The sequence below is a fragment of the Streptococcus sp. OMI870 genome (genome assembly GCF_047460295.1).
In the GTDB taxonomy this organism is placed as follows: domain Bacteria; phylum Bacillota; class Bacilli; order Lactobacillales; family Streptococcaceae; genus Streptococcus.
In genome coordinates this window covers 1-57671 of the sequence record NZ_JASHGM010000007.1, presented here as the reverse complement: position 1 = coordinate 57671, position 57671 = coordinate 1, and the positions used below count along the sequence as shown (strand labels likewise).

At 40.8% G+C, this 57671-nt stretch carries 48 protein-coding genes and 1 other RNA gene (1 of these 49 running past the window's edge); 44 read left to right on the top strand and 5 right to left on the bottom strand.

The genetic code is table 11. The features are described 5' to 3' along the window. The 22 genes from QM968_RS09940 to pepC form a co-directional block, all read left to right on the top strand. Positions 1–1564, top strand: the 3' portion of a protein-coding gene (locus QM968_RS09940) for a Na/Pi cotransporter family protein (protein ID WP_414383775.1). Its footprint begins 68 nt before the window's first position; the window shows 1564 of its 1632 coding nt (coding positions 69–1632); the start codon falls outside the window, past its left edge; the stop codon is at positions 1562–1564. 153 nt (positions 1565–1717) lie between these two features. Then, the gene (nagA, locus tag QM968_RS09935; RefSeq protein WP_414383773.1) at positions 1718–2875 is read left to right on the top strand and encodes an N-acetylglucosamine-6-phosphate deacetylase; all 1158 of its coding nucleotides are present in this window, start codon (positions 1718–1720) and stop codon (positions 2873–2875) included. Positions 2876–3048: 173 nt separating this feature from the next. Further along, entirely contained in the window at positions 3049–3267 is a 219-nt protein-coding gene (locus QM968_RS09930) for a hypothetical protein (protein WP_414383771.1), read from the top strand. Next, entirely contained in the window at positions 3264–4106 is an 843-nt protein-coding gene (locus QM968_RS09925; protein ID WP_414383769.1) for an aldo/keto reductase, read from the top strand. The genes QM968_RS09930 and QM968_RS09925 overlap by 4 nt, the downstream gene beginning before the upstream one ends. Positions 4107–4370: 264 nt before the next feature. Next, the gene (locus QM968_RS09920; protein WP_414383767.1) at positions 4371–8789 is read left to right on the top strand and encodes a S8 family serine peptidase; all 4419 of its coding nucleotides are present in this window, start codon (positions 4371–4373) and stop codon (positions 8787–8789) included. 505 nt (positions 8790–9294) lie between these two features. Further along, positions 9295–10212, top strand: a complete 918-nt coding sequence (gene glyQ, locus QM968_RS09915; protein WP_000038760.1) for a glycine--tRNA ligase subunit alpha — start codon at positions 9295–9297, stop codon at positions 10210–10212. A gap of 206 nt (positions 10213–10418) precedes the next feature. Further along, a complete protein-coding gene (glyS, locus tag QM968_RS09910) occupies positions 10419–12455 on the top strand; it encodes a glycine--tRNA ligase subunit beta (RefSeq protein ID WP_414383765.1) in 2037 nt (678 codons plus the stop codon). A gap of 33 nt (positions 12456–12488) precedes the next feature. Then, the gene (locus tag QM968_RS09905) at positions 12489–12746 is read left to right on the top strand and encodes a DUF896 family protein (RefSeq protein WP_009732316.1); all 258 of its coding nucleotides are present in this window, start codon (positions 12489–12491) and stop codon (positions 12744–12746) included. Positions 12747–12908: 162 nt separating this feature from the next. Further along, a complete protein-coding gene (locus QM968_RS09900) occupies positions 12909–14291 on the top strand; it encodes an amino acid permease (protein ID WP_414326900.1) in 1383 nt (460 codons plus the stop codon). Positions 14292–14732: 441 nt separating this feature from the next. Further along, entirely contained in the window at positions 14733–15683 is a 951-nt protein-coding gene (gene rsmH / locus QM968_RS09895) for a 16S rRNA (cytosine(1402)-N(4))-methyltransferase RsmH (protein WP_414383763.1), read from the top strand. An 11-nt stretch (positions 15684–15694) separates the two neighbouring features. Continuing rightward, positions 15695–16030, top strand: coding sequence for a cell division protein FtsL (gene ftsL / locus QM968_RS09890; protein WP_414383761.1), 336 nt, complete (start codon positions 15695–15697; stop codon positions 16028–16030). Continuing rightward, the gene (gene pbp2X / locus QM968_RS09885) at positions 16023–18305 is read left to right on the top strand and encodes a penicillin-binding protein PBP2X (RefSeq protein WP_414383759.1); all 2283 of its coding nucleotides are present in this window, start codon (positions 16023–16025) and stop codon (positions 18303–18305) included. Before ftsL ends, pbp2X begins: the two co-directional genes overlap by 8 nt. A 1-nt stretch (position 18306) precedes the next feature. Further along, complete coding sequence (gene mraY / locus QM968_RS09880; protein ID WP_414383757.1) at positions 18307–19299, top strand: phospho-N-acetylmuramoyl-pentapeptide-transferase; 993 nt, start codon at positions 18307–18309, stop codon at positions 19297–19299. 139 nt (positions 19300–19438) lie between these two features. Further along, positions 19439–20782 carry a DEAD/DEAH box helicase gene (locus QM968_RS09875; protein WP_414383755.1) on the top strand — a complete coding sequence of 448 codons (1344 nt, stop codon included), beginning with the start codon at positions 19439–19441 and terminating at the stop codon, positions 20780–20782. Positions 20783–20978: 196 nt separating this feature from the next. After that, complete coding sequence (locus QM968_RS09870) at positions 20979–21779, top strand: amino acid ABC transporter permease (protein ID WP_195327263.1); 801 nt, start codon at positions 20979–20981, stop codon at positions 21777–21779. Beyond that, positions 21779–22522, top strand: a complete 744-nt coding sequence (locus QM968_RS09865) for an amino acid ABC transporter ATP-binding protein (RefSeq protein ID WP_003014934.1) — start codon at positions 21779–21781, stop codon at positions 22520–22522. The genes QM968_RS09870 and QM968_RS09865 overlap by 1 nt, the downstream gene beginning before the upstream one ends. 81 nt (positions 22523–22603) lie before the next feature. Then, positions 22604–22831: a DUF4059 family protein gene (locus QM968_RS09860; RefSeq protein ID WP_003003995.1), complete on the top strand. Its 228-nt coding sequence runs from the start codon at positions 22604–22606 to the stop codon at positions 22829–22831. A 58-nt stretch (positions 22832–22889) separates the two neighbouring features. Further along, positions 22890–23801, top strand: coding sequence for a thioredoxin-disulfide reductase (gene trxB / locus QM968_RS09855; RefSeq protein WP_049474369.1), 912 nt, complete (start codon positions 22890–22892; stop codon positions 23799–23801). Between the two features lie 138 nt (positions 23802–23939). Continuing rightward, entirely contained in the window at positions 23940–25400 is a 1461-nt protein-coding gene (locus QM968_RS09850) for a nicotinate phosphoribosyltransferase (protein ID WP_031575278.1), read from the top strand. Further along, the gene (gene nadE, locus QM968_RS09845; RefSeq protein ID WP_031575281.1) at positions 25397–26221 is read left to right on the top strand and encodes an ammonia-dependent NAD(+) synthetase; all 825 of its coding nucleotides are present in this window, start codon (positions 25397–25399) and stop codon (positions 26219–26221) included. The genes QM968_RS09850 and nadE overlap by 4 nt, the downstream gene beginning before the upstream one ends. A gap of 209 nt (positions 26222–26430) precedes the next feature. Continuing rightward, complete coding sequence (locus QM968_RS09840) at positions 26431–26982, top strand: GNAT family N-acetyltransferase (protein ID WP_009732325.1); 552 nt, start codon at positions 26431–26433, stop codon at positions 26980–26982. A 67-nt stretch (positions 26983–27049) separates the two neighbouring features. After that, a complete protein-coding gene (gene pepC, locus QM968_RS09835; RefSeq protein ID WP_009732326.1) occupies positions 27050–28384 on the top strand; it encodes an aminopeptidase C in 1335 nt (444 codons plus the stop codon). A 432-nt stretch (positions 28385–28816) separates the two neighbouring features. Here the strand turns inward: pepC and pbp1a are convergent, their stop codons facing one another. Continuing rightward, positions 28817–30931 carry a penicillin-binding protein PBP1A gene (pbp1a, locus tag QM968_RS09830; protein ID WP_414383752.1) on the bottom strand — a complete coding sequence of 705 codons (2115 nt, stop codon included), beginning with the start codon at positions 30929–30931 and terminating at the stop codon, positions 28817–28819. Then, complete coding sequence (gene recU, locus QM968_RS09825; protein ID WP_009732328.1) at positions 30932–31525, bottom strand: Holliday junction resolvase RecU; 594 nt, start codon at positions 31523–31525, stop codon at positions 30932–30934. A 64-nt stretch (positions 31526–31589) separates the two neighbouring features. Between recU and QM968_RS09820 the strand changes: the two genes are divergently transcribed. The 5 genes from QM968_RS09820 (at position 31590) to QM968_RS09800 (ending at position 35576) form a co-directional block, all read left to right on the top strand. Further along, positions 31590–32117, top strand: coding sequence for a DUF1273 domain-containing protein (locus QM968_RS09820; RefSeq protein ID WP_009732329.1), 528 nt, complete (start codon positions 31590–31592; stop codon positions 32115–32117). Positions 32118–32186: 69 nt separating this feature from the next. Then, positions 32187–32528 (top strand): cell division regulator GpsB, encoded by a 342-nt coding sequence (gpsB, locus tag QM968_RS09815; RefSeq protein WP_414326880.1) that lies wholly within the window; start codon positions 32187–32189, stop codon positions 32526–32528. A 16-nt stretch (positions 32529–32544) separates the two neighbouring features. Beyond that, an RNA gene (rnpB, locus tag QM968_RS09810) (RNase P RNA component class B) lies at positions 32545–32910 on the top strand. Between the two features lie 66 nt (positions 32911–32976). Next, entirely contained in the window at positions 32977–34134 is a 1158-nt protein-coding gene (locus tag QM968_RS09805) for a THUMP domain-containing class I SAM-dependent RNA methyltransferase (RefSeq protein ID WP_414383749.1), read from the top strand. Between the two features lie 11 nt (positions 34135–34145). Continuing rightward, on the top strand, positions 34146–35576 hold the full coding sequence (locus tag QM968_RS09800; RefSeq protein WP_414383747.1) for a cell division site-positioning protein MapZ family protein: 1431 nt from the start codon (positions 34146–34148) through the stop codon (positions 35574–35576). Between the two features lie 69 nt (positions 35577–35645). Here the strand turns inward: QM968_RS09800 and QM968_RS09795 are convergent, their stop codons facing one another. Then, positions 35646–36128, bottom strand: a complete 483-nt coding sequence (locus QM968_RS09795) for an S-ribosylhomocysteine lyase (RefSeq protein ID WP_414383745.1) — start codon at positions 36126–36128, stop codon at positions 35646–35648. A 235-nt stretch (positions 36129–36363) separates the two neighbouring features. On the opposite strand from QM968_RS09795, the gene QM968_RS09790 reads away from it, so the two are divergent. From QM968_RS09790 to QM968_RS09725, 14 genes are all read left to right on the top strand, one after another. After that, positions 36364–37971, top strand: coding sequence for a ribonuclease Y (locus tag QM968_RS09790; protein ID WP_414326873.1), 1608 nt, complete (start codon positions 36364–36366; stop codon positions 37969–37971). A gap of 107 nt (positions 37972–38078) precedes the next feature. Next, positions 38079–38711: a guanylate kinase gene (gmk, locus tag QM968_RS09785; RefSeq protein WP_003003905.1), complete on the top strand. Its 633-nt coding sequence runs from the start codon at positions 38079–38081 to the stop codon at positions 38709–38711. Positions 38712–38736: 25 nt separating this feature from the next. Continuing rightward, positions 38737–39051 carry a DNA-directed RNA polymerase subunit omega gene (rpoZ, locus tag QM968_RS09780; protein WP_003010339.1) on the top strand — a complete coding sequence of 105 codons (315 nt, stop codon included), beginning with the start codon at positions 38737–38739 and terminating at the stop codon, positions 39049–39051. An 88-nt stretch (positions 39052–39139) separates the two neighbouring features. Then, positions 39140–41524, top strand: coding sequence for a primosomal protein N' (locus QM968_RS09775; RefSeq protein ID WP_414383743.1), 2385 nt, complete (start codon positions 39140–39142; stop codon positions 41522–41524). Positions 41525–41535: 11 nt separating this feature from the next. Then, positions 41536–42471 carry a methionyl-tRNA formyltransferase gene (fmt, locus tag QM968_RS09770; RefSeq protein WP_414326868.1) on the top strand — a complete coding sequence of 312 codons (936 nt, stop codon included), beginning with the start codon at positions 41536–41538 and terminating at the stop codon, positions 42469–42471. Then, a complete protein-coding gene (rsmB, locus tag QM968_RS09765) occupies positions 42461–43774 on the top strand; it encodes a 16S rRNA (cytosine(967)-C(5))-methyltransferase RsmB (protein ID WP_414383741.1) in 1314 nt (437 codons plus the stop codon). Before fmt ends, rsmB begins: the two co-directional genes overlap by 11 nt. Before the next feature lie 21 nt (positions 43775–43795). Further along, positions 43796–44536 (top strand): Stp1/IreP family PP2C-type Ser/Thr phosphatase, encoded by a 741-nt coding sequence (locus QM968_RS09760; protein WP_414383739.1) that lies wholly within the window; start codon positions 43796–43798, stop codon positions 44534–44536. Next, positions 44533–46404, top strand: coding sequence for a Stk1 family PASTA domain-containing Ser/Thr kinase (gene pknB, locus QM968_RS09755; RefSeq protein ID WP_414383737.1), 1872 nt, complete (start codon positions 44533–44535; stop codon positions 46402–46404). Before QM968_RS09760 ends, pknB begins: the two co-directional genes overlap by 4 nt. A 492-nt stretch (positions 46405–46896) precedes the next feature. Continuing rightward, complete coding sequence (locus QM968_RS09750; RefSeq protein WP_414383735.1) at positions 46897–48696, top strand: CAP domain-containing protein; 1800 nt, start codon at positions 46897–46899, stop codon at positions 48694–48696. Positions 48697–48860: 164 nt separating this feature from the next. Next, on the top strand, positions 48861–49556 hold the full coding sequence (gene liaF / locus QM968_RS09745) for a cell wall-active antibiotics response protein LiaF (protein ID WP_009732341.1): 696 nt from the start codon (positions 48861–48863) through the stop codon (positions 49554–49556). Then, on the top strand, positions 49553–50569 hold the full coding sequence (locus QM968_RS09740) for a sensor histidine kinase (protein ID WP_414383733.1): 1017 nt from the start codon (positions 49553–49555) through the stop codon (positions 50567–50569). Before liaF ends, QM968_RS09740 begins: the two co-directional genes overlap by 4 nt. Next, positions 50566–51198: a response regulator gene (locus QM968_RS09735; protein ID WP_414383731.1), complete on the top strand. Its 633-nt coding sequence runs from the start codon at positions 50566–50568 to the stop codon at positions 51196–51198. The genes QM968_RS09740 and QM968_RS09735 overlap by 4 nt, the downstream gene beginning before the upstream one ends. A gap of 44 nt (positions 51199–51242) precedes the next feature. Then, positions 51243–52643 carry a bifunctional Cof-type HAD-IIB family hydrolase/peptidylprolyl isomerase gene (locus QM968_RS09730; protein WP_414383729.1) on the top strand — a complete coding sequence of 467 codons (1401 nt, stop codon included), beginning with the start codon at positions 51243–51245 and terminating at the stop codon, positions 52641–52643. A 1-nt stretch (position 52644) separates the two neighbouring features. Beyond that, positions 52645–53010 carry a S1 RNA-binding domain-containing protein gene (locus QM968_RS09725; RefSeq protein ID WP_414326855.1) on the top strand — a complete coding sequence of 122 codons (366 nt, stop codon included), beginning with the start codon at positions 52645–52647 and terminating at the stop codon, positions 53008–53010. A 49-nt stretch (positions 53011–53059) separates the two neighbouring features. Here the strand turns inward: QM968_RS09725 and cysK are convergent, their stop codons facing one another. Beyond that, positions 53060–53983 (bottom strand): cysteine synthase A, encoded by a 924-nt coding sequence (gene cysK / locus QM968_RS09720; RefSeq protein ID WP_009732346.1) that lies wholly within the window; start codon positions 53981–53983, stop codon positions 53060–53062. 135 nt (positions 53984–54118) lie between these two features. Further along, complete coding sequence (locus tag QM968_RS09715) at positions 54119–54763, bottom strand: YigZ family protein (protein ID WP_414383727.1); 645 nt, start codon at positions 54761–54763, stop codon at positions 54119–54121. 55 nt (positions 54764–54818) lie between these two features. Between QM968_RS09715 and QM968_RS09710 the strand changes: the two genes are divergently transcribed. From QM968_RS09710 to hpf, 3 genes are all read left to right on the top strand, one after another. Continuing rightward, positions 54819–56117, top strand: a complete 1299-nt coding sequence (locus QM968_RS09710; RefSeq protein WP_414383725.1) for a DEAD/DEAH box helicase — start codon at positions 54819–54821, stop codon at positions 56115–56117. Continuing rightward, complete coding sequence (locus QM968_RS09705) at positions 56114–56779, top strand: ComF family protein (RefSeq protein WP_414383723.1); 666 nt, start codon at positions 56114–56116, stop codon at positions 56777–56779. Before QM968_RS09710 ends, QM968_RS09705 begins: the two co-directional genes overlap by 4 nt. Positions 56780–56860: 81 nt before the next feature. Further along, the gene (hpf, locus tag QM968_RS09700; RefSeq protein WP_009732350.1) at positions 56861–57403 is read left to right on the top strand and encodes a ribosome hibernation-promoting factor, HPF/YfiA family; all 543 of its coding nucleotides are present in this window, start codon (positions 56861–56863) and stop codon (positions 57401–57403) included. The last annotated feature ends 268 nt before the right edge of the window (positions 57404–57671 follow it).

Here is a 57671-nt window from a genome sequence, read left to right as displayed (position 1 = left end):
TAAAACTATGGGGGAAGGCTTGCAACAGGCTGCAGGTGATCGCCTTCGATACTACATTGACAAATATACCAGCAATCCCTTCCTAGGGGTTTTGGTTGGGATCGTAGTAACGGCCCTGATTCAATCTAGTACAGGGGTAACAGTGATTACTGTTGGTCTGGTCAGTGCTGGCCTCTTGACCTTGCGTCAAGCCATTGGAATCATCATGGGGGCCAATATTGGAACAACCGTAACCTCATTCATTATTGGATTTAAACTGGGAACTTATGCCTTACCGATTATGTTTGTCGGTACAGTCTGTCTCTTCTTTACCAAGAATCGAACGGCTAACAATATTGGTCGCGTGCTTTTTGGGGTTGGGGGAATCTTTTACGCCCTCAACCTCATCAGCGCTGGGATGAGTCCTTTGAAAGAGTTGCCAGAATTTAGTCAGTATATGATTACCCTAGGGAAAAATCCAATTCTTGGTGTTCTTGCTGGAGCCATCATCACCGTTTTGATTCAAGCATCTTCAGCTACCATTGGGATTTTACAAGGCTTGTATTCAGGTGGATTTTTAGATCTGCGTGGTTCTTTACCCATTCTTTTCGGTGACAATATCGGGACAACCCTAACGGTTATTATTGCAGCTATGGGTGCTAATATCTCTGCTAAACGTGTCGCAGCAACCCACGTGCTCTTTAACTTGATCGGGACAGTCCTCTGTTTGATCTTGCTGACACCTTTTACAGCTATGATTGAATATTTCCAAGGCCTCTTGCATTTATCACCAGAAATGACGATCGCTTTTTCTCACGGGGCCTTCAATGTGACCAATACTATCATTCAATTCCCATTCATTGGAGCTTTGGCTTATTTTGTAACCAAGTTGATTCCTGGTGAAGACGAAGTCGTCAAATACGAACCCCTTTACTTGGATGAAAATTTGATTACTCAAGCGCCTTCGATTGCTCTTGGAAATGCGAAAAAAGAGTTGCTTCATTTAGGTGTCTATGCAGATAAAGCCTTTAGCCTCTCTTATGATTATATTGTTCATCAAAATGAAAAAATTGCCGAAAAAGGACACAAGACAGAAGAAGCGATCAATACCATTGATGAGGATTTGACACGCTACTTAATTCGCTTGTCAAGTGAAGCCTTGAGTCCGAGAGAAAGTGAAGTTCTTACCAATATCTTGGATTCCTCACGAGATTTAGAGCGGATTGGCGATCACGCGGAAGCCTTGATCAATCTGGCGGATTATTTGATTCGCAAGAAAGTTGTTTTTTCAGATGCAGCTTTGGCTGAGTTGGAGGATATTTACAATCAAACCCATCAGTTCGTAGAGGATGCCTTAAAAGCGGTTGAGAATAATGATATCGGCCTTGCAAATCAATTGGTGGCACGTCACGAGGCGATTGAAAAACTGGAGAAGAGACTTCGGAAAACCCATATTCGTCGTTTGAATAATGGTGAATGTACGCCACAAGCAGGGGTGAACTTTATTGATATTATTTCTCATTACACTCGTGTCGCAGACCATGCCATGAATCTCGCTGAAAAAGTGCAAATTGAGCAAATTTAATGACAGATAAACAGGGTAAGTAGAAAGCTTACTCTGTTTTTATTTTTTATTCCACCTAAAATAGGTCTAGACCATTTACAAATGGAGGTGAAAGCGTTATAATATGTATGAATATAAATGGAACACAGTTCCTACAATGGAAAGGACAATACTATGTCTACATATATTAAAGCAGATCAATTTTATTACCCACATGGAGTTCGCCGTGGAGGTTATTTGGAACTCGTTGATGGCAAGTTTGGAAAACATGTGGAAAGCTTACCAGAAGGTGCGGATGTGCTGGATTATTCTGGTTACAGCATTGCGCCTGGCCTCGTAGATACCCATATTCACGGCTTTGGTGGGGTAGATGTTATGGATAATAATATCGAAGGCACTCTCCATACCATGAGTGAAGGTCTCTTGAGTACAGGGGTTACGAGCTTTTTGCCCACGACCCTGACTTCCTCTTACGAACAACTTTTGGCAGTAACTGAAAATATCGGTGCACGATACAAAGAAGCAACAGGAGCTAAGATTCGCGGGATTTATTTTGAAGGACCTTATTTCACAGAAAAATACAAGGGAGCTCAAAACCCAGCTTATATGAAGGATCCAAGTATGGAAGAATTCCGAACTTGGCAAAAAGCGGCTAATGGTCTGTTAAATAAGATTGCCCTTGCTCCCGAGCGTGAAGGGGTAGAAGACTTTGTTCGCACCATTACGAGCGAAGGCGTGACCGTTGCTCTAGGACATTCCAATGCGACTTTTAAAGAGGCCAAAAGAGCAGTTGACGCGGGTGCGAGTGTCTGGGTGCATGCCTATAATGGTATGCGTGGTTTGACCCACCGTGAACTCGGTATGGTTGGTGCCATGTATGAGTTGCCTCATACTACAGCAGAGTTGATTTGTGATGGCCATCACGTTGATCCGCTAGCTTGTGATATCCTGATGAAACAAAAAGGGAAAGAAAATGTTGCCTTGATTACGGATTGTATGACAGCCGGGGGCTTAGAAGACGGGGACTACATGCTTGGGGAATTCCCAGTCGTGGTCGCTGAAGGGACCGCTCGTTTGAAATCAACTGGTAATTTAGCTGGCTCAATCTTAAAATTGAAAGATGGATTAAAAAATGTTGTAGAGTGGGGGATTGCCAACCCTTACGAAGCAGTGTTGATGGCCAGCCTCAATCCGGCAAAATCAGTCCATATTGATGATGTTTGTGGTCAAATTCGAGAAGGTTATGATGCGGACTTCATCGTGCTTGATCAAAATTTGGATCTGGTTGCGACCTATCTCGATGGGGTCAAACGTTACCAGGCTACGAACTAGATTCAAGAATCAAAGATAGAGTAAAACCTCTCTAGGTCATACCTGGAGAGGTTTTTGTGACGTATTCATGGGGGTTAAACAGTCTATAGGGGCTTTTTGTTTACCAATGGTAGTGCAATTTTGTGAATGCTGTCTTTTCATGCTATAATGGGAATTGAAATGTGAGGTAGCTTATGAAGGTAATTGATATACGTTTTTTATTGATGGGAATTTTTTTCTTGCTCTATGGGATAGTAAGAAAAAATATCTTTATTGTGATCGTTGGTGGGGCATTCTTAGTTTATAGTTTTTATAGCAAGAGGATGGAGCCAACCAAGAAGAATATTTTTAAGCCAGAGCTCAAGCTTCGAGGGCCTAAGAAACCGAAATCGAAGAAAGGAAAGAAAAAATGAATCATTATCGTTTAAATAATGGAGTGGAGATTCCTGTATTGGGATTTGGAACCTGGAAAGCAGCGGATGGAGAAGAAGCTTATCAAGCTGTTTTAGTTGCTTTAAAAGCAGGTTATCGCCATATTGACACAGCTGCTATTTATCAAAATGAAGAGAGTGTGGGGCGTGCGATCAAGGATAGTGGTCTTAAGCGCGAAGACTTGTTTATTACCACCAAACTTTGGAATACGAATCACACCTATGAAGATGCTCAAGCTGCTTTGGAAGCGTCTCTTGAAAAACTGGGCTTGGACTATGTCGATCTTTATTTGATTCATTGGCCAAATCCAAAGCCCCTTCGAGAAAATGATGCTTGGAAAAAACGAAATGCTGAGGTTTGGCGAGCAATGGAAGATATGCTAGCTGCTGGCAAGGTTCGGGCTATTGGTATTAGCAATTTTCTGCCTCATCATTTGGAAGCCCTCCTTGAAACAGCTCACGTCATACCGGCTGTGAACCAAATTCGTTTAGCCCCTGGGGTTTACCAAAGCGAAGCCATTGCAGCAAGTCGCAAGCATGGTATTTTACTAGAAGCTTGGGGACCTTTTGGCCAAGGAGAATTGTTCCAAAATGAACAAGTAAAAGAAATGGCTGCTAAATATGGTAAGACCGTCGCTCAATTGGCCCTAGCATGGAGTTTACAAGAAGGTTTTCTCCCATTACCAAAATCAGTTACCCCAGAGCGAATTGCGAGTAATCTAGACTGTTTTGGTTTTGAGTTGACCAAAGAAGATCTGGAGCACCTTCGCCATCTTCCGGTTGAAGCAGGTGCTCCAGATCCGGACACCAAAGATTTTTAAGATAAAAGTTTTTACTTATAAAAACCGAGAACACATTTGTTCTCGGTTTTTGAATACTTTCAAGCGTTAAATAGTTTTAAAACACTAATAAAAACATACGTTTTATAACAATTTTCTACAAATATCTTGTTTATGACGAACGAAAATAAATTAATAATTAGTAACGTTCGCGAATGTTACATTTGTGTTACAATTCAGTTTTGATCGAATTTTCAGATAATTTTGCGCTATAATAGTTACTATTAAAATAAAAGGGGAGTTTCTATGAATAAACAAGAGCGTTTTTCATTAAGAAAATACAAATTTGGTGTAGCCTCAGTTTTATTAGGGGCTGTTTTGGTATTTGGAACTGCACAAGCGAGTGCAGATGAACAAGCAACGGGCCAAACGAGTGCTGAAACACAACTTGTAGCGTCTACTCAACAGCCACCAGTTGAAAAACAAGAGTCACAAGTTACAGAAACTACGAATACAGTCGCTAGTGAAAAAGTAGAGGTTTCTAAAGAAACTGCTGTTGCGGAAAAAGAAGCTATTAGCAAAGAAGCTCCTGTTCTTGAAAAAACAGAGGCTCCTAAAGAGGGAACAGCTGCTCCACAAACAAACACAGAAAAAAGAGGAAAACCGGTAGAAAAAGCGACAGTAGTGGCTACTTCGACAAGCTCTGAAACAAATGTGCGCCGTGATGGAGCTGAAAAACCTCAAAGCATTGAAAGCAACGAGATTATTACTGTTCCACAAACCTGGAACCAAGGTTATAAAGGTGAAGGAATGGTAGTTGCCGTGATTGATTCTGGTTTGGATGTCAACCATGAGGTTCTTCGTATTACCGATTCTTCAAAAGCCAAGTTCAAAAATCAAGAAGAATTGGAAGCAGCCAAGAAAGCAGCAGGAATTGATTATGGGAAATGGTACAATGATAAAGTCGTCTATGCCTATGATTACTTTGATGGTACCGATAATATAAAAGAAGCTGAAAGAGATTCTCACGGGATGCATGTTACCGGGATTGCAGCGGGGAATCCTGATAAAGAAGCAGGAAACGGTGAAAAAATCTATGGTGTAGCACCAGAAGCGCAAGTTATGTTCATGCGTGTCTTTTCAGATCGGCAAAAAACAACTGGTTCTGCCCTTTATGTAAAAGCAATTGATGATGCGGTGGCTCTCGGTGCAGATACTATCAACATGAGTCTTGGCTCTACGACTGGTTCTACGGTCAATGCGGATTCAGATATTGTGGATGCCATCAAACGGGCGCGTGCTAAAGGTGTATCTGTCCTAATCTCTGCAGGAAATAGCAATACTTTTGGGAATGGTTATTCAAGACCAGCTGCAGAAAATCCAGATTACGGCTTGGTCGGAAATCCTTCAACAGTAGAGGACTCTATCTCTGTTGCCTCCATCAATAACAAAATCATTACAACAGAAGTTTTTGAAGTTAAAGGCTTGGAAGGTCATGCGGAAGCAGATAATGGAAAGTTTGATTACAGTAAATCTGCTGCAGATGCTGACTTTGAAAAAGGTAAAGAGTATGAATATGTATCTGTTGGTCTTGGGAAAGAGGATGATTTCAAAGATCTTGACCTTACTGGTAAATTAGCCCTTATCCAACGTGGGGAAATTCCATTCTCAGAAAAAATTGCCAATGCATTCCATCATGGTGCTGCAGGAGCTTTGGTCTACAATAATGTGGATGGTTCTAATCTTGGTATGGCTATCGATGGGGATGCAAAAAAAATCCCATCGGTCTTCATTTCAAAACGTTATGGGGAAGCTCTTAAAGCAGGATCCTACAAAATTGTCTTCAACAATACCATGGCCAATCGCCCATCTCCAGAGGCGGATCAATTGTCAGATTTCTCAAGCTGGGGAGTCACAACAGACGGTCAGTTGAAACCAGATGTAACAGCACCTGGGGGCAATATCTTCTCTTCTTTGAATGACAATACCTACGGAGATTTGAGTGGTACAAGTATGGCCTCTCCTCACGTGGCAGGGGTTGCAGCCTTGGTAAAAGAATACCTTGTGAAGCATCATCCAGAATTAACTCCAGAACAAGTTTCTGAAACAGTGAAAGCCTTGATCATGTCTACGGCTAAACCACACGTTAACAAAGAAACAGGTGCTTATACTTCTCCTCGTCAACAGGGAGCAGGGGTGGTCGATACGTCAGCTGCCGTATCAACAGACTTGTATGTCACTGGTGAAAACAATTACCCAAGTGTTACTCTTGGAAATGTTGGAGATAGCTTTACATTTGATGTTACAGTTCACAATATTTCAGATACCGATCGTACCTTGAAGATGTTGGTCAATACTGACACAGATGAAGTGAAAGATGGTAAATTTACTCTTCGCCCACGTAAATTAACCGAAACTGCTTGGCCAGAAGTGACTGTGAAAGCACATAGTTCTGAAACAGTTACGGTGAAAGTTGACACAAGTAAATTCACAGAAGAATTGAGCAAAGAAATGCCAAACGGCTATTTCCTTGAAGGATTTGTTCGCTTTGTTGATCCGGCTGATGATGGAGATGTGGTCAGCTTGCCATTTATGGGCTTCAAGGGAGAATTCCAAAACCTTCCCGCTGTTGAAAAGCCAGTCTATGATTTGGTTCGCGAAGGAAAAGATGGATTCTACTACCATATTCCAAAAGATTTGAATATCTCATCGAGTGCCAATGTTTCTGCGCTCGTCACTCAGCAAAATGACTTCCTTCTCACTCAAGGAAAACGAGATGGTCGTCGGATGACAGTCCTTGGTATTGACGAAAATGCAGAAGGAACTCACACCCTTCAACTAGATGAAAACGGAAATGTTCGCATTGCCATTTCACCAAATGAAGATGGAAATAAAGATTTCGTCGAATACAAAACGGTTGCGCTTCGAAACATTGAAAACCTTCGTGCAAGTGTCTACGCAGCAAGTGATACGGAACATCTACATCCAATTTGGGAAGGTACGCCATCTGACCATCGTAAGAACTTCTTCAACGGTGACCAAAAGAACCCACGCAGCTACACATTAGATAATACTGCTTGGTCTGGTAGCGATGCCAATGGAAATGCGGTAGCAGACGGTTTATATGATTATGTCATCCGTTATACCCCAATGGTTCCAGGAGCTGAAGAGCAATCAACGACCTTCAAGGTTCGGGTCGATACTCAAAAACCAGTGATTACATCTGGATATATTCGCTTTAAAGACGGAGCACAACAGTTTGTAGCACGTAAATCCAAAGATGTTGGTGAAGGCGGTATCTTGACAGAAAAACTAGTTTATGTCACACCATTTGATGATCAAGGAACGATGGTCCAAACCAATGAAGATAAGAATGGTACGCGTGCTCTAGAAAATTATCATGTCATTAAGGCCAATGAAGATGGTAGCTTCGATCTTCCTGAAAACATCGAGAAGAAGAATATCTACTATTATGTAGAAGATTTTGCAGGCAACGTGGATTACATTTCATTAGCTGATTTGGTACGGGATCAAAATAGTGGTCGGGTTCAAATTGCAGTGCGTGATGCTAAGACCAACAAAGATTTGGACACCATGTACGTCTATCGTATTAAGGACAGCAATGGTCAATATGTATCAGTTGATAAAACAAAAGATATCAACTTCTTGAACTTTGGCCATTATATTGCAGAAATCTTTACCTATGATCGTACTGAAGTGAAATTTGTCAGCAGCTTGACGCAAGAGTTCGATTTGACAGAAGAGAATAGTTTCCAAACGATCGCATTCCTTGCCAACACCTTGGAATACGCACCAGTCAGCATTCGCTTTGATCAACCAGTTTCAAAAGCTGCTACGCTCGTATTGAAAGGTGCAGAGGGCGAAAATTTTGTATTGCCTGCTGAAAAGTATGGTAAGAATGGCTTTGGTAAATCAGTAGCAACCGGTCAATATACTTTAGTTGCAACCCTTCCGACAGGTTATGAATTGGCTGAGGAAGCGCCGGTGATTACAGTTGTTGCAGGTCGAAACAATGTTTACCGTCTTGGAGTGATCTCAAAAGTAGATCTCTTAGCTGCCTTAAACAACCAAGCGGATGTTATCAAGACAGCTCACTACTTCAATGCGAGTGCCGATAAGAAAGAAGCCTATGATCAAGCCTTGCAAGCTGCTCAAGCAGCCTTGACCAATAAGGTCAGTCAAGAGCAAGTCAACCAGGTAGTGGCTGGTCTTGAAGCTGCCAGTCAAGCTTTGGATGGCAAAGACTCAAATGTTGCAGCTTTGAAAGAAGCGATGCAGGCTTACGATGCTACAACTAAAACTGGACGGTATGCCAATGCAAAAGAAAAAGTACGTCGGGACTACGATCGTGCCTTCCAAACAGTGGCTTTACTTGCAGTAGATCCAACTGTGAAACAAGAACAAATCAATCAAGCGCTTGCTGAGTTGAGCCGTGCGGAAGGAAAATTAAATGGGAAAGCAACTGATTTTTCAAGCCTTGAAAAATACATCAAGGAAGAATTGAAGTTCCAAGAAAAGAATGCTAAATTCATCTATGCTGGAAATGAAGAAAAAGAAGCTTACCTAGTAGCCTTTAAGGATGCACAAACCATTCTTTCAAATCCAGGAGCAAGTCAGCAAGATGTAAAAGATGCTTTGACAGCTTTGAAAAATGCCAAGAAAAAACTTCATGGTAAAAAACCAAAAGCTGCAAGACGTCCCTAATCCAAATAAAATTGTTTGTTAGCCTAAAATCCGTATGAAACAATTGTTTCATACGGATTTTTATTTACAAGTATGTAGAAATCTGCTATAATACTAGTCAAGAAAGAAGAGCTTATGGCGTTTTTCTAGCGAGCTTGGGATAGTGAAAGCCAAGTAGAACAAAGTAGGCAAAGGCGCTTTCTCTCAGTAAAAGCTGAGTATAGTAGAATAAAATGAAGTAATAAATTAGGGTGGAACCGCGTTTTTGACGCCCCTAGGTCACTTGACTTAGGAGCAGAGACACGGTTCTTTTTGTGTTCTGAGTCGCAAGAAATTATAGAAAAAGGAGTAAATCATGTCAAAAAAATTGACTTTCCACTGTGTCAGTGGCAGAGACCTCCTTACAGTCGGACTGCCCCACGCTCAGCACTAAGGTGCCTGAGCTAGACGCAGTACTAACTCGTCTTGTCTCGTATGATCGACGAGGTAGACTTGTGTCGCAAGAATTTATAAAAAGGAGAAGAAGATGTCTAAAAAATTAACATTTCAAGAAATAATTTTGACTTTGCAACAATACTGGAATGACCAGGGGTGTATGCTCATGCAGGCTTATGATAATGAAAAAGGTGCGGGTACGATGAGTCCTTACACCTTCCTTCGTGCCATTGGTCCGGAGCCGTGGAATGCGGCTTATGTAGAGCCATCACGTCGTCCAGCAGACGGTCGTTACGGGGAAAACCCAAACCGTCTTTACCAACACCACCAATTCCAAGTGGTTATGAAACCATCACCATCAAACATCCAGGAGCTCTACCTTGAGTCATTGGAAAAATTGGGGATTAATCCTTTGGAACACGATATCCGTTTCGTAGAAGATAACTGGGAAAACCCATCAACTGGTTCGGCTGGTCTTGGTTGGGAAGTGTGGCTTGACGGTATGGAAATCACTCAGTTCACCTACTTCCAACAAGTTGGTGGCTTGGCAACTGGTCCTGTTACTGCTGAGGTCACTTATGGTTTGGAACGTCTGGCTTCTTACATCCAAGAAGTGGACTCCGTTTACGATATCGAGTGGGCTCCTGGAGTTAAATACGGAGAAATTTTCCTTCAACCAGAATACGAACACTCAAAATACAGCTTTGAAGTTTCTGATCAAGATATGCTTCTTGAAAACTTCGAAAAATTTGAAAAAGAAGCAGGACGTGCCTTGGAATTGGGTCTTGTACACCCAGCCTATGACTACGTTTTGAAATGTTCACATACCTTCAACTTGCTTGATGCTCGTGGAGCTGTATCCGTTACAGAACGTGCTGGTTACATTGCCCGCATCCGTAACTTGGCCCGTGTCGTTGCTAAAACCTTCGTCGCAGAACGCAAAAAACTCGGATACCCACTTCTCGACGAAGCTACGCGCGCCAAACTCCTAGCAGAAGAGGAAGAATAAAGAGTGTATTAGATAGGATTGGTTGATAGAGCAATCCTACAGGACCAGTTGCCACAGTGATAGAGGTATCGTTAGAGAAACTAACGATACCAGGCAAAATTGGAGACCTTAGGCTCCAATTTTAGCAATGAAACGACGCAGTCGGTTGCTTGCGTGCCAATCACATAAGGCAAACTGGAAAAAAAGATATTTTTCGGAGAAAAAACATGACAAAAAACTTATTAGTAGAACTTGGACTTGAAGAGTTACCAGCCTACGTTGTCACACCAAGTGAAAAACAACTGGGTGAGAAAATGGCAGCCTTCTTGGATGACAACCGTCTTTCATACGAAAGCATTCAAACCTTCTCTACTCCCCGTCGTTTGGCCGTCCGTGTACTTGGTTTAGCGGATCAACAAACAGATTTGACTGAAGATTTTAAAGGACCATCTAAGAAGATCGCCTTGGACGCAGATGGAAACTTCTCAAAAGCAGCCCAAGGATTTGTTCGTGGTAAGGGCTTGACCGTTGACGATATCGAATTCCGTGAAGTCAAAGGGGAAGAGTACGTTTACGTGACGAAACACGAAGCTGGAAAACCTGCCAAAGAAGTTTTGGCTGGTATCCCAGAAGTGCTTGTTTCATTGACGTTCCCTGTCAGCATGCACTGGGCTAACAACAGCTTTGAATACATTCGCCCTGTTCACACCTTAATCGTCCTTTTGGGAGATGAAGCGCTTAAACTAGACTTCTTGGATATTCAATCAGGTCGTGTGAGCCGTGGACACCGTTTCCTCGGACACGAAGTGGAAATCACCAATGCGGATTCTTATGAAGAAGACCTTCGTACGGTTTATGTGATTGCAGATAGCAAAGAGCGTGAAAACATGATTCGTGAGCAAATCAAGACTATCGAAGCAGAACAAGGTGTTCAAGTCCAAATCGAAGAAGGACTTCTAAACGAAGTCTTGAACTTGGTGGAATACCCAACTGCCTTTATGGGAAGTTTTGACACCAAATATTTGGACGTTCCAGAAGAAGTATTGGTGACCTCAATGGAAACGCACCAACGTTACTTTGTCGTACGTGACCTTGATGGTCAGCTGAAACCAAACTTCATTTCTGTCCGGAATGGGAACGCTGAGCACTTGGAAAATGTCGTTCGAGGAAATGAGAAGGTATTGGTGGCACGTCTCGAAGATGGTGAATTCTTCTGGCGTGAAGACCAAAAACTTAAGATTGAAGACCTGGTTGCAAAATTGGCACACGTGACCTTCCATGAAAAGATTGGTTCACTCTCTGAACACATGGCCCGTGCTGGTGTCATTGCAGCTTCCTTGGCTGAGCAAGCTGGTTTAACTGCCGAAGAAAGAGCAGCAGTAGCTCGCGCAGCTGAAATCTACAAATTTGACCTCTTGACGGGTATGGTCGGAGAGTTCGATGAATTGCAAGGAATCATGGGTGAAAAATACGCCCTCCTTGCTGGTGAGGATGCTGCGGTTGCGACAGCTATCCGTGAGCATTACCTTCCTGATGCAGCAGACGGCGCTCTTCCAGAGACTAAGGTTGGTGCTATCCTTGCGCTTGCAGATAAATTAGATACCCTCCTTTCCTTCTTCTCTGTTGGCTTGATTCCATCAGGTTCAAACGACCCTTATGCGCTTCGCCGTGCAACACAAGGAATTGTTCGTATCTTGGATGCCTTTGGTTGGCACATCCCTATGGATGAGTTGATCGACAGACTTTACGCCCTTTCATTTGATAGTCTTTCTTATGACAATCAAGCAGAAGTGCTCAACTTCATCAAAGCGCGTGTGGACAAGATGATGGGACGTACACCAAAAGATATCAAAGAAGCTGTTCTTGCTGGTTCAAACTTTGTCGTAGCAGATATGCTTGAAGCAGCAGATGCTCTCTCAGAAGCTGCTAAGACGGATGGTTACAAGGCAGCTGTTGAATCACTCTCACGTGCCTTCAACTTGGCAGAAAAAGCAGATGCTTCAGTAGCAGTCGATGCTAGTCTCTTTGAAAATGATCAAGAAAAGGCCCTTGCTAAGGCGATTGAAGAATTAGAATTGACTGGTTCAGCTAGTGATAAATTGGCACAGCTCTTTGCTCTTAGCCCAGTCATCGATGCCTTCTTTGACAATACCATGGTGATGGCTGAAGATGAAGCTGTCAAAAATAACCGTTTGGCCCTGCTTGCAGGCCTTGTGTCTAAAGCTAATGCTGTTGCAGCCTTTAATCAATTGAATACAAAATAAGTACCTGTTGACAGGTAGAAAGTAGGTCTGATAATGACACCTGAAAAAATTGCTCGGATCAATGAGCTGGCAAAAAAGAAAAAAACAGAAGGTTTGACACCAGAAGAAGCAGTGGAACAAGCAAAACTTCGTGAGGAATATATTGAGGGTTATCGTCGCTCAGTTCGTCACCACATCGAAGGAATTAAAGTGGTTGACGAAGAAGGTAACGATGTGACGCCTGAAAAACTTCGTCAAGTCCAACGAGAAAAAGGCTTGCATGGCCGTAGCCTTGATGATCCTGAATCATAATCAAAAGCCTGCTGGAAGAGACTCCAGTAGGCTTTTCTATATATGAAATTCAGAGTATTCTGTGCTAGATTGACCAGTTTTTAAAAACGTGGTATAGTATACTATGTGAAAATTTGATTATACTTTTCTGAAAGTATACAGAAAAAGAATTGGAGTAATCATATGTCAAAAAAACATCATACTGGTGAAGAAACCGAAAATGGGATGGTTCGTGGTCTGCAAAATCGGCATGTTCAGCTGATCGCTATTGCAGGAACTATCGGGACAGGACTCTTTCTTGGAGCCGGTCGTTCCCTTTCTTTAACAGGTCCATCTATTATTTTAGTCTATATGCTGACAGGAGTCTTCATGTACTTGATGATGAGGGCTATTGGAGAGATGCTTTATATGGACCCAGATCAACATACCTTTATCAACTTTATTACCAAGTACTTAGGAAAGGGTTGGGGCTACTTTTCAGGATGGTCCTATTGGGTTTCCTTGGTATTCCTTGGGATGGCAGAAATTACAGCCGTTTCCAACTATGTCCAGCTCTGGTTCCCTAATTGGTCAGCCTGGCAGATACAAATTATCTTTTTAGCGCTTTTAAGCTGTGTGAATTTGATTGCTGTGAAGGTCTTTGGAGAGGTTGAATTCTGGTTTGGAATGATCAAGATTGTCACTATTTTGGCCTTGATCGCAACAGGGATCTTTATGGTGACGACGAATTTTGAAACACCAGCTGGACAGGCTAGCTTAAGTAACATTAGTAATGGTTTTCAAATGTTTCCAAATGGTTGGGTCAAGTTCGTAATGGCCTTCCAAATGGTCTTCTTTGCCTATCAAGCGATTGAGTTTGTTGGAATTACCACATCAGAGACAGCCAATCCCCGCCAGGTCTTACCGAAAGCCATTAAAGAAATTCCAATCCGAATTGTGATTTTTTATGTAGGAGCATTGTTGGCAATTATGGCAATTTTCCCTTGGCAACAGCTTCCCGTCAATAAATCACCATTTGTGACGGTCTTTCAAATGGTAGGAATCAAGTGGGCAGCAGGATTGATTAATTTTGTTGTACTGACAGCTGCTGCATCTTCCTTGAATTCCACCCTCTATTCAACAGGGCGTCACTTGTACCAGATTGCAAAAGAAACGCCAAACAGTAAGGTGATGAATCGTTTGAAGCTGAATAGCTTGTCTCGAATGGGGATTCCAAGTCGTGCGATTATTTTCTCTGCGATTGTAGTTGCTGTTTCAGCCTTTATCAATATCTTGCCAGGTGTTTCAGATGCCTTTGCCTTGATTACGGCCTCTTCTTCAGGGGTTTACATTGCTATTTATATTTTGACAATGTTAGCCCATCTTAAGTACCGTAAATCGAAAGAGTTTATGCCGGACGGATTTGTCATGCCGGCCTACAAAGTACTGAATCCATTAACAATTGTTTTCTTCCTCTTTGTATTCGTTTGTCTCTTCTTACAGAAATCAACCTATATTGGTGCGATTGGAGCAACTATCTGGATTATTCTCTTTGGAATTTATAGTAATTGGAAACACAATAAATAAGCAGCAAAACTTACCCTTGGGTGAGTTTTGTATTGTTTTAAAGCCTTCTTATCTTCCCTTCTTTTAATAAATTTCTTGGAGTGAAGATAAGAAAAACAGAGAGGGAAAAATTATGTCTTTTCCCTCTCTGTTTTTTGTCTTTGAACTGTTTTTTTGAGCCACCAAAGTGAGGCGACTAGGATTAGTGTAGCCAGCCAAAAAATCCAAGCTTCAATGGTAGTTAGGAAAAAGTAGAGGGCGATAATATCGACCAATAAAAATGGGATGAGAGTCTGTTTACTTAATTTCATATGAATATTGTATCATAAATTGTAGCGGAAACAAGTAGAATCAAGATTCTCAAGGATCTTTTATATCATAGCAAAAGATCAGAATGGATTCGTTCGTGTAATTTTCTTCAGGAGTGCATCTTGCTCCTATTTATGGTAAAATGGTTAAGATATGAGTAAAGAATTTCATCATGTAACGGTCTTGCTCCATGAAACGATTGATATGCTGGATGTAAAGCCAGATGGAATCTATGTGGATGCCACTTTAGGTGGAGCTGGCCATAGCGAATATTTGTTAACAAAATTAGGTGAATCAGGCCACCTGTATGCCTTTGATCAAGATCAGCATGCGCTTGAAAATGCCAAAATTCGTTTGGCACCTTTCATTGAGAAAGGCATGGTGACCTTCATTAAGGATAACTTTCGTCATTTGAAGGAACGTCTAAACGAATTGGGTGTTACTGAAATTGATGGAATCTGTTATGACCTAGGTGTCTCTAGTCCTCAGTTAGATGAACGGGAACGTGGATTTTCTTACAAGAAAGATGCGCCGTTGGACATGCGCATGAATCAAGAAGCTTCCTTAACAGCCTATGAGGTCGTAAATACCTACGATTACCATGATCTCGTCCGCATCTTTTTCAAATATGGAGAGGACAAATTTTCCAAGCAAATTGCGCGGAAAATTGAGCAAGCACGAGCAATTAAACCGATTGAAACGACGACTGAATTAGCAGAGATTATTAAATCTGCTAAACCAGCTAAGGAGCTCAAGAAAAAGGGCCATCCCGCTAAACAGATTTTCCAAGCCATTCGTATCGAGGTCAACGATGAGTTGGGAGCTGCGGATGAATCGATTCAGCAAGCCATGGATTTGTTGGCTATCGATGGTCGTATTTCTGTGATTACCTTTCATTCGTTAGAGGATCGCTTAACCAAACAACTGTTTAAAGAAGCTTCGACGGTTGAAGTTCCAAAAGGACTTCCTTTTATTCCGGATGATTTGAAACCAAAGATGGAATTGGTCAATCGAAAACCAATTTTACCAAGTGCCGAGGAGCTTGAGGATAATAATCGATCACACTCGGCAAAATTACGGGTCGCTCGAAAAATACACAAGTAAGAGGAAATGATATGGCAGCAAGAGATGAGAGAACAAGAACGCAGATGTTGCAAGAGCGCTTTCGCCATTTCTCTAGAGTAGAAAAGGCTTTTTATGGATCGATTGTCCTAACAGCTGTGATTTTAGCCATTAGTATCGTCTTTATGCAGACGCGGATTTTACAAGTACAGAGTGAGTTGACTGATTTGAATACGGAACTAGAAGCCAAAAAGACGGAATTGGCAGATGTTCGTCAAGAGGTCAATGAATTAACACGTTATGACCGCTTATCACAGTTGGCTAGCTCCCAAGGAATGAAGCTGCAAAAAGAAAATCAAAAAACAGTGAGTGCAAGTAGTGATGAATAAATTTAAAAAATTTTTAATCGGGTATTCGATAAAGAAACGTCGCTTGCCGGATCAGAATCGAAAACAAGTTGGGAAAAATCTCAGTGTACTGGCGATTTTCCTCTTTTTTCTCTTTCTGATTAATTTTGCAATGATTATTGGGACTGACAAAAAATTTGGTGTGACCTTATCGGATCAAGCCAAAAAAGTCCATGAGCAGACGGTTATTGTTCCTGCAAAACGTGGAACGATCTATGACCGAAATGGAGCAGTAATTGCTGAAGATGCTACGACCTATAACGTTTATGCCGTTATTGATAAAAAGTACAAATCAGCAACCGGGAAAATCCTCTATGTAGAAGATAGCCAATTTAAAAAAGTAGCAGAAATTTTTAAGCAGTACTTAGGGATGGATGAGGATTACGTCATTCAACAGTTGTCGCAAAAGAAATTGAAACAGGTTTCTTTTGGATCGAACGGAAACGGCATTACTTATAGTAATATGACAGCTATCCGTGAGGCCATGGAAGCGGCGAAGATTGAAGGTATTGCCTTTACAACAAGCCCAAATAGAAGCTATAAAAATGGAGTCTTTGCTTCTCAATTTATCGGTCAAGCTTCGCTTCAAGAAGATAATGATGGGAATAAAACCCTGAAGGGCCAATCAGGGATGGAAAAATCCCTCGATCGTATTCTCGCTGGACAAAATGGAGTCATCACCTATGACAAAGACCGGAACGGAAATATCGTTCCCGGATCTGACAAGGTCTCTGTTAAAACAGAAGATGGGAAAGATGTCTACACAACCATTTCAGCAGAATTGCAGACCTATCTTGAGACGCGCATGGATGTTTTCCAAGAAAAAGTAAAAGGAAAGTATGTTAGTGCGACGCTTGTCAGTGCAAAAACAGGTGAGATACTGGCGACAACACAACGTCCATCCTATAATGCGGATACAAAACAAGGGCTTGATTTAAAAAATTTGAAAACTTGGAATACCATCCTTTACCAAGATCAGTATGAACCAGGATCAACGATGAAAGTCATGTTGTTGGCTTCAGCAATTGACCATGGAACATTCCCAGCTTTTAATGAAGTTTACTTTAATAACGAATTTCAGGTGAAAGATGCGACGATACGTGACTGGGATGTCAATATGGGGCTCTCTGATGGTCGCTATATGAATATCGCCCAAGGCTTTGCCTATTCGAGTAACATTGGGATGACTCGCTTGGAACAAAAGATGGGAAATGCAGTCTGGATGGACTATCTGACTCGCTTTAAATTCGGTCTTCCAACCCGTTTTGGAATGGGAAATGAAGCTTACGGGGGTCTTCCAGGGGATAACTATGTCACTCAAGCCATGTCTTCCTTCGGTCAAGGGATTTCGGTGACCCAAACGCAGATGTTACGTGCATTTTCTGCCATTGCAAATGATGGGGAAATGTTGGAGCCGAAATTTATTAGTGCTATTTACGATAAAAAATCAGACACAGCCCGCAAATCAAAAAAAGAAGTTGTTGGAAAACCAGTTTCAGGATCAGCTGCGCAACAGACACGGAACTATATGATCACCGTCGGAACAGATCCCGAGTATGGGACCCTGTATAGTGATGGTCCGATTATTCAGGTGCCTGGGCAAAATGTGGCGGTCAAATCTGGGACTGCCGAAATTGCGACAGATCAAGGATACTTACAAGGAGAAAATGATTCTATCAACTCGGTTGTAGCCATGACACCTGCAGAAGATCCTGAATTCATCATGTATGTGACGGTCCAACAACCAGAAGTGAAGTTTTCTCCAACCAATTGGCAAGAATTGGTCAATCCCATTTTGGAAGATGCGGTTGCTTTAAAGGATGAATTGCATCTAACTACAGAGGCACCAACTCTGGATGATGTGACCAAAGAAACAACTTATAAAATTCCTTCAGTAGAAGCTGTTTCTAAGGAGCTGGGTTTGAAACAAAATCTAAGTCCGGGAGCTTATTCAGAAGAATTGCGTCGCAATTTAGTCCAACCAATTGTCTTAGGAACAGGAAAGAATATTCGGAAGATGTCTGTGGATGTTGGTTCGAAAGTCAAGGCTAACCAACAGATACTACTATTGACAGAAGATTTTGATGTGATGCCGGATATGTATGGATGGACGCAGAAAAATGCTGATATCTTTGGAGAATGGACTGGTATTGAAATTACTTATAAAGGTAGTGGAAAGAAAGTGACCAAACAAAATGTCAAAATGAATACTTCACTTGAAAAAACTAAAAAAATAACCTTAACATTAGGAGACTAACATGTATATTGCCACGATCCTAGTATCGTTTCTATTAACTGTGGCTGCTATTCCAGCCTTTATCCGATTTTACCATCATGCTCATATTTCTGGGCAACAGATGCATGAAGATGTGAAACAACACAAGGCAAAAGCGGGGACTCCAACAATGGGAGGAGTTGTATTCCTGATTACAGCGGTCTTAGTGACTTTTGTTGTTACTGTATTGACTGGTAACTTTACTCGACCTGTTCAACTGATTCTGTTTATCTTGATTTTATACGGAATTGTTGGTTTTTTGGATGACTTTTTAAAAGTTTTTCGTAAGATCAATGAAGGCCTCAATCCGAAGCAAAAATTGGCCCTGCAACTCATTGGGGGAATGATCTTTTATATTTTCTCTGAACGTCATGGTAGTGGAAGCCTCTTGAATATTTTCGGATATGAACTTTACTTGGGCCATTTCTACATTCTCTTTGCTTTATTTTGGTTGATTGGTTTCTCAAATGCGGTCAATCTGACCGATGGAATTGATGGATTAGCCAGCATCTCTGTTGCCATTAGCTTGAGTGCCTATTCCTTTATTGCCTATATGCAAGGAAAATGGGATATTCTCTTTGTAACCTTGAGTATGATTGGGGCCTTGCTTGGATTCTTTGTCTTCAACCACAAGCCGGCTAAGATCTTTATGGGAGATGTCGGAAGTCTAGCTCTTGGAGGAATGCTTGCAGCCTTGTCAATGGCTTTACATGTAGAGTGGACTCTTCTTCTGATTGGTCTGGTCTATGTCATTGAAACAGGATCAGTAATGCTACAAGTGACCTATTTCAAATGGACCAAGAAACGCTACGGGGAAGGGCGACGGATCTTCCGAATGACTCCTTTCCACCATCATTTAGAACTGGGTGGACTTTCTGGAAATGGCCAAAACTGGTCAGAATGGAAAGTGGATGCCTTTATGTGGTCCATTGCCTTGCTAACAAGTTTCATTACTCTTATTCTTCTCTACTTATAAAACTAAAACGACGGTGGGCTTACCCATCGTTTTTTACTGACTCAGAGAGACTTTGTTGGTTAGGAAAAATGACTCATAAGAGAGGCACGAAGTCAGCTTTTCTGATATAATAATAGAGATCATGAAAGGAACTGAGAAAATGAAATTTACAGAGTTTAATTTTAAGCCTTATATTCAAGAGGCACTGAAAGAAATCAATTTTAGAGAAGCAACCGAAGTACAGGAAAAACTAATTCCGATTGTCTTAGCTGGGAATGATTTGGTCGGGGAATCTAAGACAGGATCTGGAAAAACCCATACTTTCCTCTTGCCGATTTTTCAAACGTTAAATGAAGACAACGATCAAGTTGAAGCGGTGATTACGGCTCCTAGTCGGGAGTTAGCAACGCAAATTTACCAAGCTGCTCGTCAAATCGCTAGTCATTCTGAAAAAGAAATTCGGATTGCCAATTATGTTGGAGGAACGGATAAAAACCGTCAGATTGAAAAATTGCAGGTCAAACAACCACATATCGTGATTGGAACTCCAGGCCGGATCTATGATCTGGTTGCATCTGGTGATCTGGCTATTCATAAGGCCCATACTTTTGTGGTAGATGAGGCAGATATGACACTGGACATGGGATTCTTGTCAACCGTGGATAAGATTGCTTCAAGACTTCCGCAACAACTGCAATTTTTAGTTTTTTCAGCCACCATTCCGCAAAAATTGCAGCCTTTCTTGAAAAAATATCTCTCAAATCCAGTCATGGAGCAAATTAAGACCAAGACGGTGATTTCAGATACCATCGATAACTGGCTGGTTTCGACCAAGGGTCGAGATAAAAATGAGCAAATTTACCAATTGACCAAGACCTTGCAACCTTATTTGGCCATGATTTTCGTCAATACAAAAACGAGAGCAGATGATCTCCATGCCTATTTAGTGGCTCAGGGATTGAAAGTGGCGAAGATTCACGGAGATATCCCACCACGTGAACGGAAACGGATCATGAATCAGGTTAAAAATCTAGATTTTGAGTATATTGTGGCCACAGATTTAGCGGCTCGTGGAATTGATATCGAAGGGGTGAGCCATGTCATTAACGATGCCATTCCTCAAGATCTTTCCTTCTTTGTCCACCGTGTTGGTCGGACAGGTCGCAATGGCCTACCAGGTGTCGCTATTACTCTTTATCAACCAAGTGATGATTCAGATATCCGTGAACTAGAAAAAATGGGCATTCGTTTCGTACCTAAAGTCTTGAAAAATGGGGTTATTGAAGATACTTATGATCGGGACAGACGGGCGAATCGTGAGAAAAAGCAAGAGAAACTCGACATCGAAATGATTGGTCTGGTGAAGAAGAAAAAGAAAAAAATCAAACCAGGCTACAAGAAAAAAATCAAATGGGCAGTTGATGAAAAGCGGAGAAAAGCTAAGCGAGCTGAAAACCGTGCGCGTGGTCGGGCCGAACGAAAGGCCAAACGTCAAACTTTCTAACCCCTTCTTTCAAATGTTCAGAAGAAAACATAGATTTTCTTTATGAACTCCATAAAGAAAAACTATTAGGAACTTGTCTAAAATTATGATAGACTAAATTTGAGTAGTCTATCATTTTTCTATTTCTGTAGCAATTTTTGGAATTCCGATAGTGAATGTGATAGAATGTTTATGTTCGAGAAAGGAAGTAACAAAAATGTTTACAACTAATCTTTTAACTGCCAACTGGTATGCTGACTTTTTAAAACACGTTCCAGATAGCAAGCTGTTTAGTTTGAGAGCCGTATTGGATGCATTTCCGGCTGTCATAGGAAAATTGCCTGTAACGATTTTATTAGCCCTAGGAGGCGCATTTTTTGGAATTATTTTTGCCATGATTTTTGCTTTGGTCAAAATTAATCGTGTACGAATTCTTTACCCTATTCAAGCTGTTTTTGTCAGTTTTTTACGGGGGACTCCTTTGTTGGTTCAGTTGATGTTGACCTATTATGGGATTCCTCTTATTTTAAAAGCGATCAATCAGTCTTATGGAACAGCTTTTAATATTAATGCCATTCCAGCTGAGCTGTTTGCAATTGTGGCTCTTGCCTTTAATGAGGCAGCTTATGCGAGTGAAACCATCCGGGCAGCCATTTTATCAGTGGATCCTGGTGAAATTGAGGCAGCGCGTAGTCTTGGAATGACCAACCGTCAAGTTTATCGCCGAATTATTATTCCCAATGCAGCAGTCGTTGCAACTCCAACCTTAATCAATTCTCTCATTGGCTTGACCAAGGGGACCTCGCTAGCCTTTAGTGCCAGTGTGGTTGAAATTTTTGCCCAAGCACGGATTATTGGGGGGAGCGATTTGAAGTACTTTGAACGCTTTATCACGGTATCGATTGTTTACTGGATTGTGAATATCCTCATTGAAATGCTAGGCCGTCACATTGAACGTCGCCTGGATATTGAGACTCCCGTAACTATTGATTTACCAGATCAGGAGGTTCGGATCTAATGATTTATATTTCAGAATTATCAAAGACATTTTCAGGTCAAAAGGTTTTAAATAATCTAAGTTTGGAAATTCAAAAAGGGGAAGTCGTGGCACTAATCGGGTCTTCGGGAGCTGGTAAATCAACCTTCTTACGCAGTTTAAACTATTTGGAAGCACCAGATAGCGGTAGAATTAAGATTGATGATTTCGAAGTTGATTTTGAACACATTAGCCAAGATCAAATCTTAACCTTAAGAAGAAAATTGGCCATGGTGTTCCAACAGTTTAATTTGTTTGGTAGAAAAACAGCCCTTGAAAATGTGAAAGAAGGGCTCATTGTTGTGAAGGGCTTATCCGATCAAGAAGCAACGAAAATTGCTCGAGAAGAACTGGCAAAAGTCGGTTTATCGGATCGTGAAAATCACTATCCTCGTCACCTCTCAGGTGGACAAAAACAACGGGTGGCTTTGGCCCGTGCCTTGGCTATGAAACCAGAAGTTCTTTTGTTGGATGAACCGACTTCAGCCTTGGATCCAGAATTGGTTGGAGAAGTTGAAAAATCCATTGCCAATGCAGCAAAATCAGGACAAACCATGGTACTGGTCAGCCATGATATGTCTTTTGTAGCGCAAGTAGCAGATAAGGTCTTATTTTTGGATAAAGGACGGATTATTGAATCTGGAACACCAGAGGAAATCATGCAACATCCAAAAGAAGAACGGACAAAAGAATTCTTTGCTAGTTACAAACGGACCTATGTTTGATATAATAGAGGAGAGGTAAGACTCAGCTGGCGATGCTAGCTGGGTTTGTTTTCTGAAAATGTAAAAATATTTGGAGTCGTGATGTTAAATAAATTATTGTCCTTATATTTACAAAGTTTAGTGACGACAACGATTTTAGTTGGGATCGCTTCTTGTATTTGGATTGGCTACCGTGCCCTTAAGAAGAAAGATAAAACAGCCAAGCAACGACAAGCCCATTTGTATGATATCCTCTTAATTGATATCATGACGATTCCTATTTTAACCTTTGCGGTCATAGGGATTTTGTTTATCTTTCAAGCACGATAATTGCAAAAAGACCGTGTTAGAATTATAATGGTTACAACAAAACAGAAAGAGGTTGAGTATGTTTGATACAGTGATTATTGGAGCGGGTCCTGCAGGGATGACTGCTGCCCTTTATGCAGCACGAAGCAATTTAAAGGTCGCATTGATTGAGAGAGGAATTCCAGGCGGTCAAATGAACAATACGTCTGACATTGAAAACTATCCTGGCTATGCGAATATTAGTGGCCCAGACTTGGCTGAAAAAATGTTTGAGCCTTTAGAAAATCTTGGTGTGGAACATTTGTTTGGACAGGTAGAGCGCATCGAAGACCACGGAGCAACCAAAAAGATTGTCACAGATGATGGGGAATTTGAAGCTAAAACCGTGGTGATTGCAACAGGGTCTAACCACCGTTCATTGAATGTCCCTGGTGAAGAGGAGCTAAATAGTAGAGGGGTTTCCTACTGTGCTGTTTGTGATGGAGCTTTCTTTAGAGATGAGGATCTCTTGGTCGTTGGTGGTGGTGATTCTGCGGTAGAAGAAGCTGTCTTTTTGACTCAGTTTGCAAAAACAGTGACCATTGCTCATCGTCGTGATCAATTGCGTGCTCAAAAAGTTCTTCAAGATCGTGCCTTTGCCAATGATAAAATTCACTTTGCTTGGAATACGGTTGTTGAAGAAATTAAGGGTGAACAAAAAGTAACGTCTGTCCTTTTAAAAGATGTGAAGACAGGAGAGGTTAGAGAGCAAGCCTTCGGTGGTGTCTTTATCTATGTCGGTTTAGATCCTGTCAGTGATTTTGCGACAGAACTTGGTATTTTAGATGAAAATGGCTGGGTGGTCACGGATGATCATATGAGAACCACAGTCCCAGGTATTTTTGCGGTTGGCGATGTTCGTCAAAAAGATTTGCGTCAAGTGACGACAGCCGTCGGAGACGGTGCGATTGCTGGCCAAGAAGTTTATAAATATATCACAGAAAACTTTTAATCCAAAAAATCTGAGCTTCCTGTCTCAGATTTTTTTCATGCTTTCCTTTCAGTATTCAATAGAGCTGAAATGTGCTATAATGGTACTAATTTTATGGTAGGAATTCATAGAACAAATCAATAAAAAAGAGGTATACATATGTATCCAGATGACAGTTTAACTTTGCATACTGATTTATACCAAATCAACATGATGCAAGTCTATTTTGATCAAGGTATCCACAATAAACATGCCGTATTTGAAGTGTATTTTCGTCAACAGCCTTTTAAAAACGGTTACGCTGTATTTGCCGGCTTAGAGAGAATTGTGAAATACTTGGAAAACTTGAGTTTTTCTGAGAGCGATATTGCCTATTTAGAGTCACTTGGTTATCATGGGGCCTTCTTGGAATATCTTCGTGATCTCAAGTTAGAATTGACGGTACGTTCTGCTCAAGAAGGAGATTTAGTCTTTGCGAATGAACCAATTGTTCAGGTAGAAGGTCCTTTGGCTCAGTGTCAATTAGTTGAAACAGCTCTCTTGAATATCGTCAACTTTCAAACCTTGATAGCCACAAAAGCTGCTCGTATTCGTTCGGTCATTGAAGATGAGCCTTTGATGGAATTTGGAACACGTCGTGCGCAAGAAATGGATGCGGCCATTTGGGGAACTCGTGCAGCAGTCATCGGAGGGGCCAATGGAACTAGTAATGTTCGTGCAGGAAAACTCTTTGGAATCCCAGTTTTAGGAACCCATGCCCATTCTCTTGTACAAGTATATGGGAATGACTATCAAGCCTTTAAAGCTTATGCGGAAACCCATAAAGATTGTGTCTTCCTCGTCGATACCTATGATACGCTTCGTATTGGGGTACCAGCAGCTATTCAGGTAGCGCGTGAAATGGGAGATAAGATCAATTTCCTAGGCGTCCGGATTGACTCAGGAGATATTGCTTATATTTCTAAAAAGGTTCGCCAGCAATTAGATGAGGCTGGGTTTACAAATGCTAAAATCTACGCTTCTAACGACTTGGATGAAAATACCATCCTCAACTTAAAAATGCAAAAAGCAAAAATTGATGTATGGGGTGTGGGAACCAAACTAATTACGGCTTACGATCAACCAGCACTTGGGGCGGTATACAAAATTGTTTCTGTTGAAAACGAAGCAGGAGAGATGATCAATACCATCAAGCTTTCTAATAATGCAGAGAAAGTTTCTACTCCAGGTAAAAAGCAAGTCTGGCGGATTACGAGTCGTGAAAAAGGTAAGTCAGAAGGGGACTACATTACTTATGATGGAGTAGATGTTTCTCAACTGACAGAACTTAAAATGTTCCATCCGACTTATACCTACATCAATAAAACGGTCCGAAACTTTGAGGCTATTCCTCTTTTAGTGGATATTTTTAAAGAGGGGCAATTGGTTTATCAACTACCACCATTATCAGAAATTCAAGAATATGCTCGTAAAAATTACGATCAATTGTGGGATGAATACAAGCGTGTCCTTAATCCACAGCATTACCCAGTTGACTTGGCAAAAGATATTTGGCAGGATAAGATGGATCTAATCGAGGAAATGCGTAACAAGGCCAATGGAGAAGGAGAAGCAAAATGAGTTTGCAAGAAGAGATTATCCAACAATTGGGTGTCAAGCCTAGCATTGATCCTCAGGAAGAGATTCGCCGCTCGGTTGATTTCTTAAAAAGATATCTAAAAAAACATCCCTTCTTGAAAACATTTGTATTAGGGATCTCAGGAGGACAAGATTCGACTCTTGCTGGGCGATTAGCTCAATTAGCCATGGAAGAAATGCGCTCAGAGACAGGAGATGCCTCCTATCAATTTATTGCTGTTCGCCTTCCTTATGGGGTACAGACAGATGAAGAAGATGCTCAAAAAGCTTTGACCTTTATCCAGCCAGATGTCAGCCTAGTCGTTAACATCAAGGAATCAGTTGATGCCATGGAACGCGCTGTCGAAGCAACAGGAACGGATATCTCCGACTTCAACAAGGGCAATATCAAGGCTCGCAGTCGCATGATTGCTCAGTATGCTTTAGCAGGTGCGCGGAGTGGAGCCGTTATTGGGACGGACCATGCAGCGGAAAATATTACAGGTTTCTTCACAAAATTTGGAGATGGTGGTGCAGATATTTTACCCCTTTTCCGTTTGAACAAGCGCCAAGGAAAACAATTGCTTAAAGCCTTGGGAGCTGATCCTGCTCTCTATGAGAAAATCCCAACTGCAGATTTGGAAGAAGAAAAACCAGGAATAGCAGACGAAGTAGCGCTGGGTGTCACCTATAATGAAATCGATGATTACCTAGAAGGCAAACAAGTGAGCCCAGAAGCTCAAGCCACTATTGAAAAATGGTGGTACAAAGGCCAACACAAACGCCACCTGCCAATCACAGTATTTGATCATTTCTGGGAGTAAAAAGGTCCACTGGACCTTTTTAGCCCGAGTCTTAAAATAGGAAAACGAGACAGAAATCGGTAACTCGCAGAGTTCGATTTCGTAGTCTCACCATACAATATTGTGAAAAGCATCAAAAAGAAGGGCGATTTCATCCGTCCTTTTCTTCTAGATTAAAGTAACCAACTTGCAACGTTCAAGTTGCATGAAAAAATGAAGGGAGACAATCTATGAATCATCTTGGAAGTCTTGTCATAGAGACAGAGCATTTATACTTGAGGCCTTTCGTTTTGGAAGATGCACCAGCGATGTTTGAAAATTGGGCTTCGGATCCTGAAACCCTGAAATATGTCACTTGGGATGCCCATGCATCTACTGAGAGAACCAGAGAATCGATCAAAAGATGGATCGAACAGTATCGTAAACCAGATACTTATAAATGGGCGCTTTGTTTGAAAACATCACTGGATCAGGTAATTGGAGATATTAGTGTGGTTTCTCAAGACCAGGAAAGTCAATCATGCGAGCTAGGTTATATCCTTGGCAAGAAATTCTGGGGGCGGGGATTCATGACAGAAGCCGTCATAGCTGTTTTGGATTTCTTATTGAACAAAGTCGGATTTAAAGAAATCAAAGCCACTTATGTCAGTTTAAATCCTGCTTCAGGGAAAGTCATGGAAAAGGCAGGAATGCAGTATGTAGAAACCATCCCTCATGCCATTCAACGCAAAGGATATTGTGGGGATAAAATCATCTATTCTATACAGAATCCCTCTCTATAGGGTGATTTTTACTTGAAGATTCTGCTCAAAGGATTATAATAGTAAATAATGAAAAAAGGAGATTGCTATGTCAGAATTAACGAAAGAATTTACAGACCAGCTCTATGCTAATTATGAAGCAAATGTGAAATATGCGGCTCTTGAAAATGCTGTTACCCACAATGGGATCCATGCATCGCTTGAAACGCGCAAGAGTGCAGTAGAAAATACACCAGTTTTTTCACTTGATTTGACCAAGGATAAGGTGACAAACCAAAAAGCATCTGGACGTTGTTGGATGTTTGCGGCTTTAAATACCTTCCGTCACAAGATGATTTCAAGCTTCCAATTGGAGGATTTTGAATTGTCTCAAGCACATACTTTCTTTTGGGATAAGTATGAAAAATCAAACTGGTTTTTGGAGCAAGTGATTGCTACAGCAGATCAAGAATTGACCAGCCGTAAGGTGGCTTTTCTCCTACAAACCCCACAACAAGATGGTGGTCAATGGGATATGGTGGTATCCCTCTTTGAGAAATACGGAGTGGTTCCAAAATCAGTTTATCCGGAATCGATTTCTTCAAGTAATAGCCGGGAATTGAACACCTACCTCAATAAACTCTTGCGTCAAGATGCGCAAATCTTGCGTGACTTGATTCACTCAGGCGCAGATAGTGAGGCAGTTGCGAGCAAGAAACAAGCGTTGTTGCAAGAAATCTTTAACTTCTTGGCTATGTCTTTAGGATTGCCTCCGCGTGAATTTGACTTTTCATACCGTGATAAGGACAACCAATTCCATACCGAAAGTGGCTTAACTCCACAAAGCTTCTACAAAAAATATGTAGACCTTCAATTAGACGATTACGTCTCCATTATCAATGCCCCAACTACAGATAAGCCATATGGAAAATCTTACACCGTAGATATGCTGGGCAATGTGGTTGGTAGCCGTCCAGTCCGCTACCTAAATGTTCCAATGGATCGATTGAAAGAATTAGCTATTGCTCAAATGAAAGCAGGAGAAACTGTCTGGTTTGGTTCAGATGTAGGCCAAGTCAGCAACCGTAAAGCCGGAATCCTGGCAACAGATGTCTACGATTTTGAAGCAGGCATGGACATTCATTTGACACAAGACAAGGCGGGTCGCTTGGACTATGCAGAAAGTCTCATGACACACGCTATGGTCTTGACAGGGGTTGATTTAGACGAAGCAGGTCAGCCTCGTAAATGGAAGGTTGAAAATTCATGGGGAGACAAGGTCGGTACAGATGGTTACTTTGTGGCTTCTGATGCTTGGATGGATGAATATACCTATCAAATCGTGGTTCGTAAAGAATTCCTAACAGCAGACGAATTAGCAGCCTATGAAGCAGAACCAATTGTCCTAGCACCGTGGGATCCAATGGGAGCTTTAGCAAAATAATGATATAGAAAAGAGCCGAAAGGCTCTTTTCAGATTGAAGACAAAATATCTTAAAAACTTTCCTTAGGTGAGTAAGGACGTCAGCGAACTTCTTTAAAGTTCCATGACTAATTATTGAGTCTAAGGTCTCAATAATTCCGAGTGCCTGAAACAATAACGTTTCAAGCACTTTTCTCACAGCGGAAAGTTTCAGTATTTTCTTAAATCGATTTAAATATTGGAACTCAATTTTGTTTTTTGCAGAATCACTTAACTTATTTTGCTTTAAAATAGTTTGTCTACATTCTAATAAGAGCCGAAAGGCTCTTTTTTTTATATACTCAAAAATAAAAAAGCTGGGAAGTCTAACTAAATAAATCAGATTTTATTCGTTCTGGTTTTTTAACCATTGTTTTAAAAAAAGCCGGGCAAAAGCCCGACTTCTCCATTCTATTATTCGTTATGATTGTTAGAGTCTTGCGAAGAAGGCTCAGATGGTTTAGATTGATTTTCTTCGTTCGAAGAGCTAGACGATGGTTCTTCATACGAATACTGATCAGTGGAATAACTTGGCTCATAGTAGTAGTTATTGTAGTTGTTCTTACCATTGTTTAAGTAGAGATAAGAACCACTTCGATACAGTCCACTTGGTTGCGTCCAATCCGTATGACCAGAGTTATTATTATTAGCAAGATAGAGCATCATTTGACGGTAGACATCCGTTGCGACCTGTATTCCATTATCCAATACTGGTGTAAAGCGATTGGAATAACCTGTCCATACTGCCATGGCATATTCAGGAGTGTAGCCTACAAACAATTCATCCGGTGTTACAATATTTGAATAAGCATTTTTTGTCAATTTACCGATTTCGTCATCAGCATAGTTTGATGTACCTGTCTTACCAGCTTGGTAGATTCCCGAAATGGCAGCATTTGTACCGGTACCAGACAAGAGAACTGTCTTCATCATATCTGTCATCATGTAGGCAGTTGTTGCTTTCATTGCACGAGTTCCTTCGGACTCAAATTCCTTGGTTGTGCCATCACTAAAGACAACCCGACTAACATAGGATGGTTTGTAATAGGTACCGCCATTGGCAAAAGCAGCATAGGCAGCTGCCATTTTCTCACTGCTGGCTCCGTATTTGTTGCTAGAATCGCTAGTGTTACTCGAGATAGCGTTGGCGTAAACCATTTCTGGGTAATCGATCCCTAATCCATTGAGGAATTTCTTAGCTTGTTTAAGACCAACTTTTTCCAGGGCCTTCACCGCAGGCACGTTACGAGATTGTTGAATTGCGTAGGTAATGGACATGCTACCATAGTATGAACGGTCCCAGTTGTAGACAGGCGTTGATGAATGAGGGAAGTTGTATGGCGCATCTGTTGTAGTAGCTGCTGTAGAGGTATATTCCTCATGTTCAAGAGCTGGTGCGTAATCTGTGATTGGTTTCATTGTTGAACCCCAGTCACGGTTCGTTTCAACCGCTTGGTTTGTACCAAAGGAAACATTGCTGGATTGGTGACGAGAACCCAGCTGAGCAATGACTTTACCAGTATTGACATCAATAACGGTAGAAGCTACTTGCATTTCATCATCCGGGTAATTGACATATTCATCTGTATTGTAGATATCCCATAGTTTCTTTTGAGCTTCTGTATCCACGTTTGTATAGACATCCATTCCGGTTGTCAACAAATTGTAGCCCGTTTCTTCTTCGACCTGCTCGATCACTTCTTTTAGGTAATTATCCATATAAGCTGGATAACTGCTTGAAGAGCTGAGACTTTGAAGACCGTCTGTAACAGGTGTATTCACTGCCGCTTCGTATTGTTTATTGGAAATGGTCTTCATATCGAGCATTTCTTTTAAGACTAAGTTTCGGCGTTGTAGTGCCGCTTCGGGATGAGAATAAGGATCGTATTGGTTAGGCGCTTGCGGCATCCCTGCTAGAAGCGCTACTTGAGGGAGCGATAGATCTTTTAGGTCTTTTCCATAATAACTTTTGGCAGCTGTCTGCATTCCGTAGTTCCCATTCGCCATAAATACTTTATTAACGTAATAGGTCAAGATTTCTTGTTTGGTTGCTTTCTTTTCCAACTGGGTTGCTAACCAAGCTTCTTGAATCTTACGTGATAGGGTACGATCGGAAGCGGAAGTTGAGAAATAGGTTAATTTGATCAATTGCTGCGTCAAGGTTGATCCCCCTTGGCTTCCTCCTCGTAAGTTGTGAAGGAAGGAGCCACCAATCCGAATGATATCGACTCCACGGTGATTGAAGAATCGGTGGTCCTCAATCGCAACGATAGCGTTAACCAAATCGGTAGGGATTTGGTCTGTTGAGACGTTGATTCGTTTCTCAGCACCCAAATCTGCAATCAAGTTATTTTGATTGTCATAAATCTTACTAGATGTTGTGGCAACCAAATCTTTTTCAGACAAGGTTGGTGCTTTCATGGCATAATAACCAAAGATTAGTCCACCAAGGACAAATAAAAGTAAGAAAAATGAAATGGCTGCGATAGCAACATATTTCAACCATTGAATGACTGTTTGTTTATTCATTTAAATACCGCCTAGAAGTTTCTGTTCGATAATATCAAGATAAGGAACGCTTGGAAGTCGATTCTTATCCACTAAAAAGCCGTGCTCCTGAATGTAGGAGAGGGGCATGGATTTACTACCATGATCGATGTTGTAATAGTGTATTAATGCAGGAGCAGGAAGCAAGTAGGTTTCACTCAACTTTGCAAAATGCAAGAGAACGAAACAGATACCACCTTGTTGGACAACCGCTTCCATATGATCGATCTGATGTTGATGAAAATTTTTCATCGGCATAGACTGCTTTTGCTGCGTTTCCTTCGCTTCAAAATCGATATAGCGCCCCTTGTATACTCCAGAATAGTCCGTAGTTGAGGCTTGTCTAAAATAGGCTTCAACAATCTTTGCGCGACTACGATGTGGATAATCTACTTTCACGATTTGAATGGGGGTCGGTTTCTTATGAATGACCGCTAGCCCTCGTGAAAGATAGTATTGATTACTTTCGTTGATCATTTTTTCAAATGACATCCCTCGATTCGCAAAATCGACTGGACCTTTTCTTTGAGTAGAGACCAAGGTTTTTTTAGCTACTTTATGTGGATAGTTGACCATAGTTCTCCTTATTGGTACAATTACATCACTCTATTATATCATAAATTAGAATAATGAGGAAAAAATGAATACCATACTTGTTGCAGGCTATAAGAGCTTTGATCTGGGAGTCTTTTCCAACAAAGATCCCCGTTTAACGATTATTAAAAAAGCTATTGAAAGAGATCTTCGGCGTTTATTTGAAGAAGGTGTCAACTGGCTAGTTTTTTTAGGAAATTTGGGATTTGAGGCTTGGGTATTAGAAGTTGCCTTTGAGTTAAAAAAGGATTACGATTTTCAAATGGCGACGATCTTTTTATTTGAGAACGTCGGCGAAAATTGGAATGAAGCCAATCAGGAAATGTTGGCGCGCTTCAAACAGGTGGATTTTGTAAAATATGCCTATCCTCACTATACCAATCCCAGTCAATTAAGGGAATACAATCAGTTCTTGTTAGAAAATGTAGATGGGGCTTATATTTTTTACGATCCAGAAAACGAAACCAATTTAAAACATCTTTACAGAATGATGCTAGAAAAAGAGTCCTTTTATGTCAAAAAATTAAGTTTTGATGACTTAAATGATCTTGCCGAAAATTTTTACGAAAACTAAGTGTTATACCTTGCTTTTTCTAACCATTTTTTTATATAATTGAGATGATGAACTAGATTGGAGAGAGTAATGGCGAGTATTATATTTACTGCGAAAGATATTTTTGATCAAGATTTTAAAAAAGAAGTTCGTGGATTTAGTAAGGTTGAGGTAAACGAATTTTTAGATGATGTTATAAAAGACTATGAAACCTATGCTGCTTTGGTAAAGGAGTTGCGTGAAGAAAACGCCCGCCTCCGTGAAGAACTCGCTAAAAAAGCACAGGAAACTCCGCAAGCATCTTCGATTGTTAGTACCGCTACGCAAGAATTCCCACAAGTGACAACAGCGACGAACTTTGACATTCTCAAACGACTCAATCGTTTGGAAAAAGAAGTGTTTGGGAAACAAATCGTAGATCGAGACTACTAATTTTAACGATCGTGCAATTTTTGGATAATCGCGTGAGAGGATACTCTCATGAGGAAAGTCCATGCTAGCACAGGCTGTGATGCCTGTAGTGTTTGTGCTAGGTGAATCCATAAGCCTAGGGACTTGAAAGTCAAGTTACGGCGAGTGAAGGAGCTAAGTCTTCGGATAGGCTCTAGTAACTCTGAAAGTGCCACAGTGACGTAGTTTTTAGGGAAACCTAAAAAGTGGAACGCGGTAAACCCCTCAAGCTAGCAACCCAAACTTTGGTCGGGGCATGGAATACGTGGAAACGAACATAGTATTCTGACTGGAAACAGTAGACAGATGATTATCGAAGGAAATGGTACCTAGTCATTTCTGGAACAAAACATGGCTTATAGAAAATTGCATATAGGTTGGTGAGGTGGAGAGAGATCTCAACCTCCTTTTTTAAAATGATAGGAATAAGATGAAAAAACAATTTGAATTGATTGCAACGGCTGCTGCTGGCCTAGAGGCAGTTGTTGGTCGAGAACTTCGAAATCTTGGTTTTGATTGCCAGGTTGAAAATGGACGAGTTCGTTTTCAGGGAGATGTTCGTGCGATCATCGAAACCAATCTTTGGCTCCGTGCAGCTGATAGAGTAAAAATAGTCGTTGGAAGTTTTCCTGCCAAAACCTTTGAAGAGCTTTTTCAAGGTGTCTTTGCTTTGGATTGGGAAAATTATTTGCCTTTAGGTGCTCGCTTCCCTATTTCAAAGGCTAAATGTGTTAAATCAAAGTTGCATAATGAACCCAGCGTTCAGGCAATTTCGAAAAAAGCAGTTGTTAAAAAGTTACAAAAACACTATGCTCGACCAGAAGGAGTTCCCTTGATGGAAAATGGGGCAGAGTTTAAGATTGAAGTAGCGATTCTCAAAGATCAAGCTACCGTGTTAATCGATACTACTGGCAGTAGCCTTTTCAAGCGTGGCTATCGGACCGAAAAAGGTGGAGCACCCATCAAGGAAAATATGGCTGCAGCAATCCTTCAGTTGTCCAACTGGTATCCTGATAAACCTTTGATTGATCCAACATGTGGTTCTGGTACATTTTGTATTGAGGCCGCGATGATGGCACGCAACATGGCGCCTGGTTTAAGGCGATCCTTCTCTTTTGAAGAATGGAATTGGGTCGACGATCGTCTGATTCAAGAAGTTCGTACAGAAGCTAGTAAAAAAATCAATAGAGACCTAGTTTTGGATATCATGGGAACAGATATCGATGCTCGGATGGTTGAAATTGCCAAAGAAAATGCTCAAAAAGCGGGCGTTAGCAAGGATATCACCTTTAAACAAATGCGGGTTCAAGATCTTCGTTCGGATAAGATCAATGGGGTCATTATTTCCAACCCTCCATATGGGGAGCGCTTATCAGATGATGAAGGTGTGACTAAGTTGTATGCGGAAATGGGTCAAGTGTTTGCTCCTCTCAAAACCTGGAGCAAGTTTATTCTAACCAGTGATGAAGGTTTTGAATCTAAGTACGGCAGTAAAGCAGATAAAAAACGAAAACTTTATAATGGGACCCTAAAAGTTGATCTCTATCAATATTTTGGGGAACGTGTAAAACGGCAGATTACTAAATAGAAAGGATTTTTATGACAGAGAAAGACAAGAAACCATTGGAGCAAGAAACGGAATCCATTTTGGATTTTGAAGATGCCAAGGAGATGACGATCGGACAGGCCAATCGAAAAGCCGAGGAGATTGAGGCAGGTGTAACTGAAGGTGACAATGTCTTAGACAAATACATCAAGCAACACCGAGCAGAAATTGAAGCGGAAAAATACGATACAAAGATCTTAGCTAAGGAAGAGTTGGCTAAGGCAGAAGAATTGGCGACTGCTGGAGCATCTGTAGAATCAGTAGAAGCTCCGGAAGTAAAGGAAACGGTCTTGGAGCAGAATACTGGAAAGGATGCCATCTCAACGGAATTACCAGCTAAGATTAAATTTGGTCCAACCCCAACCGAATCGATCGTAGAATCGGAGGACCTTCCTGAGGAAACTCCATCCAATGCTGGTAAACGAATCAAAACAGTTCTCTATTCTGCCTTAGGTCTTGCGATTGTAGGATCGGCTGTTTTTGTGACCTATAACTGGATGCATAGTCGTGGAACATCTGGTGGTACAACGGTCGTATCATCTTCTTCTAGTAAATCCTCCTCAAGTTCAAAATCAAGTAGCAGTGAGACGCAAACACAAGCCCAAAAATTAGAAGAGTTCACCAAAGCCTACGATGCCTTTTTCGTAGACGAATCAAAAAGTGCTCTGAAAAATGATAAATTTGGAGACTTGGAAAATCTCAAGAAATTGTTGGACAAACTAGAAGGAAGTAGCGATTACGAAGCCTCTAAAACGAAATATGAAGACCTAGTGAAGCAAGTTTCTGCCATTCAAAAGGTCAATTCACAATTTAGTTCACCAGTGATTAAAGATGGGGTTCTTGATGCAACTGCCAAAGCAAAAAGTGATGCTACTTTTGCTGAAACAAAGACTGGCAATGAGAAACTGGATAGCTTGCTGAATGATGCGGTTGCCCAAGGGCGTTCCCAACAAGTTGCGACGCCGGCACCTGTGACAGGAACTGGTGGTACAGATACCACTAACACAGTTGTAGCCCCTGCTCAACCAGTAGCTCCAACTGCTCCGACTACCCCAGCAGCAGGCTCTGCTACAGGTGTTGCAGGAGTTGCAAGTCCAGGCTATTCAGGATATGGTCTATCTAGTGATGGGGTCCCACTACAGCGAAATCTGAGCCGTGTGCCATACAACCAAGCTGCTATCAATGATGTGAATAACCCGGCTTGGGTATTTGGTGATGGTATTCTTGAAAAAGTATTGAACATTGCCCGTCAACGTGGACACATTACGGGAAATCAATACATCCTAGAGCGTGTAAATATCATAAATGGAAACGGTTATTACAACCTCTTCAAACCAGACGGAACTTATCTCTTTAGTATTAATGCCAAGACAGGTTATTTCGTTGGGAACGGGAAAGGACATTCAGACGCTTTGGATTATTAATGACAGAGTTGTTTTCTGAAGAAGTTTATAAAAAATAAAGGATGAACCAATCGGTTCATCCTTTTAGTATTAAACAAGATGACGTTCAAACGGGTCATCTGAAATTCCTTGGTCTAGAATCAAGCGACACCATTCTTTGGCTGAGAAGAGACTGTGATCCTTGTAATTTCCACAAGATTCAATAGTTGTACCTGGAACATCTTCCCAAGTGCTGACGACTGCAATTTCTTCCAAAGATTCTTTAATGACTTTAGCAATTTCCGTACTTGAATGCTGGCCCCACATGATCATATGAAATCCGGTACGACATCCAAATGGTGAACAATCGATCATCCCGTCAATGCGTTTGCGAATAAGCATAGCAAGAAGGTGCTCGATGGTGTGGAGTCCTCCAGTTGGGATGGCATTTTCATTTGGCTGCACCAAGCGAATATCAAAGTTGGAGATGACGTCCCCTTTAGGGCCTGTTTCCTCTCCAATCAAGCGCACATAGGGGGCCTTCACAGCTGTGTGGTCCAATTCAAAACTTTCAACAATTACTTCTTTTGTCATACTTCAATCCTTCTTTGTTTTTCTTGATTATAGCATAAAAAAGCAGAATCAACAAAAGTGGACATAGATGAATATTTGGAAGTAGTTCTGTAAGAAAGAGAGGGCCAAACGAGGAAGGAGTTGGCAAAAATATATTAGGTTTTTCCTGTTTTTTTAGATTGTTAATTTGAGTAATTTATGATAAAATGTAAAGGAATTTTTAATTCAACTAATTAAATAGATTTGGGGTAAAAGCATGAATTTTGTAATTACAGGTGTTTTTGCCGCGGTCATTGGTTTAGTCATTGGATATGTGGGAACTGCTCTAAAGATGAAAGCTTCAAGAGAAGCTGCGGAACTCACCCTTTTAAATGCTGAACAAGAAGCAACGAATTTACGTGGACAAGCAGAACGCGAAGCTGAGTTAATATTAAAAGAAGCTAAGCATGAGTCAAGTTCACTTAAAAAAGAAGCACTTTTGGAGGCAAAGGAAGAAGCCAGAAAATATCGTGAAGAAGTCGATGCTGAGTTTAAGTCAGAACGACAAGAATTGAAGCAACTAGAAAGCCGTTTGGCAGAACGTGCTAGCAATCTTGATCGAAAAGATGACATTTTAACGAGCAAAGAACAGTCTCTTGAACAAAAAGAGCAAAGTCTTACAGATAGAACTAAACACATTGATACGCGTGAACAACAGCTGGAAGAGCTTGAACACAAGAAGGTAGAAGAACTGGAACGTGTCGCTGCTCTAAGTCAAGGAGAAGCGCGTGACATTATTTTGAATCAGACGGAAGAGCAACTTTCAAAAGAAATTGCATCGCGGATTCGTGAAGCAGAATTGGAAGTGAAAGAACGTTCTGATAAAATTGCAAAAGACATTCTCGTGCAAGCCATGCAGCGAATGGCTGGTGATTTTGTTGCTGAGCAAACAAACTCAACGGTTCATTTGCCAGATGATAGTATGAAAGGGCGCATCATCGGTCGTGAAGGGCGCAATATTCGTACCTTTGAGAGCTTGACAGGTGTCGATGTGATTATTGATGATACGCCTGAAGTAGTTACCTTGTCAGGGTTTGATCCGATTCGTCGTGAAATCGCCCGCATGACAATGGAGAGCCTCCTAAAAGATGGTCGCATCCATCCAGCCCGCATTGAAGAGCTGGTTGAGAAGAATCGCCAGGAAATTGATAACCGTATTCGAGAATACGGTGAGGCGGCTGCCTATGAAATTGGTGCGCCAAACCTCCATCCAGATTTGATGAAAATCATGGGACGCTTGCAATTCCGTACGTCTTATGGTCAAAACGTCTTGCGTCACTCCATTGAAGTTGCTAAACTTTCTGGTATTATTGCAAGCGAGTTGGGCGAAAATGCTACTTTGGCACGACGGGCTGGTTTCTTGCACGATATCGGGAAAGCGATTGACCGTGAGGTGGAAGGAAGTCACGTTGAAATTGGGACAGAATTGGCACGTAAGTACAAGGAACATCCGGTGGTTGTCAATACGATTGCCAGTCACCATGGTGATGTGGAACCAGAAAGTGTCATCGCAGTCATTGTCGCCGCAGCGGATGCCTTGAGTGCAGCTCGCCCAGGTGCACGAAGTGAGTCACTTGAAAGCTACATTAAACGTTTGCAAGATCTAGAAGAAATTGCAAATAGTTTTGAAGGAGTTAAGACAAGTTTCGCCCTTCAAGCAGGTCGTGAAATCCGTATTATGGTTAGCCCTGAGGCAATCAAGGATGATAAAGTCACCATCTTGGCTCATGACATTCGTGAGAAGATCGAATCCAATCTTGAATATCCTGGAAATATTAAAGTTACGGTTATTCGAGAGTTGCGTGCAGTTGATTACGCAAAATAAAAGAAAAGCTTGAGATCTAGCATCTCGAGCTTTTTTTGAAGGAAAAATCAGTTGAAAATTAGCCCATTTTTTGTTACACTAGATAGAAAGACATTGAAGGAGATATCATGGCGGATCGTGGTTTATTAATCGTATTTTCTGGCCCATCAGGCGTAGGAAAAGGGACGGTCAGAAGAGAGATTTTTGAAAACTCGGATAATCAGTTTCAATACTCTGTATCGATGACAACGCGTGCGCAACGTCCAGGTGAAGTGGATGGTGTTGACTATTTTTTCCGTACACGTGAAGAATTCGAAGATTTGATCCGTCAAGGGCAAATGCTTGAGTATGCCGAGTACGTTGGGAATTACTATGGGACTCCGCTCACCTATGTCAATGAAACTCTGGATAAGGGAATCGATGTATTCCTTGAGATTGAAGTTCAAGGGGCTCTCCAAGTAAAGAAGAAAGTACCGGATGCAGTTTTTATCTTCTTAACACCTCCTGATTTAGATGAATTGCAAGATCGATTGGTGGGACGTGGTACGGATAGTGCAGAAGTCATTGCGCAACGGATCGAGAAAGCAAAAGAAGAGATTGCCATGATGCGTGAATATGATTACGCTATTGTCAATGACGAAGTTCCTCTTGCGGCTGAGCGAGTTAAACGTGTAATCGAAGCAGAGCATTTCCGTGTGGACCGTGTCATTGGTCATTATCTGGATATGTTGCCCAAAACACAAACTATTGTGAAGAGATAAAAAATTAGAAATTAGGTATAGAAATATGATGTTAAAACCTTCTATTGATACGTTGCTTGACAAAGTACCATCCAAATATTCATTGGTTATTCTTGAGGCCAAACGCGCCCATGAATTGGAAAGTGGTGCGGTTCCAACCCAAGAGTTCCAATCAGTCAAGTCAACATTACAAGCGCTCGAAGAAATCGAGTCTGGTAACGTGGTTGTTCATCCGGATCCAGAAGCAAAACGCGAAGCGCTTCGTCGACGCATTGAAGCAGAGCGAATTCGCAAAGAAGAAGAAGAGCGTAAAATTAAGGAACAAATTGCCAAAGAAAAAGAAGATGGTGAAAAAATTTAAGGTTGGGAGCTTCTCAATCTTATTTTTTGCTATTTAAAGGGTGCCGTGATAAAGTAAGGCACATAGGAAAGAGGCTGGAGGTGAGAAAGTGATAGCAAAAGTCATCGTAGATGTCCCATTGATGCAGACAGATAAACCCTACTCTTATCAGATTCCATCAGAATTTGAGGATATGCTAGAGGCGGGTATGCGGGTTCATGTCCCCTTTGGTAAAGGGAATCGGCTCATTCAAGGAATTGTGGTCGGAGTTTCAGAAGAGACAGACACAAGTGAAGAATTGAAGGCGATTGTGGAGGTCTTGGACTACACACCTGTCTTAAACCAGGAGCAGTTCTGGTTGGCAGATCAATTACGAAAAAGTGTTTTTTCCTATAAGATCACCATTTTAAAAACCATGCTTCCTTCTCTTCTCAATTCGAGTTATGATAAGATTTTGTATCCTCAACCGTCTTTGGATCCAACTTTCAAAGCGAAACTTTTTGGTGGGAGAACAGAAGTCGCTTTCTCTTCTCTCGATGCAGCTGACCAAGCCCAAGTGATGCGGTTGGTTAGAAAAGGAGATTTGGTACTGGAATACCAGGCAAAAGATAAGAAACAGATCAAAACAGAAAAATGGTATAGAGTTAACCAGGAACGATTAAGAGAAGTTCAACCGACTGCGAGAGCTAAAAAAAGGCTCGCATTGAAAGAATGCTTACTATTAGAGAAAGATGAGTATCCTTTAGCAGGATTGTATCAAGACTTTACACGGGAAGTGGTGGCTTATTTTATTGATCAGGGCGTTTTAGATATTACAGAACGAGAAGTCAATCGGGCAGCTGCTTACTATGAAGGAAAAGAACAAACCCAAGCCTTAGTCTTAAATCCAGAGCAATCGAAGGCTGTAGAGACAGTCGTTTCTAAAATTGGGAAAAAATCGAAGCCCTTTTTATTAGAGGGAGTGACCGGAAGCGGGAAAACAGAGGTCTATCTACAGATTATTCAGGAAGTTCTAAATAAGGGTAAGACAGCTATAATGTTGGTTCCTGAGATTTCTCTCACCCCTCAGATGACGGATCGTTTTATCTCGCGTTTTGGTCAAGAAGTGGCGATTTTGCACTCGGGCTTATCAAATGGTGAAAAGTACGACCAATGGCGAAAGGTAGAGCGCGGGGAGGCCAAGGTTGTGGTGGGAGCACGCTCGGCAATCTTTGCCCCTTTAAAAAACATAGGAGCCATCATCATTGATGAGGAGCATGAAGCTTCCTATAAACAAGATAGTAATCCACGCTATCACGCAAGGGAAGTCGCAGTTCTAAGAGCTGAGTACAATCAAGCGGTCTTACTTCTTGGATCGGCCACCCCAAGTTTGGAATCGCGGGCTCGTGCCACAAAAGGGGTTTATGAATTACTTCGTCTAACCCAGAGGGCCAATCCGGCAGCCAAAATTCCAGAAGTTAAAGTTGTTGATTTCCGTGATTATATTGGTCAAAATGAAGCTGGTAACTTCACTCCTGTCTTAGTGGAAGCTATTTCTGATCGCTTGCAAAAAAAAGAGCAAGTGGTCTTGATGTTGAACCGTCGAGGCTATTCCAGCTTTGTCATGTGTCGAGAGTGTGGGACAGTGGATACTTGTCCTAATTGTGATATTTCTCTGACTCTTCACATGGATACCAAAACCATGAACTGTCATTACTGTGGCTATAGCAAGTCAATTCCTCGGCACTGTCCAAATTGCCAAAGTCCTTCCATTCGTTATTATGGGACAGGTACACAAAAAGCTTTTGATGAGTTGCAAGAGATTTTTCCTGAGGCTAAAATATTACGTATGGATGTCGACACCACCCGAAAAAAAGGGAGTCATGCCTCCATATTGGAAGCATTTGGAAATGGAGAAGCAGATATTTTGTTGGGAACGCAAATGATTGCCAAGGGCCTGGATTTTCCCAATGTTACCCTTGTAGGAGTTCTAAATGCGGATACTTCTCTGAATTTACCAGATTATCGATCTTCAGAGAGAACCTTTCAACTACTGACCCAAGTGGCTGGAAGGGCTGGGCGAGCGGAGAAAGAGGGAGAAGTCATTATTCAGAGCTATAACCCCAATCATTATGCGATTCGATTTGCAAAAGACCAAGATTATGAAGGCTTTTTTGCCTATGAAATGCAGATTCGCCGGCAGCTGGGCTATACGCCTTATTACTTCACAGTTGGGTTAACCCTATCACATAAGAGTGAGGAAATTGTGATGGAGAAGTCACATCAAGTCATGGAAATTCTCCGATCTGGCTTATCTGATCAGGTCCAAATCTTAGGACCAACACCTAAACCAATTGCACGTACACATAATTTGTATCATTATCAAATTATTGTGAAGTATCGTTTCGAAGAAGGAATGACACAGGTCTTGAATCAAATCTTAGAATTTACACAAGAAAGAGGCAACCAAGATCTCCGTGTCAGTATTGATAATGAACCTCAAAGTTTTATGTAAGGAAGAAAGAAATGACAAAATTAATATTTATGGGAACGCCTGATTTTTCAGCGACGGTTTTAAAGGGATTGTTAGCAGATTCGCGCTATGAAATTCTAGCAGTGGTAACCCAACCAGACCGCAAAGTAGGTCGCAAAAAAGAGATTCGAATGACCCCGGTGAAGCAGGTAGCTTTGGAACATCAACTACCGGTTCTTCAGCCGGAGAAATTATCAGGAAGTCCAGAAATGGAGACTCTTCTGTCCTTGAATGCGGATGGTATTGTGACAGCCGCTTTTGGACAATTCTTACCAACAAAATTGTTGGAGAACTTCCAATTTGCGGTGAATGTCCACGCGTCTTTGTTGCCTAAATATCGAGGAGGAGCACCTATTCATTATGCACTTATCAATGGTGACGAAGAAGCTGGTGTTACGATTATGGAAATGGTAAAAGAGATGGATGCTGGAGATATGATTGCTGCTCGTTCGCTCCCTATTTTAGATGAGGATAATGTGGGAACCTTGTTTGAAAAATTAGCTGTTCTTGGGCGGGATCTACTCCTAGATACTTTACCAGCTTACCTAGTAGGGGAGATCCAGCCAAGCCCACAAGATCCTAGTTTGGTCACATTTTCACCGAATATTTTGCCAGAAGAAGAAGTGTTAGATTGGAACAAAACAAATCGCCAAGTCTTCAATCAGATTCGAGGGATGAATCCTTGGCCAGTCGCTCATACGTTATTAAATGCTCAACGCTTCAAAATCTATGAAGTAGAGTTATGTGAAGGAAATGGAAATCCAGGAGAAGTGATTGGTTTGAGCAAAAAAGAGTTGGTAGTCGCTACAGGAGAAGATGCTCTATCCCTCAAAGTCGTGCAGCCCGCAGGAAAACCTAAAATGTCTATTACAGACTTTTTAAACGGTGCCGGTCGTCAATTACAAGTAGGTGATCGCTTTGGAAATTAAACAAATGAATGCGCGTGAACAGATTGTTCGTGTTTTAGAAGAGATCTTTGAACACGGAGCTTATTCCAACATTGCCCTGAATCAAGCGCTAGAACAATCTCTGTTTTCAGATAAGGATAAAAGCTTTGTGACGGAGGTTGTATACGGTACCGTAGCAAGGAAAATAACGCTCGAATGGTATCTTGCCCACGTGATCGAGGATCGAACAAAGTTGGATCAGTGGCTTTATTATCTTTTGATGATGAGTCTCTATCAACTTGCCTATTTGGACCGTATTCCCGACCATGCTGTTGTCAATGAAGCAGTACGGATCGCAAAACGTCGTAAAGAGGGTAGCGAAAAGTTTGTCAATGCAATTCTCAGAAAGCTGATCCGCGAGGGCCTACCAGATACTGAAACCATTAAGCGAAAGAATAAGCGTTATTCGGTGCAGTACTCCCTACCCGTCTGGTTGGTCAAAGCATTGATCGAAGAATACGGTGAAGAGCGAGCTCTGGCTATTTTTGAAAGTTTATACCAGCGTAATAAATCCAGCATTCGTGTCATCGATTTGAGTGAGAAAGAACAACTAGCCCAGATGCTGGAAGCAAATGAATCCCTCATAGCAACTTCAGCGCTCGTGAAAAATCAGGGGCATTTTGCAGGGCACTCTTTATTTAGAGAAGGGCGCATCACCATTCAGGATGAATCCAGCCAATTGGTCGCTCCAGCTTTGGATTTACAAGGAGATGAGTGGGTTCTAGATGCTTGTGCAGCACCGGGAGGGAAGACGACTCACCTTGCTTCTTATCTCACAACTGGAAAAGTCACGGCCTTGGATCTCTATGATCACAAACTAAAATTGATTCAAGAAAATGCTAATCGTCTCCATGTTGCAGACAAAATTTTGACAAAGAAGTTAGATGCGACCAAAGTCTTTGAAGCATTTGGCTCTGATGCATTCGATAAAATATTGGTGGATGCACCTTGTTCAGGGATAGGTTTGATACGGAGGAAGCCCGATATCAAGTACAATAAAGAGAGTGCAGATTTTGCATCTTTACAAGCTATTCAATTGGCAATTCTGGATAGTGTTTGTCAAAGTGTGCGTAAAGGTGGTATAATAGTGTACAGTACGTGTACAATTATGGGAAAAGAAAATTTTGAAGTGGTGGAGCAATTTTTGAAACACCATCCAAATTTCAAACAAGTTCCATTGGAGCACGAAAGAAAAGATATTCTCAAGAATGATTGTATCCTTATTACACCTGAATTATATGGAAGCGACGGCTTCTTTATCAGTCGTTTTAAGAGAATATCATAATATCAGGAGGAAACTGACAGTATGGATATGACGATCTTAACCGATGTAGGTCAAAGACGGACAAATAACCAAGACTATGCAAATCAATATAGAAACAAAGCAGGAAAATCCATGATTTTTCTTGCTGATGGTATGGGGGGACACCGTGCCGGAAATATTGCTAGTGAAATGGCAGTCACAGACCTAGGTGCGGCCTGGGTTTCTTCTGACATCGAGACAGTGAATCAAGTTCGGGAATGGTTTGCAGAACATTTAGAAGCTGTGAACCGTCGGATTCATTTAGCAGGTCAAGATGATGAACATAAAGGAATGGGAACAACACTGGAAGCCTTGGCTTTTGTAGAAGGACAAGTGATTTTTGCCCATGTTGGAGATTCGCGGATTGGTCTCATTCGTCAGGGCGAATACCAGCAGTTGACTAGTGATCATTCTCTTGTAAATGCCCTTTTACGAGCTGGTCAAATTACAGAAGAAGAAGCAGCCCATCATCCTCAGCGTAACATCATCACCCAATCTATTGGTCAAAAAGACGAGCTAGAGCCGGATTATGGTTTGGTAACTGTTGAAGCAGATGATTATATTTTGATCAATAGTGATGGTTTAACCAATATGATCGGCCCTGATGAGATCAGAGACATTGTCTTGAGTGATGTTTCGCTAGAAGAAAAAGCTCAAACCTTGATTCGTTTTGCCAATAATGCTGGAGGTTTGGATAATATCACCGTTGTACTGCTCCACTTCACTGAGGAGGACGCAGCATGATTCAAATCGGCAAAATTTTTGCCGGACGATATAAAATCATCCAACAAATTGGACGCGGTGGGATGGCAGATGTTTATCTTGCTCGTGATTTGATTTTAGATGGTGAAGAAGTTGCAGTCAAGGTACTGCGTACGAATTACCAGACGGATCCCATTGCAGTTGCACGTTTCCAGCGTGAAGCAAAAGCGATGGCAGAGCTGGACCATCCAAATATCGTTCGGATTACAGACATTGGCGAAGAAGAAGGGCAGCAATACCTTGCAATGGAATATGTTGCAGGTTTAGACTTGAAACGCTATATCAAAGAAAATGCACCTTTATCAAATGAAGAAGCTGTTCGTTTGATGGGGCAGATTCTTCTCGCTATGCGTCTTGCCCATACGTGTGGCATTATCCATAGAGATTTAAAACCACAGAATGTCCTCTTGACACCAGATGGAACAGCGAAAGTTTCAGACTTTGGGATTGCAGTGGCCTTCGCAGAGACAAGTTTGACCCAGACCAACTCGATGTTAGGGTCGGTTCATTATTTGTCCCCTGAGCAGGCGCGTGGATCAAAAGCTACGGTGCAAAGTGATATCTATGCGATGGGGATCATTTTCTATGAGATGTTGACGGGACACATTCCTTATGATGGAGATAGTGCGGTTACGATTGCACTGCAGCATTTTCAAAAGCCTCTCCCTTCTATTCGTGAGGAAAATAAGAATGTTCCACAAGCTCTAGAAAATGTAGTGATCAAAGCGACAGCTAAAAAACTGACGGATCGCTATAAGTCAGTGGCAGAGATGTATGTGGATCTTTCAAGTTGCTTGTCCTATGAGAGAAGAAATGAGAAAAAACTGGTTTTTGAAGACCAAGCGAAAGCTGATACAAAAACCTTGCCGAAAGTGACTCCAACTCCAAAGACGGCTCCTGTTCCAATCTCTGAAGTGCGCAGTGAAATTAGTTCGGTTGATCCGAATCGACCATTATCTGACCAGCAGCCAATAGCGCCAAGTAAAAAACCAAGAAGACGCTTACGAGCACGCTACAAGGTTTTATTTGTTGCCATTGCTCTAGTCCTTGCAGCCTTTACCTTCTTGTTGTATATGAGCCCAGCCAATAAAACAGTTCCGGATGTTTCTGGCAAGACTATTGCTGAAGCAAGAGCAGTTATTGAGGGACAAGACCTTCAAGTTGGTGAAGAAAAAGAAGAGTACAGTGATTCGGTTGCGGAAGGCTATGTCATTCGAACCAATCCAAATGCAGGAGCTCAAAAGAAAGAACAAAGTCGCATTGACTTGATTGTTTCAAAAGGACCGAGCAGCTTTGAAATGCCAAATTACGTGGGAGAAACGCGGGCGACAGTAGAAGAGGATCTAAAAAATACTTATAAAGTATCTAGCAAGATGATTACGATTGAGGAAGTTGAGACCTTCGAATATGCTCCGGGGACAGTTTTAGAGCAAACGCCAGCAGCCGGAGAACAATATTCTCTTAATTCAAAGACTAAGATTGTTTTAAAAGTAGCCAAGGAAACGACTTCTATTGAGATGCCAAGTTATATTGGATCAACATATGACTTTGCCCGAAGCAATCTGGTTGAAATCTATGGTATTAAAGAAGCCAATATTGAATTAAGAAAAACGGAACACCTTCCTGATGGGGTATTGGTTTCTGCAGGTCAAATTGTCAGTCAAACTCCAGAAGCTTCCAGTACGGTGGATATTAACCGGACACGAATTGTCTTGACGGTATATGAGCCTAAAGTGACAGCTTCTTCGAGTACAAAAGCCTCATCAAGTTCAGAAACATCTAGTTCTTCTTCTACGGAACGATCGGATACCGAAACCTCTAGCAGTAGTAGTTCAACAGATACAGATTAAAAAATGAATTTCAGACTCAGATATATTTCTGAGTCTTTTTCTGTTTTTTTGTTTCTATGTCGTGATTTTATAATTTCCCTATTGAGGGAAAAACTTTAAGAGTGCTGGAAGAAACGATATTTTGGAGTTTTTGTGGAAGGCATGTGAATCCCTTAACAATCAAGTAGTTTCAGCTTTGGAAAAATAAAATGGTCAATTAAACATAAGTTAATTTGAGGTTGGAAATAGATTGATTATCAAATTATTTGCTTTCGCTATAGGCTAATGCTATAATCTGCCTGAAAGGTGATCAAAGAGTAAAAATGTCGTTCAGACCTATTTTGATAAGGAGCTGGCTAACAAAGAGATTTTTTTCCACTATTTGAAGAGGCCTTAACAACTAGTGGAGATAAATGTCGTGAACCAAGATGAGGATAGGTGGAATGACTTTTGAAATATGTGCACATAGTTGATGTATCTTTCACCTATACTTTCCAAATGGAGATTATTTAAATGGACAGAAAATATAGAGTGGTTAGTCGAGCAATTTTAGCAACAGCAATGATTGTCCCGGCTTTTATAGCAACAAAAGTAGCAGCAGAAAACAGAGGATGGAATAGCTACTCTTATGGTGCAAACTATTATAACTATGCTTATAATAACTGGAATGGTTATAACGGATATAATTCATGGACCTACAGTTATGGGTATCCGAATTGGAACTATTATTATGGCTATAACTATGGTTATCCTAACTGGAATAGTTATTATGGGTACTCAAATAGTTATTCTTTAGAAAATGATGAAAACTACATTTACTGGAATGGTAATCATTATTATCGAATGAGTGACGGCACTTACCGGATCTACCGTAATGGCCAGTGGCAGCCTTTGACCAATCGTAACAACTCTAGAAATAACCTAGCCAACGATCCTCATTACCTTTATGAGAATGGCTACCATTACTATTTATTAGAGAATGGGGATTACTATTACTATCAAAATGGTAAGTGGGTTTTTGTGAAGAATTCTAGCGAAACAGAAAATCCTGTAACGCCGGATACTCCGACACCTACTCCAACACCGACCCCAAATCCAACTCCAACACCAGAGGAGCCAAACCCATCTGATAAACCAGATCAACCGGTGGAACCATCAGAACCAGCTACACCTGAAGATACGGATAACTTGGTTTTCCCAGAGAATCCGCCATTTGTAGGCGCAGATGGTGAATTCGATCCATTCGCTCCAACTCCTGAGAATCCAGCTGAGCCAAAACCAGAAGAACCTGTTCAACCAGAAGTACCTGGCAATGACGGTTTGGTAACAACTGACCAGCCAAGTGAAAATCAAATTCCTCCGTATGTAGAAACGCCAGCAGAAGGATTGGAACACCTTCCTTGGGCGCCAAATGGTCGTGTACCTAAGTTAGTCTACCCACCTGGTAAGCCTGGATCAGCTGCTTTGCGTAACGATAAGAACTATTACTTTGATGGGACAACTCATTACTACTATGTTCCATCCGATACTGAAGCTACAGGATATTCCGCATACTGGAAGTGGATTGATGGTAAATGGAAACTTCAAGGGATGACAGATCCTAATGACCCTGTCATTGATCCAAAATTCCATGAAGATGCCAAAGATGATGAGTATGCTTATAGCGATCGTGACTCAAGCGTCAAGCTCTACTCTACAAATCTTGTAGAAACTGCTAAAGCTGGCCAAGCTCTCCCATTCAAGAACGTGGATGAATTTAAGGACTATGTCATGAAGAAAATGAATCCTAAATTTATTGATAATGCTGGATGGGATGCTAAAGTAGAATGGGAAATCGAAGATCCGGAACTCTTTGAGCAATCAAAAGAAAACCCATGGGCGAAAGACTATGTTTTAATTGCTAACTTGAAGAGTGGTGTTGACGAAAAAGAATACAAGGATGTTGAATTCGGTTATGTGAAATTCGTTTATCGTGTAGAAGCAACAGACGACACAAACTATGTCTACTTAGAAAAAGCTAAAGAAGCTTTTGCTAAAATCAATGAACTAAGAAAAGCTCAAGGTTTGAAAGAATTGACTTGGTCTGATGATGTCTACAACTCACTCGCTTTGCCAAAAGCTAACCAAATTTTACGCCAATATGATAGCACAGGTTTCGTAGCTCGTCGTGAAGAAGATCCAGCAACTGTGGCAACGAAATGGTTCAACAGTGGCTTGCGTGAATTGTTACTAGATCCAAATGTAACTGAAGGTGCGGTGGCAGCAGTTGTAAATGGAGATGGTTACTATTACTGGGCTTACAATTATAAATAATGCCTCTAGACAATCGCTAGCGGATGAATAGATACTATTTCCGATAAAGAGGACACCCAAAGGATTTTATCTTTTGGGTGTTTTTTTGCTCTTCGTATTATCCAACCACAGACGGAAGTCAAATGAGGAAAAATTTGATAAAATAGGAAAAGATGAGGTAGACTATGTGGAAAATACAAATCTTTATTTTCGTTGAAGCCATTTTATTAACGCTAGCAGCCATTACCATTTTATCAGTCGATTTCTCCAGATTCATTGTTTTGATGGTGCTCTTTTTGCTCCTTCTGTATTACTATTTTGGCAAACAAAAAGCAAATTTTCTATTAATCTCACTGAGTGTACTCCTATTTTTTATCGTGATGCTGAATCCTTTTGTGATTGCGGCCATTTTATTTGCGGTTATTTATGGTTTATTGATCGCCTACCCTTATATGTATAAGGAAAATGAAGCAGTTGTGCTCGATGTCGAAGAGGATATAGAAATTCGTCAGGAAAAAACACGATGGATAGGTGATTTGCATCATTTTTCAAAGCAAAGTCGAGGTTATCGAGATCTGAGTATGCTCCGTGTTTTCGGAAATGACACCCTCCATTTGGAAGAGGTTGCGATTTGCGATTGGGACAATGTTATCATTATTCGCAAAGGTTTTGGAAATACAAAAATCATCTTACCGATTGATTTGGAGTTGCATTTACAAATTAACACCCTATATGGAGATCTAAAATTTTTAGACTTACCTGTCCGAAAAATGAGGAATGAAACGTTAGATATTGAAACAGTAAATTATCGGAGGTCCCATCGCTCTATAAAAATTGTGATAGTTGGTATTGTTGGGGATGTAGAGGTGGTGCGCCCATGAAGAAGCTAGATTATATTCTACTGTACTTCTATTCCCTAATGGTAGTCGCAGTTATTTGTCATACCATTTTTCATTTTGTTGGTTTTCAGTGGAGCAAACTTGTATCGAATCTATCCTTGCTTCAATCATTCCTATTTTTAGTTTTTAGCTTGACGTTAGCATTAACGGCTTTAGTTCTCTTGATTATAAAGATCACGCAATTTGTGACAGTTCATGCGGTACAACAAAAGGTGGAAGCTATTATGAATGGTTCCCAGCAAAAAGAAATTGCTCCTAAAGAACTGAACCAACAGCTGGATTTGTTGGATAGCAAATTGCATCGACTAGAAGAAAATTTACAGAGAAGTGAAAATCGTGTCATGCGAAATGAAGAAGAAATCATAGAAACAGAGCGCAAGCGGATAGCGCGTGATCTCCATGATACGGTTAGTCAGGAACTATTTGCAGCCAATATGATTTTATCTGGAGTGGCAGCACAGGCCCTTGAGTTAGAGAAAAAACAGATTCAGCAGCAATTAAATGGGGTATCGGATATTTTGGGAACAGCCCAAAATGATTTGCGTGTCTTGCTTTTGCATCTTCGTCCCACAGAATTGGAAGGGAAAAGCCTGGTAGACGGAATGAAGATGATTTTTAGAGAACTGAAAGAAAAGAGTAATTTAAAAGTTGACTTCAAATACAATGAACTAGCTCTGCCAAAAGATATGGAAGAACATCTCTTTCGGATTGTGCAAGAAATTGTTAGTAATACACTGAAACACGCTAGAGCTCATCAAATGGATGTCTTTTTGTACCAGGAAGGAAAACAACTTCATTTACGGATGGTAGATGATGGCATTGGTTTTGAACAGGAAAAATTGGAACGATTGAGTTATGGGTTGAAAAATATTCAAGAGCGCGTGGAAGATATGGCGGGAACAATTAAAATCCGAACGAGTCCTCAAAAAGGAGTGGCAGTGGATATCCGTGTTCCCCTTCTTATAAAAGATAAAAATGAAAAGGAAACTGTATGAAAGTATTATTAGTAGATGACCATGAAATGGTTCGACTTGGTTTAAAGAGCTTTTTGTCCATGCAGACCGATATTGACCAAGTATTAGAGGCGCAAAATGGACAAGAGGGAGTTGAGTTAGCCCTGCAAGAACGACCAGATGTCATTATCATGGACATTGTGATGCCAGAACTAAACGGCATTGATGCAACACTAGCCATCTTAAAAGAATGGCCCAAAGCCAAGATTGTTATTTTGACCTCTTATTTGGATAATGAGAAAATTTACCCTGTACTAGATGCCGGTGCCAAAGGTTATATTTTAAAGACCTCGTCAGCAACGGAGATCTTACAGGCTGTCCGGAAGGTTGCAATAGGAGAATTTGCGATTGAGACTGAAGTCAGTCAAAAAGTTGAGTCACGCAAGAACCATGCTGAATTGCACGATGACCTAACAGCTAGAGAAAGGGATATTCTGGCTTTATTGACGAAAGGATATGAAAATCAACGCATAGCAGATGAACTCTTTATTTCTCTGAAAACAGTGAAAACCCACGTTTCCAATATTTTATCGAAACTAGAAGTTAGTGATCGGACACAAGCAGTCGTTTATGCTTTCCGTCACCATCTGGTGAATCAGGAAGATTTTTAAGTTGAAACATGCTATAATAGAGCAAGGAAAATAGGGGGAGACAAGTGGACGCAAAATTACGTTATAAAGCAAAAAAAGTAAAAATCGTCTTTTTTGATATTGATGATACGTTACGTGCAAAAGAAACGGGATTGATCCCAGAATCTGTCAAAGATGTCTTTCATCAGTTGAAAGAAAAAGGAATTCGAACAGGGATTGCAACCGGCAGAGGGGTTTTTGGGGTTGTTCCTGAAATTATGGATTTAAAACCTGATTTTCTAGTAACCTTAAACGGTGCCTATATAGAAGATGCAAAAGGAACTGTCATTTACCAATCACCAATTCATGAAGCAATCGTTTCTTCTTTTGTGGATTGGGCCAAAGAATCTGAGATTGATTATGGGTTAGTGGCTAGTCATCAAGCGGCTCTGTCCAATCGGACAACCTTGATCAGTGATGCTATTGACATTATTTATCCCAACCTACCAGTAGATCCAGATCTGCATTTGAAAGAGCCCATTTTCCAAATGTGGACCTTTGATGAACATGATAGTGAGTTAGAGTTACCGGATTCCTTGCAAGAGGACTTACGCCTAGTATCCTGGCATCCCCATTCGTCAGATGTTGTTCGCTTTGAAGCTTCAAAAGCTTCCGGAGTTTCTCAGCTTGTCAATCAATTGGGCTTGAAGCCAGAGAATGTTTTAGTATTTGGGGATGGATTAAATGATCTCGAACTGTTTGAGTATGCTGGGATTAGTATCGCAATGGGAAAATCTGCCCCAGAGTTACAAGAAAAAGCTGATTATATCACTAAGAATTTGGAAGAAGATGGCATTTTCTATGCCTTAGAGGAATTAAATATGGTTGAAAAAGAATTGACGTTACCACAGTTGGAACTTGGTACGGTTGAAGGTCCTGTCGCTGTGATCAAAACCAATCACGGTGAGATGAAAATTCAATTGTTTCCAGATCAAGCGCCAAAAACAGTTGCAAACTTTGTAGCTCTTGCTAAGTCTGGCTATTATGATGGTGTCATTTTCCATCGGATTATTAAAGATTTCATGATCCAAGGGGGAGATCCAACAGGTACTGGTATGGGTGGTGAGTCCATTTATGGTGACAGCTTCGAAGATGAATTTTCAAAAGAATTGTACAATATTCGTGGAGCTCTTTCGATGGCCAATGCTGGACCAAACACGAATGGCAGCCAATTCTTTATTGTACAAAATCAACATCTCCCATACTCGAAAAAGGAATTGGTCCGCGGTGGCTGGCCTGAAAAAATTGCCGAAATCTATACGACAGAAGGAGGGACTCCTCACCTAGATCAACGCCATACGGTATTTGGTCAATTGATGGATGAAGCTTCGTATGCTGTATTAGATGAGATCGCGGTTGTTGAAACAGGTATGATGGATAAGCCGGTAGAAGATGTCGTGATTCAAACCATCGAAATTGAGGACTAATATGAAAATTGGAGATAAGTTAGAAGGAACCATCACAGGAATTCAACCTTACGGCGCCTTTGTCGAACTAGAGTCGGGTGTGACGGGCTTGATTCATATCTCAGAGATTAGAAGTGGTTATGTAAGTAATATTCAGGATATTCTGTCGATTGGGGAGAAGGTCTTTGTTCAAGTCATCGATGTTGATGAATATACCAACAAAGCTAGCCTCTCTTTGAGAACGCTTGAAGAGGCCCCGCAACGAATCATTCGACATCATCGCTTTTCTAATGACCGTCACAAGAGTGGTTTTGCTCCCTTGGCCCAACAGATGCCGTCTTGGGTCAAAGAAGGAAAAGTATTCTTTAGCAAACAAGAGAAAAAATAAAAACTTCGCTAGGTGAATAGAACCTAGCGAAGTTTTTTGGTACAGAATATTATTCAAATTCGTAAAGTGTAGTAGAAAGGTAGCGTTCCCCATTATCTGGTGCAAGAGCAAGAACTTTTTTACCGCTGCCTAGTTCTTTGGCTACTTCAATAGCAGCAAAGATAGCTGCGGCACTTGAAATACCGACTAAGAATCCTTCAGCTCCACCGATAGCGCGTGCAAGTTCGAAAGCTTCTTCTGAGGTAACACGACGGACCCCATCATAGGCGTTGGTATCTAAGGTATTCGGAACAAATCCAGCTGAAATACCTTGGATTTTATGAGGTCCAGGTTTTTCACCAGAAAGAACTGCAGATTCATTGGCTTCAACGGCAAAGACTTTGACATTTGGGTTGTTCTTTTTCAAGGTATGTGAAATACCAGAAACTGTTCCACCAGTACCTACACCTGCCACAAAGGCATCGAGGCCATCTTTTCCAAAGGCATCAACGATTTCTTGACCAGTTGTTCTTTCATGGACTTCTGGGTTAGCAGGGTTCTCAAATTGAAGGGGAAGGAAGCCATTTCGTTCAGCAGCAATTGCTTCAGCCTTGGCGATTGCACCTTTCATTCCTTCACTTCCAGGAGTCAAAACGAGTTCAGCCCCGTAGGCTTGGATAATTTTACGACGTTCCACACTCATCGTTTCAGGCATGACAATCACGACATTATAGCCTTTAGCTGCACCAACCCATGACAGACCAATCCCTGTATTCCCACTAGTTGCTTCGACAATCGTATCACCTGGTTTGATCAAGCCATCCGCTTCAGCTTTTTCAATCATGCTCAAAGCAATCCGGTCCTTGACAGATGATCCAGGATTGAAAGCTTCTAATTTGACATAGACATCTGCAGCTCCTTCAGGAACAAGTCGGTTCAATTTGACAATCGGTGTGTGTCCAATCAATTCTGTAATGTTTTCATAAATAGCCATAATTTACCTCAGTTCTAGGTTTTCTTGATACTAACCAGTATAGTCCCTTGTGGAAAGAATGTAAAATATAGAAATTTTATAGGTGTGATAAAAAAAACCTATCGTTGCCAATAGATCTTGTATATTCCAAATAATTTATTCATTCTCAAAGGAAAGAAGGGGTACTTCAACCTCACGAATTCCTTGGTCCTCAATAATGACTTTTCCATTATAAAATTCGACTAAAGCTGCTGTGATAGAAGGTGTGTCTTCTTTGTCTACAAAAATAGTTGTCGTAACTTGATCTGTAAACATCGGATCTTGTTCTACCAATTGATTGTCTTTTAAGAAATTAGCAAATTCTTGGTATTGGGAATAGGTCAAAGTAATTCCAAGAACAACTTGCTCTTTGATTTCTACCAACCCGATTTCTCGAACCGCTTGTGCAACACTGCCAGCATAAGCGCGAATCAGACCGCCAGCCCCTAATTTAATACCTCCAAAATAGCGGGTAACCACGACACAACTATTGGTGATGTGATGATTCTCTAAAACTCCCAACATCGGTACACCCGCTGTTCCACTAGGTTCCCCATCGTCACTAGTTCGTTTAATGTCGCTATGTTCTCCAATGATGAAAGCAGAGCAATTATGTGTAGCCTTGTAGTGCTCCTTCTTGATCGCGTTAATAAAATCTCTAGCTTCCTCTTCAGAAGAGACACGTTTAACATGACAAATGAATTTCGATTTCTTAATTTCTTCTTGAACAGTACCATTCTCTTTAAATGTAATATATTCCATATTCTTATTTTACAAAAAAAGAATGATTTTCTCCAATTTTTGCGAATTAATAAGTATGAGGATAGAAGATACTTATGGAAGACTCTTAACGGAGAGTCAAATGACAGATGATTTAAAAGAAATTGCCCAAGAACTTCCAACCATAGAAAAACAAAATGGAAGGCACCAATGCTTTCGATGTGGCAGTATGATTGATCAAAAACTTTGGAAGTTGAGTGAAGAGGTGCTATATTGTAGATCTTGTATTCGATTGGGAAGAATCCAGAGTGATCAAAAACTTTATGTCATTGCGCAGCAAGACTTTGAAGGCCAAGAGGTATTAAACTGGAAAGGGAGCTTAACTTCCTATCAACAACAGGTGTCGGATGGACTCATTCAAGCAGTAAATGAAGGAAAAAATGCCTTGGTACATGCTGTGACAGGGGCTGGAAAAACGGAAATGATGTACCAGGTTGTGGCAAGAGCAATCCAAAAAGGACAAGCAGTCTGTATTGCAACTCCAAGAATTGATGTCTGTATTGAATTATACGGAAGGATGAAAGAAGATTTTTCCTGCCCGATATCGTTGCTTCACGGGGAATCAGACCCCTATTTTAGAACTCCCTTGGTAATCGCGACAACCCACCAATTGTTAAAGTTCTATCAGGCCTTCGATCTCCTTATCATAGATGAGGTAGATGCATTTCCTTATGTAGACAATCCTATGTTATATAAAGCAGTACAGAATGCAGTAAAGAAAAACGGAAATACTCTTTTTTTAACTGCAACCTCTACAGATGAATTGGATAAAAAAGTCAAGAAAAAAGAAATCATTCGTTATAGCCTTCCAAGAAGATTCCATGGTAACCCCTTAGTGGTACCTGAAATAAAATGGGTATCAAAAATTAGAGAAAAAATAGAAAAAGGAAGAATGCCTAACGAATTATTGAAACTAATCAAGAAACAAAGACAGACACATTACCCTCTGTTAATCTTTGTATCTGAAATTGAATTAGGCCAGCAATTTACAGAGAATGTAAAAAAATACTTCCCTGAAGAAAAAGTAGGTTTCGTATCCTCTCAGACAAGGGATCGTTTGCAAATTGTGGAAGAGTTTAGAAAAAAAGAAGTGACCATTCTCGTCTCGACGACTATTCTAGAAAGGGGGGTTACTTTTCCGTTTGTAGATGTCTTCGTTTTAGAAAGTAATCATCGCTTGTTTAATAAAAGTGCACTTGTACAAATCTCAGGAAGGGTTGGTCGAAGCAAGGAAAGACCAACAGGACAATTACTTTTTCTATCAGATGGCACAACAAAAGAAATGAAGAAAGCAATAAAGGAGATAAAAGGGATGAATCAGGAGGCCGGCTTTTGAAATCATGTTTACTTTGTGATAAAGAGTTTAAAAGAAGTGAAGATTTTAGAGAACTTATCTTATTGAAAACAAAGGAAGAATGGATTTGTAAAGAATGCAAAGAACAATTTGAAGCAATCAGTGACGTCCACTGTCCTAAATGTTTTAAAGATAAGGAAGAGAAGGAATGTAAAGATTGTAAATACTGGAGTAAAAAAGGAAATAAAGTTCAACATGAAGCTTTGTATAGATACAACGAAGCGATGAAGGAATATTTTAAACGATATAAGTTTGAAGGAGATCGCTTGTTAGGGAGCATATTTGCAAATGATATTAAAAAAGCTATGAAAAAGTATAAAAGCTATACCATCCTAACAACTCCTATTAGCCATGAAAAGAAAGAGGAGAGGGGCTTCAATCAAGTTTCAACTATACTAGACTATGCAGATATAAAGTACAAGAATCTATTCAAAAAAGAGGATAGCCTAGCTCAATCAAAAAAGACAAGAGTAGAAAGATTACAAACTTCACAGCATTTTCAGTTAAGAGAAGATGTGTCGACAGAAGAAAGATATCTTATATTTGATGATATCTATACTACTGGCAAAACTATCGAATTAATGAAACGCCTATTGCTTGAAAAAGGAGTGAAAGAAATAAAAACATTTTCAATTGCAAGGTAAAAAAAGATTTGCAAAATGTTTATGAAAGCGTTATAATATACATATAAATAAAAACATAATGTTTAGAAAGTAGGTACTTATATGATTAAATATAGTATCCGTGGTGAAAACCTAGAAGTAACAGAAGCCATCCGCGACTATGTCGTTTCTAAACTCGAAAAGATTGAAAAATATTTTCAGGCAGACCAAGAGCTAGACGCTCGAGTAAACTTAAAAGTTTACCGTGAAAAGACCGCAAAAGTAGAAGTAACAATCCCACTTGGATCAATTACTCTCCGTGCGGAAGATGTGTCTCAAGATATGTATGGTTCAATTGATCTCGTTGTAGATAAGATTGAACGTCAAATTCGTAAGAACAAAACAAAAATTGAAAAGAAAAATCGTGTTAAATCTGGTGCAGGGAAACTCTTCACAGATGCAGTTGTAGAAGAAGCGGCAACAACAGAAAAAGTTGTTCGTTCAAAAACAATTGATCTGGAACCAATGGATATAGAAGAAGCGATCCTTCAAATGGAACTGCTAGCTCATGATTTCTTTATTTATCGAGATGCAGAAGACAATACAACCAATGTTATTTACCGTAGAGAAGATGGAGACATCGGTTTATTGGAAGTTAAAGAGTAATTAATCCTAAAAATAGATTATAATATAGAAAGAAAACCGGAGCTAATTAGCTCCGGTTTTCTTTCTATCAAATGCTTTAGCAAGTAGAAAGAAAAACTTTTTTAAAAAAAGTAAAATTTTTTAAAAAAAGTTATTGACAATTAAAAGTGTACGTGATATACTAATATAGTTGTCGCGAGAGAGCGACAAAGACCTTTGAAAACTGAACAAGACGAACCAATGTGCAGGGCGCTATAACGGAAGTTATAGTAACTGAACAATAAAAAAA

What these genes read in the sequence shown, in the direction of transcription:
- rpoZ (WP_003010339.1), top strand. Translation starts at nt 38,737, where the DNA reads ATGATGTTAAAACCTTCTATTGATACGTTGCTTGACAAAGTACCATCC.
- pepC (WP_009732326.1), top strand. Translation starts at nt 27,050, where the DNA reads ATGTCAGAATTAACGAAAGAATTTACAGACCAGCTCTATGCTAATTAT.
- QM968_RS09905 (WP_009732316.1), top strand. Translation starts at nt 12,489, where the DNA reads ATGACACCTGAAAAAATTGCTCGGATCAATGAGCTGGCAAAAAAGAAA.
- pbp2X (WP_414383759.1), top strand. Translation starts at nt 16,023, where the DNA reads ATGAATAAATTTAAAAAATTTTTAATCGGGTATTCGATAAAGAAACGT.
- gmk (WP_003003905.1), top strand. Translation starts at nt 38,079, where the DNA reads ATGGCGGATCGTGGTTTATTAATCGTATTTTCTGGCCCATCAGGCGTA.
- glyQ (WP_000038760.1), top strand. Translation starts at nt 9,295, where the DNA reads ATGTCTAAAAAATTAACATTTCAAGAAATAATTTTGACTTTGCAACAA.
- QM968_RS09795 (WP_414383745.1), bottom strand. Translation starts at nt 36,128, where the DNA reads ATGACAAAAGAAGTAATTGTTGAAAGTTTTGAATTGGACCACACAGCT.
- nagA (WP_414383773.1), top strand. Translation starts at nt 1,718, where the DNA reads ATGTCTACATATATTAAAGCAGATCAATTTTATTACCCACATGGAGTT.
- QM968_RS09875 (WP_414383755.1), top strand. Translation starts at nt 19,439, where the DNA reads ATGAAATTTACAGAGTTTAATTTTAAGCCTTATATTCAAGAGGCACTG.
- QM968_RS09900 (WP_414326900.1), top strand. Translation starts at nt 12,909, where the DNA reads ATGTCAAAAAAACATCATACTGGTGAAGAAACCGAAAATGGGATGGTT.
- liaF (WP_009732341.1), top strand. Translation starts at nt 48,861, where the DNA reads ATGTGGAAAATACAAATCTTTATTTTCGTTGAAGCCATTTTATTAACG.
- QM968_RS09790 (WP_414326873.1), top strand. Translation starts at nt 36,364, where the DNA reads ATGAATTTTGTAATTACAGGTGTTTTTGCCGCGGTCATTGGTTTAGTC.
- QM968_RS09820 (WP_009732329.1), top strand. Translation starts at nt 31,590, where the DNA reads ATGAATACCATACTTGTTGCAGGCTATAAGAGCTTTGATCTGGGAGTC.
- cysK (WP_009732346.1), bottom strand. Translation starts at nt 53,983, where the DNA reads ATGGCTATTTATGAAAACATTACAGAATTGATTGGACACACACCGATT.
- gpsB (WP_414326880.1), top strand. Translation starts at nt 32,187, where the DNA reads ATGGCGAGTATTATATTTACTGCGAAAGATATTTTTGATCAAGATTTT.
- QM968_RS09740 (WP_414383733.1), top strand. Translation starts at nt 49,553, where the DNA reads ATGAAGAAGCTAGATTATATTCTACTGTACTTCTATTCCCTAATGGTA.
- QM968_RS09840 (WP_009732325.1), top strand. Translation starts at nt 26,431, where the DNA reads ATGAATCATCTTGGAAGTCTTGTCATAGAGACAGAGCATTTATACTTG.
- QM968_RS09920 (WP_414383767.1), top strand. Translation starts at nt 4,371, where the DNA reads ATGAATAAACAAGAGCGTTTTTCATTAAGAAAATACAAATTTGGTGTA.
- pknB (WP_414383737.1), top strand. Translation starts at nt 44,533, where the DNA reads ATGATTCAAATCGGCAAAATTTTTGCCGGACGATATAAAATCATCCAA.
- QM968_RS09715 (WP_414383727.1), bottom strand. Translation starts at nt 54,763, where the DNA reads ATGGAATATATTACATTTAAAGAGAATGGTACTGTTCAAGAAGAAATT.
- fmt (WP_414326868.1), top strand. Translation starts at nt 41,536, where the DNA reads ATGACAAAATTAATATTTATGGGAACGCCTGATTTTTCAGCGACGGTT.
- QM968_RS09800 (WP_414383747.1), top strand. Translation starts at nt 34,146, where the DNA reads ATGACAGAGAAAGACAAGAAACCATTGGAGCAAGAAACGGAATCCATT.
- pbp1a (WP_414383752.1), bottom strand. Translation starts at nt 30,931, where the DNA reads ATGAATAAACAAACAGTCATTCAATGGTTGAAATATGTTGCTATCGCA.
- QM968_RS09805 (WP_414383749.1), top strand. Translation starts at nt 32,977, where the DNA reads ATGAAAAAACAATTTGAATTGATTGCAACGGCTGCTGCTGGCCTAGAG.
- hpf (WP_009732350.1), top strand. Translation starts at nt 56,861, where the DNA reads ATGATTAAATATAGTATCCGTGGTGAAAACCTAGAAGTAACAGAAGCC.
- QM968_RS09865 (WP_003014934.1), top strand. Translation starts at nt 21,779, where the DNA reads ATGATTTATATTTCAGAATTATCAAAGACATTTTCAGGTCAAAAGGTT.
- QM968_RS09870 (WP_195327263.1), top strand. Translation starts at nt 20,979, where the DNA reads ATGTTTACAACTAATCTTTTAACTGCCAACTGGTATGCTGACTTTTTA.
- QM968_RS09860 (WP_003003995.1), top strand. Translation starts at nt 22,604, where the DNA reads ATGTTAAATAAATTATTGTCCTTATATTTACAAAGTTTAGTGACGACA.
- QM968_RS09930 (WP_414383771.1), top strand. Translation starts at nt 3,049, where the DNA reads ATGAAGGTAATTGATATACGTTTTTTATTGATGGGAATTTTTTTCTTG.
- recU (WP_009732328.1), bottom strand. Translation starts at nt 31,525, where the DNA reads ATGGTCAACTATCCACATAAAGTAGCTAAAAAAACCTTGGTCTCTACT.
- mraY (WP_414383757.1), top strand. Translation starts at nt 18,307, where the DNA reads ATGTATATTGCCACGATCCTAGTATCGTTTCTATTAACTGTGGCTGCT.
- glyS (WP_414383765.1), top strand. Translation starts at nt 10,419, where the DNA reads ATGACAAAAAACTTATTAGTAGAACTTGGACTTGAAGAGTTACCAGCC.
- QM968_RS09760 (WP_414383739.1), top strand. Translation starts at nt 43,796, where the DNA reads ATGGATATGACGATCTTAACCGATGTAGGTCAAAGACGGACAAATAAC.
- QM968_RS09850 (WP_031575278.1), top strand. Translation starts at nt 23,940, where the DNA reads ATGTATCCAGATGACAGTTTAACTTTGCATACTGATTTATACCAAATC.
- nadE (WP_031575281.1), top strand. Translation starts at nt 25,397, where the DNA reads ATGAGTTTGCAAGAAGAGATTATCCAACAATTGGGTGTCAAGCCTAGC.
- QM968_RS09750 (WP_414383735.1), top strand. Translation starts at nt 46,897, where the DNA reads ATGGACAGAAAATATAGAGTGGTTAGTCGAGCAATTTTAGCAACAGCA.
- trxB (WP_049474369.1), top strand. Translation starts at nt 22,890, where the DNA reads ATGTTTGATACAGTGATTATTGGAGCGGGTCCTGCAGGGATGACTGCT.
- QM968_RS09925 (WP_414383769.1), top strand. Translation starts at nt 3,264, where the DNA reads ATGAATCATTATCGTTTAAATAATGGAGTGGAGATTCCTGTATTGGGA.
- QM968_RS09710 (WP_414383725.1), top strand. Translation starts at nt 54,819, where the DNA reads ATGAGGATAGAAGATACTTATGGAAGACTCTTAACGGAGAGTCAAATG.
- QM968_RS09735 (WP_414383731.1), top strand. Translation starts at nt 50,566, where the DNA reads ATGAAAGTATTATTAGTAGATGACCATGAAATGGTTCGACTTGGTTTA.
- ftsL (WP_414383761.1), top strand. Translation starts at nt 15,695, where the DNA reads ATGGCAGCAAGAGATGAGAGAACAAGAACGCAGATGTTGCAAGAGCGC.
- rsmH (WP_414383763.1), top strand. Translation starts at nt 14,733, where the DNA reads ATGAGTAAAGAATTTCATCATGTAACGGTCTTGCTCCATGAAACGATT.
- QM968_RS09725 (WP_414326855.1), top strand. Translation starts at nt 52,645, where the DNA reads ATGAAAATTGGAGATAAGTTAGAAGGAACCATCACAGGAATTCAACCT.